Here is a 57,671-nt window from a genome sequence, read left to right on the forward strand (position 1 = left end):
CCGACAAGACAATTATACATATCTGTTTCTTATCAAAGAAGAATTTTTCCCATAGACACAGAAAATTTTACGCCCTCGAGCATCTCCTCTCTCTCCCAGCACAATAGTCACCCATGATTCTGGGCTCCCCTTTACACCGATAAATCATTCGGCACTCTCAACCACAAATTCTACACTTCCTTTTGCCTTTTCTCCAGTTACTGTAACTGTATATGTTCCGCTTTCTTCTACATCAACATCATATTCTACCGAAAAGAAAATGCCGTCACTTTCAGCAATAGGTTCATTGTCATCTTTCTGGATTTTATATGACAACTGGCCATCTGTAACCACAATTTTCGTATGGATCGTATCTCCGGCTTCAACAACTAAGTCTTGAGTGTCTGTAGTATTAAATGTTGTATATTCCATAATCAGCTGATTATCGTTCCCTGTCCTGCTTCCGTTGAAATCCGGTGAACAGGCAGTTAGTGCTGCGACAAGTATTACTGCGCTAAAGACAGTTATAGCCCTTTTCATTATTCTTCGCCTCGTCTTTCAAATTCTATATTGTTATTTTTGGATTATTTACTATAGTTTTCTGACATAGCAATTGATCAAGTTTTTCTTGAATATTTTCGTTTCCTTTTAAACCAATCATTGGAATAGATATATTTTCTCTCGAAAGCTGATCTGATATTTCATTTATGAACAGTCCCATTCCGTTGACTTCCGCATTGTCATTTGACGTTGTATCTACACCACACGTTGGAGAACGGTTTGCTCCAATAATGCCGACAATTTCAAAGTTGTGTTTTTTATATTCCAAAATTTGTTGTACGACATAATCAGCCAGTTTTATTAGTTCGACATTATGGATTTTGCTTTTCATTTCAGAACGTATCCTCGTATTCTCCACTACTACCGAACGATCAGCACCATGGATATCTCCCCTGTCTAGTCCTAAACAGAAGAGTTCCGGACAAGGCAGTTGAACAATCCCTATATTCGCACTTAAGAAATAGTCAATAAGGCTTCTAAATGCCGATGGATAAATTGCTGTTCCATCAGAAATGGAGTTTTGATTCAAAAAGCAATGTGCGATAAATACAACTTTTTTACTTCTTCCATCATTGAACATAATATTCTACCTCAAATTTGTATTATGGTTAATCAGCTTAAATCCGTTTCACAATCTCCAAAGCGGTATGCCTTTGCTACCTCTTTCTTCCAATATATCTACATACTTTTTTTCTATAATCCCAATATTCCTCTCCGAATGTTTTTATCAAGAAATCTTCCTCCACATGAACGATCTGCAGATGTAACATTACAATCGCCGACACTGTTATGATGAACAAGCCCCAATTAAAAAACATAAAAAGTATAGATAAATAAATTAAATCAAAACCCAGAAAAGCAGGATTACGGCTATAAGCATATATTCCAGACGTAACAAGTTCTGTTTTTTCATCATTTGGAACACCAGCTCTCCAACTGTCGCGCATCGTAAGTACAGACACCACAAACACGCCAACCCCTAATATTCCCAATATGCAACCAAGGGCTCTGATCCCTGCTAAATGAATATATGTATTCATAAAAATACTAATCAACTCAACAATGGGAACAATAAATGTCACAATTTTCAATGAAATTTCTATGGTCTTTAAAAAGCCTTCCTTTCCCTTACCCAATAAATTTGTTTGTATTCCTTGTTTTCGCTGACTAAAAAGTTTTATGTAATAAACACCGTAAAATGCAATCATTATCAATATTGCAATAATTTTATATGCCATGTTGTAACCTCAAAATTCTATTTTTTCAGTTCTATAAACTGGGATTGTCAATTTTCCGTTGATAATTCCAGTTTTTCAATATCTGCTATTTCTATAATGTAAATATCATTACCTACTGGGCTGATTAAAATTGACTCATCTTCATTAAACTCATCAGCAAAAATTCCCTTAATTGTGTTTCCGTCTTTTAAGGTAACTACTACTAATCTGTCATATAATTCTGCATATTTCTTATGAAAATCTTCACTAATGCAATGTTGTGTGTTCATTTTTTTACTGCTTTCAGAAAACCGGAAATAGCGGATAAAAGCCAACCAATACCAATAATAATGAGTGTGGTTTTCCACCCTATACCATTATCAAAGACAAAGAGGAATGCGTATAGTGCAAAAATGCTCACAATGATAGCAAAGCCATATAGTATCAAATCTAATTTTCTTCTTTTCTCTCTATCCATGCCTTATTGCTCCTTAAATTCCAATTTTCTCAGATAAGTTCCAATGCTTTTTATACTTTTTTACTTCTTTGAATTTTTTTCCAACTCAAGCAGATACCTGTCATAGTCCGACATAAATAATCTATCTTGAATTACACGATATTTTTCAAATTCTGTTTCGGCTTTGGATTTAGCAATCTCCGCCGTGATTTTCCCAGCATCTTGTAAAACCTCTCGGTCATCAGCCGTCAGGAATAAATCCAAACGCTTGCTCCAATCTTCCATTGTCATTGGAATATGTCTTTCTGCACGGTCTTCTGCCAAATCCAAATATGCCGATACGATACGCTCCAACGATCGCATTTCCTGTTCGTCGAGATAATTCTTGGCGACACTTACATCACTTTTTACGATTTTACCTTTAGGGGCCGCTGCCCATGTAGTCAGACCCATATGTGGTTTTTTGGCATTCGCTCTTTCGTATATTAACTCTGCCGCAGTATGCCCATGTACCGCATAATGCATTTTATTTTGAACCTTTGCGAAAAACTGCTTTGTTGTATTTGCAGTACGGTCATAATCAAGCGCGGTAGCATAAATATCCGTAATCTTCTGATAAAACCTACGCTCTGATAAACGAATTTCTCGAATCTGCTCCAGCAAGCGGTCGAAATATTCTACTGTCAAAACAGAACCACCGTTTTTCAGACGTTCATCATCCATAACCCATCCTTTGATGGTGTAATCCTTTACGATTCCGTTTGCCCACTTGCGGAATTGTACTGCACGTTCATTGTTTACCTTAAAACCGACGGCAATTATCATCTGCAAGTTATAATGATTCGTTTCTCTTTGTACCTGACGGGAACCCTCGGTTTGAACTATCCGAAATTTTCGGATAGTTGCCGACTCTTCCAATTCGGAATCCAAATATATTTTTTTTATGTGGTCACTAATTGTACGCACATCAACACCGTAAAGTGCAGCCATCATTTTTTGTGTCAGCCATATATTTTCATCTTGATAACGCATTTCAATGCTATCTTCCTGTTCTCCGACAGAAGCAATGTAAGTAAGATACTCTGCTGCACTTGAGCGAATATTTATTTCATTCTTCTTTGCCAACGTAGACACCTCCTATATTAGGTTGATTTACGTCACCAATGGCGACGCTTTTCGATATAAATCATGAATGCGAAATAGTTCTATAAACTTGGATTTATCTTTCTTTATGCTTATCTTTCCCTAATGCAATAAATCCAGCAGTAACAGCAAGAGCAAGCATAATATCATGTTCGCCTAATGGGTCTGTTACTATGGAATAAATTAAAAATGCCGTACAAATCAGCAATATTGCTAATATAATCCCACTAACAATTTTTCTTTTTTCCATTGTATAAATCTCCTTTACAACTTCAAATTTTCTCTGCTCTACAAGCTGGAAGTTATCGCATACAAGCATTGACAAATTTCATAGGTACATCCATGCGTTCTGCTACTTGTTCTGGTGTCATTCCACTATTTAAGAAACGCTTGCATACTATTTTCATGTTCTCGCCGACTTCAATAATATGCTTATCTGGATCATAGAAACGAACAACACGCTGTCCCCATGAATGTTCTACAATAGGGTGGACATATTCAACATTACATTCTTTCAGCTTATCCGCAAATTCATCAAAATTATCTTCTTCAAAATAAATCTCAAAATTGTTGCCACCAAAAGAAATCTCGCTTTTCCCGATAAAGTCTTTATATGTTTCAACTGTCTGCAAAGCTAAACCGCCTGTTAAAGTTTTATTTGCTCCAAAATCCATAATCACATGAAGCCCGAAAACCTTTTTATAAAACTCAACTGATTTTTCTATATCTGTAACCACCAGCATAGGATTTTTCAATTTCATTTCCGTTACCTCCACACGTTCCAATTTCCAGTTAGGTACATTGTACCACACGGTTCCGATGATGTTAATTCTTTTCTTCATATGGTCAAATTACCAAATTACTATTCACCAGCGCTGTATTTCTGACGCTTAGAAGAATCAGTGATTATGCAGAGTTTAGAGTTGCGCGTCTTTAGATCCGGAAGAATAGCGCATATTTATGTTGATAAAAACTGATGAAGGGAGTGGTTTTGATATAAGCCGATAGAAAACAGAAAATTTAAACCGGATGTTTTCTTTCATATTTCCCTTAAATACAGGAAAGGAGAGGGTTGTATGGATGAGAGAGATAACAGGATATCCGCTAAGGTATACACAGTTGAAGAGATACAGCAGCTTCTGGGAATTGGCAGAACAAAAATCTATGCATACATCGAAGGCGTGTATAAAGCCCAGGAACCGTTCAGGGTTATCAAAATTGGCAGATCATACCGGATTCCGAAAGAGTCGTTTGACAAATGGATAAATGGCATAAGCTGAGTAATTTAGAAGGAGGAGCGGAATGGTCAAGCGGACAAAAAAGTACGAACATGCTTTCTGGGAAAGAAACATGTGGAATCACAGGATAAAAATCCTGCAGGAAGACTATACGGTAAAGTATGGAAAAATTGGCGGTTTTAAAACGGCTGAAGAAGCAGAAGAATCTTACGAGAAATATAAGGCTGAATTCGATCAGAAAGTGAAGCAGAGGTTTATTAAACAGAATCAGGATATAACTCTAAAAGACTATTTAATCTATTGGTACGTAAGCATTTTTTCCGAGCGAATCAAGCCGATGACTCAGTATATAACGGCATATACTGTTTATTCTTTTCTTCTTCCCAATATTGATGATGATATAAAGCTCAAATTTGTCAGTACAGAGTACCTGAATAATGTTCTTTCAGCTGCCGCTAAGTATTGTGAATCATCCGGAAATAAAAGCCGGGAGGTGTTGTATATTGCGTTTCGTGATGCCCTTAAGCAGCGACTGGTTGCAAATAATCCAGTTCCGGCCACAAAAAGATACCCAAGGAAAAAGCCTAAAGTAAAGGTTTTAAATGTAGAACAGACACGGGTTTTGTTAAGGATGGCTAAGTACAGGAATTGGTTTCTGGAGATTCTTTTAGGACTGTATTGCGGGCTGCGAAAAGGAGAAATCCTGGGATTGAAGTTCAGTGACTTTGATTTGCAGAACAGAACTGTACATGTTCAACGGCAGATTGCGGCTGATATGAAACTGGCTGACGGAGGTTGCAAAATCGAGGAGTACAAGCTTGTAGAACGAGATCCAAAATCAGAAAACAGTGACAGAATATTAAAAGTTCCTCCGATTATTTTGGTGGAATTGTGCAAAAGACGGCAGAAGATCGAAATGCAGAAAGTGAAAATGGGAGACCGGTATATTGACTCGGATTACATCAGCTGTCAAAAAAACGGACTGCCCCATGCTTTGGCATCTTTGAATGGTGAGCTGAACAGGATCACTAAAAGAGCAGGACTGCCTCATATTACCGTTCATGGTTTGAGACATATGTACGCAACAATATTAATTGAGAGAGGTGTCAGTCTTGCTAAAATCTCAGGATTACTCGGACATGGCTCCGTACACACTACTTTTGAATTTTATCTGGACATTATAAATGGAACGAATCAGATTCAAGACTTTATGAATCAAAATTTTGTTCCGGGAGAAATGTAGGAGGCTGCGTATGGATTTAACGAAACTAGATCTTCGGCCTTATAGGGAATACAAAATATCAGATGTTATGAAAATCAAGGGGAAGCTGGGCTTTCGAGTGACACTGGTTTATGACGATGGAACAGAAAAGGAATGTCAACATTCCGGTTTTTCTTCAAAATCTACGGCGACGAAAAATCGGAATAGAATAATTGCTCAGCTTGAAAATGGCATATATGTCGCTCACCGGGATGTGAAAATTAAAGATTTTTTACCTTATTGGCTTGAACATGTTATGAGAGCAAGAGGGGACTTTAAGGCAAACAGCTATGATGCCTATAAAAATTGTATATACAGGCATATAATTCCGAGACTGGGCAATATAAAACTGATAGAAGTGAACCCGGGACATATACAAAAGGTTTATAAAGAACTTTGCGAAAATTATAAATCAATCCCCAGAATTGCGAAACCTGTATTAAATACATCTTTCACATATGCTGTAAGTATCAGGTTGATGGAAATGAACCCTTGCGAGAACGTCAATCTTCCTCGTCAGGATGATGACAAAAAACGCGAATACCATACCATTCATGTAAATAAGGCGCAGACATATTCTTTAGAGCAAGTTAAAATACTTATAAAGGCCGCAAAAGATACCCGTATTTATATGCAGATTTTGTTCGCGGTGCTAATGGGGCTTAGAAAAGGAGAAATCAATGGATTAAAATACAGCGATATTGATTTTGAACACCGCACGTTGAAAATCCAAAGACAATTAGGAAAAGATCTCTATAAAGACGATACTGAAATTCCGGTAAATACAAAGACAAAGCAGGAAATTACATTAAAAACATGGTCAAGTGAACGAGAGATCGACATTCCGGATTATGTATTCGAAGAAATTCTCAAGGAACGAGAAAAATATGAAAGAAATAAGAGACGGAGGCAGCAGGGAGTATGGACATTTCAAGATCTGGGGTATATTTGCTGTTCTTCATACGGCCGCCCCAGAAGTTCGGACTATCACTATACGCATTATAAGGAACTGATAAAGAAAACAGGGCTGCCGTATATACGATTCCATGATCTTCGGCATACATATGCTACATTGTTGCTGAAAAATGAGATTAATCAGAAAGCCATAGCAGAAGTGATGGGACATTCGAAATCCATTATTACAGTGGACACTTATGGAGATACCCGGAGAATTATAGAGGGTGGTGTTGAAGTGATCCAGGATTTCATTGACGAGGTTCATCCTTATGGAAGTTTAGACGTCCGGATGCTCAAGGAGATGTTCGGAATGGAAAGAGAAGTCAGAATAGAGGAATACACTTTAAAATCAATTGCTGTAAAGATGGAGGATATAGAGATCCCTGCTTTAGAGGAAATGAATTGCATTGGTACCCAGGATGAAATATACTAATGAAAACGGCAAGATGTGGAGGAGAAAGATGGAAAGATTTTTTGGAACAAGAGATTATCACGAGTTTTGTAAATCCTTTGGAAGAGGAAATGAACAGCAATATTTGGCTTTGCGGGAACTTAAAAAGGATACCACTTTGTCGTGGGAGGATATGAAAAAATTGAAATTCAATCAATTCGATGAGAAAAATAAGGCCATTATCCTTCCCGCAACTTGTATTAAACAGCAGGAAACCAGAGAATAAAAATCAGTCCGGAACGGATCGGCTTTTGAAAAAAGTAAAAAGCAAGGCGGCATGTGTCTGCCTTGCTTTTTCTGTACAGTCCAGAGAAGTTTTATTTTTCAATAGACACATTCTTTGGCGACAGAGCAAAGGATGAAGAGTATCTCCGAATTTCTATATGTAAAATGATTTTGTATATTATGCAGAAGCCTTATATTCTTTAAAAGTGTGTGTATAATATGCAAAAAGATTCAATGAATGTTGAATAATAATACAGAACATTTGTTTGAATATGTCTATGCAAATAATGAATATTGTGTTATACTAGACCGGTAAATGGTGACAAATTCCATCGAATGATTGGCAGTATCGCGCAGTCAAAAAATTCGGTTTTACTGACCTGATTCGTACAATTGGACTTTTCGCCTGTTTTTTTGGCCTTTTTGGAGGGTTTTCAGGGTGCGAAATCGGGCTGATAGTAAGCATAGTAAGGAGTGATTCGTGTGGAAAAAGAAGAGAGATTATTCGAATTGGTATCCGACTATAAACCTACCGGCGATCAGCCGGAGGCAATCAGAAAGCTTGTAGAGGGATTTCGGGAAGGCAACCAATGCCAGACTTTACTAGGGGTTACGGGGTCTGGGAAGACATTTACGATGGCGAATGTTATCCAGCAACTACAGAAGCCAACGCTTATCATAGCACATAACAAGACACTGGCAGCTCAGTTGTACGGAGAATTTAAAGAATTTTTTCCGGATAATTCTGTAGAATATTTCGTCTCCTATTACGACTATTACCAGCCGGAGGCCTATGTACCTTCTACGGATACTTATATTGCCAAAGACTCGGCGATAAATGAGGAGATAGATAAACTGCGTCTTTCTGCCACGGCATCTTTAAGTGAAAGAAAGGATGTTATTATCATTTCCAGTGTTTCCTGTATTTATGGAATCGGAAGTCCCAGCGACTATCAGAACATGATCATTTCTCTGCGGCCGGGAATGGAGAAGGACAGGGACGACGTTATCCGGGAACTGATCGACATTCAGTACACCAGAAATGATATGGATTTCCACAGAGGCACCTTCCGGGTGCGGGGAGACGTGTTGGAAATTATCCCGGCGGATAATTCTGAATCGGCTCTCCGGGTAGAGTTTTTCGGAGACGAAATTGACCGGATTACTCAGGTGGACATACTGACAGGAGAAATTTTGTGTGAATTAAATCATGCGGCTGTTTTTCCTGCTTCCCATTATGTGGTTCCCATGGAGCGGATTTTAAAAGCGGCCCGGGATATTGAGGAAGAGCTGAAAGAGCAGGTTGCATATTTTAAAAGCGAGGACAAGCTTCTGGAGGCACAGAGGATTGCAGAACGGACCAACTTCGACGTGGAAATGATGAAGGAAACGGGATTTTGTTCCGGAATTGAGAATTATTCCCGTCATCTTTCCGGATTAAAACCGGGAGAACCGCCCTATACTCTGGTGGATTATTTCGGGGATGATTTTCTGATGATCATTGACGAATCCCATAAGACAGTTCCTCAGATCGGGGGCATGTATGCGGGGGATCAGTCCAGAAAGCAGACCCTGGTGGATTACGGATTCCGTCTTCCTTCTGCAAAAGACAACCGTCCTCTGGCTTTTGAGGAATTTGAAAGTAAAATCGATCAGATTCTGTTTGTATCTGCCACACCGGGGCCTTATGAGGCAGAGCATGAGCTTCTCAGGGCAGAGCAGATTATCCGGCCCACAGGACTTCTGGATCCGAGAGTAGAGGTACGGCCGGTAGAAGGGCAGATAGATGACCTGGTAGGCGAAGTAAATAAGGAAGTGGAAAAGAAACATAAAATCTTAATTACAACGCTGACCAAACGGATGGCTGAAGATTTGACCGAATATATGAGAGATTTGGGGATACGTGTGAAATATCTCCATTCAGACATTGATACTCTGGAAAGGACACAGATCATCCGGGATATGAGGCTGGATGTGTTTGACGTACTGGTGGGAATCAATCTGTTAAGAGAAGGACTGGATATTCCGGAAATTACCCTGGTGGCTATTCTGGATGCAGATAAGGAAGGATTTCTACGTTCGGAGACGTCCCTGATTCAGACCATCGGTCGTGCGGCCAGAAACGCAGAGGGACACGTAATTATGTATGCAGATACAATTACAGATTCCATGCGGGTTGCCATTGAAGAAACGGAGCGGAGAAGGGGAATTCAGGAGGCATATAATAAGGAACATCATATTACGCCGAAAACCATTGAGAAATCCGTCCGGGATCTGATTAGTATTTCAAAGGCAGTGGCTCAGACAGAAGACAAGCTGATGAAAGATCCGGAATCCATGAGTAAGAAGGAACTGGAGAAACTGATTAAGCAGGTAGAAAAACAGATGAAGGCTGCAGCAGCAGAGCTGAATTTTGAACAGGCTGCAGAACTGAGAGACAAGATGATGGAATTAAGACAGAATTTGCTGGAACTGGAATAAAAATTAGAGGCAGATGCTGCAAAGAGGGATTGGGAAAACTTTCTTTGCAGCATTTTTTCTTTCTGCGGCGTCCCCGTGCTCGTAGCGTCCAGCCCGTCCTATAACAGAATGTCTGTGCAGACAAGCCTGCACAGACATTCTGTTGCAGTCCGGGGCTTTCATTTAAAAAAATAGAAAAATTTTTACAATTTATATTGACAATCAAAAACAACAGTGCTATCTTAGTTTCATAGATATTAGCACTCTAGAAAGATGAGTGCTAACAATCGAAGGGAGGAAGCAGACAGTTGGAGATAGAATTGAATGAGCGCCAGAAGAAAATATTAAAGGCCATCATTAAAACTTATCTTGAAACCGGAGAGCCGGTGGGGTCCAGGACCATTTCCAAATATGCGGACCTGAATGTGAGTTCTGCGACCATCCGAAATGAAATGTCCGATTTAACTGATATGGGATATATTCTGCAGCCACATACATCGGCGGGCCGGATTCCTTCTGACAAAGGATACCGGTTATATGTAGATGAACTGATGAATGAGAAGGAAGAGGAAATTGCACAAATTAAAGAACTGATGATTCAGAAGACCGATAAGATGGAGAAAGTTCTGAAGAAGGTTGTGCAGGTTCTGGCTTCCAATACCAATTATGCGACCATGATTACAGTTCCTCAGTACAGTGGAAACAAACTGAAATTTATCCAGCTTTCCAGAGTGAGTGAACTTCAGCTGCTGGCAGTAGTGGTGGCAGAGGGAAATATCATCCGTAACCAGATTATTAATCTGGATGAGGAGATGGATGATGAAACGATCCTGAAGCTGAACTTGCTTTTGAATACCAATCTGAACGGTCTTCCCATTGCAGACATTAATCTGGGAATGATCGCCAGACTGAAAGAGCAGGCGGGGATTCACAGCAGCGTAGTAGCTACGGTGCTGGATGCAGTTGCAAATACCATTCAGGTAGATGAAGACGATACAGAAATTTATACGTCCGGAGCAACCAACATATTCAAATATCCGGAACTGGCGGACAAAACCAGAGCCAGTGAACTGATTTCTGCATTTGAAGAGAAAAAACAACTGGTGGAACTGTTAAAAGAATCCATGGAGGATTCAGAAAGCACCGGACTTCAGGTATATATCGGAAATGAAACACCCCTTCAGACCATGAAAGACTGCAGTGTGGTTACAGCCACCTATGAATTGGGAGACGGTATGAAGGGAACCATCGGGATAGTAGGACCGAAACGTATGGACTACGAAAATGTGGTAGACAGTCTGAAAACCCTGAAAGAGCAATTAGACAATGTGTTTAAGAAAACATAGAAAGGCGGTAGAAAAAGTGGCGGAAGAAAAGGAAAACAAATCCACCGTGGAAGAAGAAACTACAGAAGACAAAAGGCCTGCAGACGCTGAGACACAAGAAGAAACTCAGGAAGCTGGTGAGGAAGAACAAACAGAAGACACTCAGGAAGAAGAGCAGGAAGAAAAAGCCGAAGAGAAAAAGACTTCTTTCTTCAAGAAAAAAGAGAAAAAAGATAAAAAGGATCAGCAGATTGCAGAGCTGACAGACAGACTGCAGAGGACCATGGCGGAATTCGATAATTTCCGTAAACGGACGGAAAAAGAAAAGGCGAGCATGTATATCATAGGGGCCAAAGAGATTGTGGAAAAAATTCTCCCTGTGGTTGACAACTTTGAACGCGGGCTCGCATCCGCAGAAGAAGGCGATGCCTTTGCAGAAGGAATGAAGATGATTTATAAACAGCTGATGACAACCCTGGAAGAACTTGGCGTAGAGCCAATCGAAGCAGTGGGAAAAGAATTCAACCCGGATTTCCATAATGCAGTGATGCATGTGGAAGACGATTCTCTTGGAGAAAACGTGGTGGTGGAAGAGCTTCAGAAAGGTTATATGTATAAATCATTTGTAATCCGGCACAGCATGGTGAAAGTGGCAAACTAGCTGCTGTTAACAATAGATTTGGAAATGAGACAATTGTTTGAAATAGGAGGATAAAACAATGGGAAAAATTATTGGTATTGACTTAGGAACAACCAACAGCTGTGTAGCTGTTATGGAAGGTGGTCAGCCCACCGTTATCGCAAATACAGAAGGAGCAAGAACCACACCCTCTGTAGTTGCATTTACAAAAAACGGAGAGAGACTGGTAGGTGAACCTGCAAAACGTCAGGCCGTAACCAATGCAGATAAGACAATCTCTTCCATTAAAAGAGAAATGGGAACCGATTACCGTGTGGAAATCGACGGTAAAAAATACTCTCCTCAGGAAATTTCAGCTATGATTCTTCAGAAACTGAAAAAAGACGCAGAAGGCTATCTGGGAGAAACAGTTACAGAAGCAGTTATTACCGTTCCGGCATACTTCAATGACGCACAGCGTCAGGCAACCAAGGACGCAGGAAAAATCGCCGGACTGGATGTAAAACGTATCATCAACGAGCCTACGGCAGCAGCTCTGGCTTACGGTCTGGACAACGAAAAAGAGCAGAAAATCATGGTATACGACTTAGGCGGCGGTACCTTCGATGTTTCCATTATTGAAATCGGCGACGGCGTTATCGAAGTATTATCTACAGCAGGTAATAACCGTCTGGGCGGCGATGACTTCGACCAGAAGATCACCGACTATATGCTGACAGAATTCAGAAATACAGAAGGCGTTGACTTATCCAACGATAAGATGGCTCTGCAGAGATTAAAAGAAGCAGCAGAAAAAGCAAAGAAAGAACTTTCTTCTGCAACCACAACCAACATCAACCTTCCGTTTATTACTGCAACAGCAGAAGGCCCGAAACACTTTGACATGAACTTAACCCGTGCAAAATTTGATGAATTAACCCACGACTTAGTAGAAAAGACAGCAGAACCTGTAAGAAGAGCTCTTTCTGACGCAGGCATGACAGCTTCTGAACTGGGTCAGGTACTTCTGGTAGGCGGTTCTACCCGTATTCCGGCCGTACAGGATAAAGTTCGTCAGTTAACTGGCAAAGAGCCCAGCAAGTCTCTGAACCCGGATGAATGTGTGGCTCTCGGCGCTTCTGTACAGGGCGGTAAACTGGCAGGAGACGCAGGTGCAGGAGATGTCCTTCTTCTGGACGTAACCCCTCTGTCTCTGTCCATCGAAACCATGGGCGGTATTGCAACTCGTCTGATTGAGAGAAATACAACGATCCCTACAAAGAAGAGTCAGATCTTCTCCACAGCAGCAGATAATCAGACAGCCGTTGACATTAACGTAGTTCAGGGTGAGCGTCAGTTTGCAAGAGACAACAAATCCTTAGGACAGTTCCGTCTGGATGGAATTCCGCCTGCAAGACGTGGTGTTCCGCAGATCGAAGTTACCTTTGACATTGATGCAAACGGTATTGTAAACGTTTCTGCAAAAGATCTGGGAACAGGCAAAGAGCAGCACATTACCATTACTGCTGGATCCAATATGTCTGACGATGAAATCGATAAGGCAGTAAAAGAAGCAGCAGAGTTCGAGGCACAGGATAAGAAACGGAAAGAAGCCATCGATGCCAGAAATGATGCAGATTCCATGGTATTCCAGACCGAGAAAGCTCTGGAAGAAGCAGGAGACAAACTGGATGCAGCAGATAAATCCGCAGTAGAGGCAGACCTGAAAGAGCTTAAAGATCTGCTGGCTAAGACTCAGCCGGAAGAGATGACAGATGCCCAGGTAGCAGAACTGAAAGCAGCTCAGGAAAAACTGATGCAGAACGCACAGAAATTGTTTGCAAAGATGTATGAGCAGACACAGGGTCAGGCAGGCGCAGGCCCCCAGCCGAACGCCGGCGGACAGAACACAGCAGGCGGCGAAGCAGGATATGATGACGATATTATCGACGCTGATTATAAAGAAGTTTAAGTAGGAATGAGCAATTATGGCAGAACAAAGAGATTTATATGAAGTCTTAGGCGTGGACCGCAGTGCGGATGATGCCACTTTGAAAAAAGCATATCGTAAGCTGGCCAAGAAATATCACCCGGATGTAAATCCGGGTGATAAAGAGGCTGAGGCGAAATTTAAAGAGGCAACCAATGCATATGCAATTCTCAGCGATCCGGAAAAGAGAAAGCAGTACGATCAGTTTGGTCATGCAGCCTTTGAAAACGGAGCAGGAGGATCCACCGGCGGTTTTGGAGGCTTCGATTTCGGCGGCATGGATATGGGCGATATTTTCGGAGACATCTTCGGAGATCTGTTCGGCGGCGGAGGAAGAAGAGGACGTGCAGATAATGGTCCCAGAAGAGGAGCTAATTTAAGAGCGCGTCTGAATATTACCTTTGAAGAAGCTATTTTCGGGTGCGAAAAAGAAATTGAGATCACCTTAAAAGATACCTGTCAAAGCTGTCATGGAACCGGCGCGAAGCCGGGAACACAGCCTCAGACCTGTCCGAAATGTAACGGCGAGGGACAGATTGTTTATACCCAGCAGTCCATGTTCGGAATGGTCAGAAGTACAGGAACCTGTCCGGAATGTAACGGTACAGGTAAAATTATTAAAGAAAAATGCTCTGCCTGCCGGGGAACCGGATACACTTCTTCCAGACAGAGAATTAAAGTGCCCATTCCGGCCGGCATCAATCATGGACAGAGTATCCGGGTACGGGATAAGGGAGAGCCGGGCGTCAACGGAGGCCCGAGAGGCGATCTTCTGGTAGAAGTAAATGTGGCAAGACATCCGATTTTCCAGCGTCAGGACAGAAATATTTACTCTACAGCGCCGATTACCTTTGCCCAGGCAGCGCTGGGCGGCCAGGTACGTATCCGTACTGTGGACGGGGATGTGATGTATGAGATAAAACCGGGAACACAGACAGATACCCGTATCCGCCTGAAAGGAAAAGGCGTGCCTTCCATCCGGAATAAAAATGACAGAGGCGATCATTATGTGACGCTGGTTGTTCAGGTACCTACCAGACTGTCAGAAGAAGCAAAACAGGCTCTTCGCGAATTCGATCAGGCCTGCGGGAACACACCGGCTCCGAAACAGGAGCATACAGAGAAAAAGAAAAAAAGTTTCATGGATAAATTAAAAGAAACTTTTGAAGAGTAATTATAACAAAGAAACGTTGTGGAAAATTTTACAGCGTTTCTTTTCTTTTGCTCTTTTCAAGCGTCTAAAATTCGTGTATGATGAAAAATAGTGCATATTTTGATTCAGAGGTGAAAGATGAGCGTTCAGATTGTAATACAGCAGATGTTAATGATTTTAATTTTGATTGGAACAGGGTATATTCTAAAAAAGACCAATAAGATAAAAAGTTCCGTATCCAAAGACTTATCAGCCCTCGTGGTAAATGTCTGCAATCCGGCAATCATCATTACCAGCGCTCTGCAGAGAGATTCTTCCGTGACAGGAAGAAGTCTTTTGTACGCAGCCGCGGCTGCTTTTGTTATGTATGTATTTTTGGTTGTTGTGGGAAAGGTAGTGCCGGTACTGTTAAAAATACCCTTTAAAGACAGAAATTCTTACAATATGATGTGCGTATTCGGCAATACCGGATTTATCGGGATTCCGCTGGTATCTGCTCTGGTAGGCGCCCAGGCGCTGATTTACGTTGCGGTGACAAATATCTTTTTTTATCTTCTGATTTATACATATGGAATTCATCTGGTGGCTCGGGATTCGGGAACGAAGGAAAAATTTCAGGTAAAAAATCTTCTGAATACAGGAAACCTGGCAACCTTGCTGGCGATTCTTCTGTTTCTGGGAGAATGGAAATTTCCGCCTCTGGCAGAAGAAACGCTGGACTATATGGGAGGAGCCACTACATTTCTGGCAATGATCGTGATAGGAATCACCATAGCAGATACGCCCATACACACATTGTTTACGGAAAAGAAGATTTATTTTTTTACAGTTCTGCGTTTTCTGGTTCTTCCCATAGGAATCGGATTGGGGCTGAAATGGTTCATAAAAGACAGTACCTTATTGGATACGTTAGTGATTATGGCTGCAGTGCCGGCGGGAAATATGCCCTTAATGCTGATGATGGAGCGGGGGATGGATGGGAAGCTGCTTTCCAAAGGAATCATTATCAGCACACTGGCATCGGTGATAACCATTCCGTTGGTATTGGTTGCGGTATGTGCATAAAAGAAGAAAAGGAGTAAGACAAGTATGAGATGGAATAAATTTACCATTAAAACAAAAACCCAGGCGGAAGAAATGATTATTTACAGTCTGTCCGAACTGGGAATTGAAGGGGTGGAAATCGAAGATAAGGTGCCTCTGACAGAAGAAGATAAAAAGCAAATGTTTGTGGATATTATGCCGGAAGAACCCGAAGATGACGGAACCGCCTATTTAAGCTTCTACCTGGAAGAAGAGGCGGATACAGAGAAGATTCTGGCTGATGTGAAAGCGGAACTGGAAAATCTGGCATCGTTTATGGATATTGGAGAGGGAACCATTGAAGGCTCGCAGACGGAAGATAAGGACTGGATAAATAACTGGAAAGAATATTTCCATCAGTTTTATGTGGATGATATTCTCATCATTCCTTCCTGGGAAAAAGTAAAGGAAGAAGATAAGGATAAAATGATCCTTCATATCGACCCGGGAACTGCTTTCGGAACCGGAATGCACGAGACTACCCAGCTTTGTATCCGGCAGTTAAAAAAATATGTAAAGAAGGATACCCAGCTTTTGGATGTGGGAACCGGAAGCGGGATTCTGGGAATTCTGGCGCTGATGCTGGGAGCGGCCCATGTGGTGGGAACAGATCTGGATCCCTGTGCGGTCAACGCCGTGGAAGAAAATAAGGAGTCCAATGGAATTCCCAGAGAAGCCTTCGATCTGATGATTGGAAATATTATCGATGAGAAAGAAGTGCAGGATGCGGCGGGTTACGAGAAATATGACATTGTAACCGCAAACATTCTGGCAGACGTACTGGTTCCTTTAACCCCGGTCATTGTCCGCCAGATGAAAAAAGGAGGCGTCTACATTACTTCCGGAATCCTGGATGTAAAGGAAGAAGAAGTGAAAAAAGCAGTGACAGAGGCAGGGCTTCAGGTAGTGGAAGTTACCCGTCAGGGAGAATGGGTATCCATTACGGCCAGAAAGGAATAGAAGATGTATCGTTTTTTCGTGGAACCGGCGCAGATTCAGGAACATACCATAACCATCATCGGAAACGATGTGAACCATATTAAAAACGTCCTCCGGATGAAAAAAGGGGAGGAACTCTGGATCAGCGATCAGGAAGAAAAAGAATACCACTGCTATATAGAGGAATTTCTGGAAGAAGAGATCCTGGCCCATATTATGTATGTACAGGAACCGGGATTTGAGCTCCAGAGCCGCATTTATCTGTTTCAGGGACTTCCCAAAGGGGAGAAGATGGAATGGATTATCCAGAAGGCGGTAGAGCTGGGAGTACATGAAATTATTCCTGTGTCTATGAAACGCTGTGTGGTAAAACTGGATAAAAAGAAAGCAGAGAAAAAAACTGCCCGCTGGCAGCAAATCGCAGAAAGCGCGGCCAAACAGTCTAAGAGAATGAAAATTCCCCGGATACATCCGGTCTGTACCTATGGAGAAGCGCTGGAATATGCTGACGAGTCCTGCCAGGTCAGGCTGGTTCCCTATGAACGGACAGAGGGAATGAAGGAAACGAAGGAAATGATAGAACAGATAGAACCGGGACAGTCCATTGGGATTTTCATCGGCCCGGAAGGGGGCTTTGATGAAAAAGAGATTGAAGCGGCTCTTCAGGCGGGAATGAAGCCTATCTCTCTGGGAAAACGGATTTTGCGTACAGAGACGGCCGGGATGACAATTTTATCCGTCCTGATGTTTCATCTGGAAACGTGTTAAAAGTAGAAATGGAGGAAGAAATGGAAGCATATCTGGATAATGCAGCAACGACCAGGTGCTATGGGCAGGTGAAAGACATTGTGGTAAAAACTATGATGGAGGATTACGGAAATCCCTCTGCCATGCATTTAAAAGGGGTAGAAGCAGAACGTTATATGAAAGACGCCCGGGAGACACTGGCAAAGATTTTAAAAGTAACTCCAAAAGAGATTTTGTTTACTTCAGGGGGGACGGAATCCAACAATCTGGCTTTAACAGGCGCTGCTTATGCAAATAAAAGAGCAGGAAACCATATAATTACAACTGCCATCGAGCATGCGGCGGTAGGCGCTCCGGTGCATTTTTTGGAAGAATCCGGGTTTGAGGTGACGATTCTTCCGGTAGACGAAAAAGGTGTTGTATCTCTGGAAGCGTTGGAAAAAGCTTTGCGCCCAGATACAATTTTAGTTTCTGTGATGTTTGTTAATAACGAAATCGGCTCTGTTCAGCCGGTGGACGCTATTGGAAAAATGGTTCATGAAAAGGCTCCCAAAGCATTATTTCATGTGGATGCCATTCAGGCCTTTGGAAAGTTTCAGATTTATCCGAAAAAGCTGGGGATTGATCTGATGTCTGTCAGCGCCCATAAGATTCACGGACCAAAGGGCGTCGGATTTTTGTATACCAGTGAAAAAGCCAAGGTGCAGCCCCAGATTCTGGGGGGCGGTCAGCAAAGCGGGATGCGCTCCGGAACAGATAATGTGCCGGGAGCTGCAGGAATGGCAGAAGCCGCCAGGATTATGTATGAACATCTGGAAGAAAACCGGGAACATATGTATCAGATGAAAGAGAGGCTTGCAGAAGGCCTTTCCCGCCTGGAAAGGGTGCAGATACACGGAATGCCTCTCAGGGAGGGGGCACCTCAGATTCTGAGCGCCGCTTTCGCAGGAATCCGAAGTGAGGTGCTGCTTCATTCCCTGGAAGAGCAGGGGATTTATGTTTCTGCAGGTTCCGCCTGCTCCAGTCACAAAAGGACGGCCAGCAGCACTTTGACAGCAATCGGATTAAAAAAGGATGTCAGCGAGACGACGGTACGGTTTAGTTTTTCCGAAGAGACAACGGCAGAGGAAATTGACTACTGTCTGGAAGTTCTTGGAAAACTGCTTCCTGTTTTACGAAGATATACACGGCGATAGAAGTCAAAGAAGGAGGAATTTATGTTTCACGCATTTTTAATTAAATATGCAGAAATTGCAATTAAAGGGAAAAACAGATATTTATTTGAAGACGCTTTGATTAAGCAGATGAAAATTGCCCTGGAAAAGGTGGAGGGCGAATTTGATGTGCAAAAAGAACAGGGACGGGTCTATGTGTACTGCAAATCTGATTATGACTTTGATGAAGTCATGGAAGCCCTGACCAGAGTTTTCGGAATCGTGGGAATCAGTCCCGTGGTTATTTACGAAGACAAAGGATTTGAACAGATGGGCAAAGATGTGTTAAGCTACATGAAAGAACACCACCCGGGTTATGCAGGTACTTTTAAAGTACATACCAGAAGAGCGAAGAAATCTTATCCCATGACTTCCATGGAAGTCAGCAGCGAACTGGGCGGCGTTATCTTAGAGGAATTTCAGGATGCGTCTGTGGATGTCCATCATCCCCAGTTAAATCTGACAGTGGAAATCCGGGATAAAATTTACGTATATTCCAGAACTATACCGGGCCCCGGAGGTATGCCGGTGGGAACCAACGGAAAGGCGATGCTTTTACTTTCCGGAGGGATTGACAGTCCTGTTGCCGGATATATGATTGCGAAAAGAGGGGTAAGAATCGAGGCCGTCTATTTCCATGCACCGCCTTATACCAGTGAACGGGCGAAGCAGAAAGTAGTGGATCTGGCGAAGCTGGTGGCCAGATACAGCGGCCCCATTCGTCTGCATGTGGTGAATTTCACAGATATTCAGTTATATATCTATGATAAGTGTCCCCATGAGGAGCTGACAATTATCATGAGAAGGTATATGATGCGTATAGCAGAGCATTTTGCCAAAGAGCGTAAATGTCTGGGCCTGATTACCGGAGAAAGTATCGGCCAGGTAGCCAGTCAGACCATGCAGAGCCTTGCGGCAACCAATGAAGTGTGCACCCTCCCTGTATACCGTCCGGTAATCGGATTCGATAAACAGGAGATTGTGGAAATCGCTCATAAAATTGATACCTTTGAGACGTCTATCCAGCCTTTTGAAGACTGTTGTACCATATTTGTGGCGAAGCACCCGGTGACGAAACCTAATTTAAAGGTGATAAAACGTTCGGAAGAAAAACTGGAGGAAAAGATAGAAGATCTTGTGAGAGAAGCAATTGAGACGACAGAAGTTATTGATGTGGAACAGATGTAAAAAAGCTGCTGCAGTAAACTCTGCAGCAGCCCTGACTATCTGGGGTTTATTCCTCGATGAGATAAGACTGAATAATCTCCATAACATCATCAAGACTTGTTCCGTCAGCATGGATATTTAAGTCGATGGGTTTGGATAAATCCAGGCTAAAGATACCCATGATAGATTTTGCATCAATTACATATCTTCCGGATACTAAATCGAAATCGCAGTCAAATTTGCTGATTTCATTTACGAAAGCTTTTACTTTATCAATTGAGTTTAATGAGATTTTAACGGTTTTCATTCTATTGACCTCCCTAGTAATTTTATACCTTCATCTTACAGTTTGGTATTTTAAAAGTCAAGGTAAAAACCGTTAAATTTAAGCAAAAGAATTAGTGAATATGTATAGAAATTGGAGGAATATATGGGAAAGAAAGTTGCCCTTCATAATTTAGGCTGCAAAGTGAACGCGTATGAAGTAGAAGCCATGCAGCAGCTTTTGGAAGAGGCGGGGTATGAGATTGTTCCTTTTGCGCCCGGAGCAGATATTTATGTAATTAATACCTGTACCGTTACAAATATTGCCGACCGTAAGTCTAGACAGATGCTCCATAAGGCTAAAAAAATGAATCCGGATGCCATCGTGGTGGCTGCCGGATGCTATGTGCAGACAGATAAAGAGAAACTGGAAACGGACGGACAGATCGATGTAATCCTGGGCAATAACCGGAAACGGGAAATCGTAGAGGTTCTGGAGGAATATCAGCAGGAGAAAGCCGGCCAGGAGCGGGTAATCAATATTAACCAGACCAAAGAGTACGAACAGCTTTCCATTAACAGAACAGCAGAGCATGTAAGAGCGTATATTAAGGTTCAGGACGGATGCAATCAGTTTTGCACTTACTGTATCATTCCTTATGCCAGAGGTCGTGTGCGCAGCCGGAAGAAAGAGGACATTCTGAAAGAAATACGCAGTCTTGCAGCAAAGAATTACAAAGAGGTTGTTCTGACAGGAATCCATTTAAGCTCCTATGGGGTAGACTTCCCGGAAGGAGAAAAAGAGACGCTGCTCTCCTTAATCGAGGAAGTTCATAAAGTGGAAGGGATCCGGAGAATCCGTTTAAGTTCTCTGGAGTCGGGAATTATAACGGAAGAATTCGTAAAAAGAATTTCAGAACTTCCCAAACTGTGCCCCCATTTCCATCTGTCACTGCAAAGCGGTTCTGACAGTGTATTAAAAAGGATGAACCGGAGATATACTTCGCAGGAATATGAAGAGAGATGCGGCCTTTTAAGAAAGTATTACACAGACCCGGCTCTTACCACAGATATTATTACCGGTTTTCCGGGAGAGACAGAAGAAGAGTTTAAAGAAACCTGCCGGTTTGCAGAGAAAATCCGGTTCTACGAGACCCATATTTTCCGTTATTCCAAACGCAGAGGAACAAAAGCGGCCAGGATGGAAGGACAGATTCCGGAACCGATAAAGGCAGCCAGAAGCGAAATTCTCTTAAAACTGGATGAACAGAGAAGGGGAGAATATGAAATCCGGAGGATGGGAGAACCCCTGGAAGTTCTTCTGGAAGAAGAAATCGAGAAGGAAGGAAAAGCCTATTATCTGGGACATTCCAGAGAATATATTAAGGTGGCAGTGGAAAAGAAAAAGGAGTATCAGATTAACGACATTGTAGTTGTAAAGGGAACCGGTTATCTGGAAAATCATACGGTGCTGGGGGAATGTCTGGACAACTGAACAAAGTTTTCATTGTATTTTTGGCAGTTTTATATTAAAATAAAGTGAAGAGTATAGATAAGGACGTGGAAATATGGCAGAGAAATTAAGTAATACACAGTATTTCAAGACAAAAACAGAACCTGAAGTGCATGTAAAGGAAGTTTTGGATCTGGTATACAATGCGATGAATGAGAAGGGATATAATCCGGTGAATCAGATTGTAGGGTATATTATGTCCGGAGATCCCACTTATATTACCAGCCATAAAGGTGCACGAAGCATGATCATGAAAGTAGAGCGGGACGAACTTGTAGAAGAACTTTTAGCTGAATATATTAAAAATAAGTCCTGGGAACGATAAGATGAGAGTTCTGGGATTGGATTATGGCTCAAAGACAGTGGGAGTTGCTGTCAGCGATCCTCTTGGATATACTGCACAGGGGATAGAAATTATCAGGAGAAAGTCGGAGAATAAACTCCGGCAGACATTGGCACGGATTGAGGAACTCATTTCGGAATACCAGGTAGAGAAGATTGTGCTTGGTCTGCCGAAAAATATGAATAATACCATGGGGGACAGGGCTGTGAAATCTCTGGAGTTTAAAGACATGCTGGAGAGACGAACAGGCCTGCCTGTTATTATGTGGGATGAAAGACTGACAACTGTGGCGGCTCAGAGAGTTTTGATAGAGGCGAAAGTCCGCAGAGAGAACCGGAAAGAATATGTGGACGAACTTGCAGCAATTTTTATTTTACAGGGGTATCTGGATTCCCTTGCGTGAAAGGTGCTTATGGAAAAGATTAAATTTCAGATTGAGGACGGAACAAGCGTAGAATTTTATGTAGAAGAACAAGCAAAAATCGGAGGTCAGAATTACCTTCTGGTATCAGATTCCCAGGGTGAGGAAGCAGAGGCATATATTTTAAAAGATGTGTCAGAGGATACCAGCGCCCAGGCATGTTATGTACTGGTAGAAGAGGAAGAAGAACTGGAAGCAGTTTTTAAAGTTTTTCAGCAGATGATGGAAGACGTGGATATGATTCGGTAATCGGCCCAATAAGCATGGAGGTGCATTGATTGAAAGAAGACAATATAAATAATAACAGTAAGGACGGCAGTGTGCAAAAGCAGGCTGGGAAACAGAAATCAAAGAACAGACAGCCGGCCAGAAAACCTGTCAGTCCGAAAGGGAAAACTATGCCCAAAACAGGCGTAAGCAAGTCGGCAAAACCTGCAAAAGTCTCCGTAAAACAGCCTGCAAAGAATACAGGAAAAACTTCTCAGAGAAGAAACAGGAAGAATTCTTCTAAATTAAAGATTATTCCTCTGGGAGGCCTGGAACAGATCGGAATGAACATCACAGCCTTTGAATACGAGGACAGTATTGTGGTAGTGGACTGCGGAATGTCTTTTCCGGAGGACGATATGCTTGGAATCGATTTTGTGATTCCGGACGTTACTTATTTAAAAGAAAACATTACAAAGGTAAAAGGCTTTGTAATCACCCACGGACATGAGGATCATATCGGCGCTCTTCCTTATGTTCTGAAAGAAGTAAAGGCGCCCATTTATTCTACGAAGCTGACTCTTGGATTGATTTCCAATAAATTGAGAGAACATAATCTTTTAAACACAACGAAGATGAAAGAGGTAAAGCACGGACAGGTAATTAACCTGGGTGACTTTTCCATTGAATTTATCAAAACCAATCACAGTATTCAGGATGCGTCTGCACTGGCAATCTATTCCCCGGCAGGAATTGTTATCCACACAGGAGACTTTAAGGTGGATTATACCCCGGTTTTCGGTGATGCCATTGATTTACAGAGATTCGCAGAGATTGGAAAGAAAGGCGTTTTGGCTCTGATGTGCGACAGTACCAATGCAGAGCGGCCCGGATTTACCATGTCAGAACGAACCGTCGGACATGTATTTGACAATCTGTTTAATGAATATAAGAATACCAGAATTATCATAGCAACTTTTGCTTCTAATGTGGATCGTGTACAGCAGATTATTAATACGGCCCATAAGTTCGGAAGAAAGGTAGCAGTGGAAGGCCGCAGTATGGTAAATGTAATTTCTACCGCGGCAGAACTGGGATATTTAAAGATACCGGATAATACGCTGATTGAAATCGATCAGGTGAAGAATTATCCAAATGAGCTGGTAACGTTAATTACAACGGGAAGTCAGGGAGAATCCATGGCGGCATTGTCCAGAATGGCTTCCAACATTCACAGGAAGATCACGATACAGCCGGGAGACACCATTATTTTCAGTTCCAATCCGATTCCCGGAAATGAAAAAGCGGTTTCCAAAGTGATTAATGAACTTTCCATGAAAGGCGCCAATGTTATATTCCAGGATGTACACGTTTCCGGACATGCCTGTCAGGAAGAAATTAAACTTATCTATTCTCTTGTACATCCTAAATATGCGGTACCTGTTCACGGAGAATACCGCCATTTGAAGGCTCAGGCCAGAGTGGCGGAAAGTCTTGGAATTGAGAAAGAGAACATCTTCATTCTGAACTCCGGAGATGTGCTGGAACTGGATGAGAAAAGTGCCAAAGTTACCGGAAAAGTTCAGGTTGGAGATATTCTGGTAGATGGTCTGGGAGTGGGGGACGTTGGAAACATTGTTCTGCGCGATCGCCAGCATTTGGCAGAAGACGGTATTATGGTGGTGGTAATGACACTGGAAAACCACAGCAATCTGGTACTGGCCGGCCCGGATATTGTATCCAGAGGATTTGTCTATGTAAGGGAATCCGAAGATTTGATGGAAGAAGCAAGGAGAATTGTGGAGACAGCCCTGGACGGCTGCCTGGAACATCAGATTAATGACTGGAGCAAGATAAAGACAGTAGTTAAGGATGCACTGGGAGATTTCCTGTGGAAACGAACCAAGAGAAGGCCCATGATTCTTCCAATTATTATGGAGGCATAAGAAAGCTATGGATTCCATCGAGAAAAATGTAAAAATACTGTTGGCTTCGATAATGAAAAGTGAAGCCTATCAGGAATATAAAAAGCAGGAAGAGAAATTAAAACAGGATCCGGGATTACTGGAAAAAGTGGATCGGTTCCGTATCAGCAATTTCAGAGTACAGAATCAGTCGGATCCGGAACACATGTTTGAAGAGATGAACAGACTGGAACAGGAATCGGAAGAACTGCGTAAAATCCCGCAGGTGAATGCCTATCTGGATGCAGAACTGGCAGTCTGCAGACTGATGCAGAAAATATTTATGGACTTGTCCAATGGGATACAGATGCATATACCCGATCTTTAAATCAGGTCTGTACAGAATGAAAAAAGAGACAGACTGACAGGAGTGTTAGGATGAAAGAGCAAAAGAAAGAAAGCAGAGCCAGTGTGTTTTTAGCAGGAGGATTCTTCCGGATTCTTTTGTACATTTTTGTAATCGTATTAATTATATGGATTGGAAAATCCACGTTTTCCTTTGGCTATGATGTTTTTAACCAGAAGGCAATGAGTCCCGGAAACGGAAAAGAAGTTACCGTTGAAATTAAAGAAGGGGCTTCCGTATATGAGATTGGAAAGGCTCTGGAACGAAAAAATCTGATTGAAGATGCGAAAGTCTTTGTAGTACAGGAGAAACTTTCCAGATACCGGGGGAAAATCAAGCCCGGAAGTTATGTGGTAAGCACAGCTTATACTCCGGACAGGATACTGGCAGTGCTTTCCGGTGAGGATTCTCAGGAGGAAGAGACTCCATGATTGTGGATGAACGGCTGATTACGTATGTGAATTCTCTGGATATGGGGAATACGGAGTTTTTGGACGAGCTGGAAGCGTATGCCCATAAGACTTATGTTCCCATTATCCGAAAGGAAATGCAGAGTTTTATAAAGGTACTGCTGGCTGTGAAGCAGCCGCAGAATATACTGGAGGTGGGGACAGCCATTGGCTTCTCCACACTTCTCATGTGTGAATACGGGAAAGAGAATTGCCGGATTACCACTATTGAAAACTATAAGAAAAGAATCCCCATTGCCAGAGAGAACTTTAAAAAGGCAGGGAGAGAAAAGCAGATTCAGCTTTTAGAGGGGGATGCCGGGGAAATACTTCCCACTTTAAATGAGTCTTTTGATTTCATTTTTATGGATGCTGCAAAAGGACAGTACATCCATTTTCTTCCTCAGGTACTGCGGCTGATGAAACCGGGAGCTGTTTTAGTATCCGATAATGTACTTCAGGATGGAGACTTAATAGAGTCTCATTATCTTGTGGAGAGGAGAAACCGTACGATTTATAAACGGATGCGGGAATATCTGTATGAGCTGAAACATCATCCGAACTTGGTGACTTCTGTGATTCCTCTGGGAGACGGGGTTACAGTCAGTATTAAGAAATAAAGAGAGGGATTTCATGAAAAAGCCTGAATTATTAGTTCCAGCCAGCAGTCTGGAAGTGTTAAAAATTGCCGTGATTTTTGGTGCGGATGCTGTCTATATCGGCGGAGAAGCTTTCGGGCTTCGGGCAAAGGCCAGGAATTTTTCTATAGAAGAGATGAGAGAGGGCATTGAATTTGCCCATCTGCACGGTGCAAAAGTTTATGTGACAGTAAATATCCTGGCTCATAACCGGGATTTGCAGGGAGTCAGGGAGTATCTTAAGGAACTGAAGGGAATCAGGCCCGACGGATTTATCATCGCTGATCCGGGAATTTTCATGCTGGCAAAAGAAATCTGTCCGGAGATTGAACGTCATATCAGTACCCAGGCCAATAACACCAATTATGAGACATTTCGCTTCTGGTATCAGCTTGGAGCCAGCCGGGTGGTAACGGCCAGGGAACTGTCCCTGGAAGAGATTCGTGAGATTCGAAGTAAGATTCCGGAAGATATGGAGATAGAGACGTTCGTTCACGGCGCCATGTGTATTTCCTATTCCGGCAGGTGTCTTCTAAGCAATTATCTGGTGGGAAGAGATGCAAACCAGGGATCCTGTACCCATCCCTGCCGCTGGAAATATTCCATAGTGGAAGAGACCAGACCGGGAGAGTACATGCCGGTATTTGAAAACGAAAGAGGTACGTACATTTTTAATTCCAAAGATTTGTGTATGATTGATCATATGGACGATCTGCTGACTTGCGGTGTAAACAGTCTGAAAATTGAAGGCCGCATGAAAACAGCTCTTTATGTGGCTACAGTGGCCAGGACTTACCGAAAAGCCATAGACGATTATTTTGATTCCCCGCAAAAGTATAAGGAGAATCTTTCCTGGTATGAGGAACAGATTTCCAATTGTACGTACCGGCAGTTTACCACAGGATTCTTTTACGGAAAGCCGGATGAAAATGCCCAGATATATGACTGTAATACCTACATCAGAGAGTATACGTATCTGGGATTCGCAGAAAGAATAACAGAAAAAGGTCTTGTGGAAATTACCCAGCGCAATAAATTCAGCGTGGGAGAGACGATAGAAATTATGAAGCCAAACGGAGAAAATCTGTCTGTTCAGGTGAAGGCGATTTATGATGAAACAGGAGCTTCCGTAGAAAGCGCCCCTCATCCACAGCAAAAACTGGAAGTGGATTTAGGGGCACAGGTGGAAGTATACGATATACTCCGCAGGCAGGAATAAGAAAGTAAGAAGGAACTGCAGGGCGTTCGGATGGAACCGACCCACAAAAGCAGTTCCTTATTCATTTGCAAGATGAAATAATTTTTTCAGTTTTAAAACGGCGTTTTTCTCAATTCTGGAGACATAGGAACGGCTGATGCCAAGTTGGGCGGCGATTTCCCGCTGTGTTTTTTCCTCCTGTCCGAACAGCCCGTAACGATAACAGAGAACCTGATATTCTTTCTCATTGAGACGGTTTTTTACAAGGGAAAGCAGTCTTCTGGTATCTTCCTTTCTGGTGTAATTTTCCACCACATCTATTACCGGGGATTCCACAATATCCAAAAGACTGATCTCATTGCCTTCCTTATCCGTACCAATGGGCTCATAGAGAGAGATTTCCCTGGATCGTTTCTTCCTGGAGCGAAGCATCATCAGCAGTTCATTGTCAATACAGCGGGCGGCGTAGGTGGAAAGACGGGTAGCCTTGCGGGAGTCAAATGTGGAAATTGCTTTAATCAGACCAATTGTTCCGATGGAAATCAAGTCGTCTAAATCTTCATCCAATCCCTGATATTTTTTTACAACATGAGCGACCAGGCGGAGATTGCGTTCGATTAAAATGTCCTTTGCCTGGGAATCCCCGTTCTGATATTGTTTTAGATAATACTGCTCCTCGGCCAGGGTAAGAGGCTTTTGGAATGTTTTCAAAAAGTTCACCTCAAAGGGGATTTCTATATAGTTTATGAGAAGGACGAAGAGTTCGTGCTTTTCCCACAAAATTTTTCATTTTGTACAGGAATGCCATGCTTGAAGGAAATGAGAAAATCATGTAAAATGGTGGGAGACATCGGGGAAAGAAGGACAAAAAATATGGAGAATCTGATTTTTAGCCTGAATGCCACAGTTCCTGTTTTTTTCTTTATGGTGCTGGGCGGAATCTTTCACAGGCTGAAATTTATGGATGAAGACTTTGTAGCTAAGTTAAATACATTTGTATTTAAGATTTTACTCCCGGTACTGCTTTTTCAGGATTTATCCGGGATTTCTATTTACCAGGTCTGGGATGGGAAATTCATCCTGTTTTGTTTTCTGGTAACGGCTGTCAGCATCACCCTGTCCTTTGGAATTTCCTGGCTGATAAGGAAAGAGGAAATTCAGGGAGAATTTATTCAGGCTTCTTACAGAAGCAGTGCAGCCCTTCTGGGAATGGCCTTTGTACAGAACATTTACGGAACCAGTACCACGACCCCTTTAATGATTATCGGAACAGTACCTCTGTATAATGCAGCCGCCGTAGTTATTCTCTCCTTTTTCCGGAGAGGGGAACGAGGGAAGCACCTCTGGAAGAAGACCCTGAAAGGAATCATAACAAATCCCATTATCCTGGGAATTCTGGCGGGACTTCTCTGGGCCTGTCTGGGAATCCCTCAACCGGTGATTATGGAGAAAGTGGTGGACGGGGTAGGTTCTATGGCAACTCCTCTGGGGCTTATGGCTATGGGAGCAGCTTTTGAATTTCATTCTGTCCGGGAAAACTGGAAGGAGATTATCCTGTGCAGCTTTTTAAAACTGGTGGGATTTGTGGCGGTCTTTTTGCCGGTGGCCATCGGAATGGGATTCCGTTCGGAAAGTCTGGTGGCGATTATGGTCATGCTGGGGTCGGCTACTACGGTCAGTTGTTATATTATGGCTAAAAATATGGGACATAAGGGGGATTTTACTTCCAGTGTAGTAATGATTACCACGTTATTCAGCGCATTTACCATTACCTTCTGGCTCTGGCTGATGAAATCTTTGGGATACATTATTGTGTAAAGAAATGCAACACAATCTTCTGTATCTTTAAAAGAATAGTAACATTTTTAATACATGTATTTGCTATAATAGAGAAACTAAGAAGCAGAAAGGAGAACATTATTATGAAAAAGAAACTATTGATATGGCTTTTGACAGGAATGATGGCCGTTGCAGCTCCGGCAACAGCATTTGCAGATAATACAGATGCTTCTTTACCACTGGATGAAATACAAGACCAGACCGATTCTCAGGAACCTGAGGAAGAGGAGGGACTGTCCGAGGAAGAGCTCACAGAGGAGGAAGACCTGCTGCTGGAAGAAGAGGAAGTTCAGGAGTCTGAAAAAGAGATGCTGGAAGAATCTTCAGCAGCAGATGCACCGGATGCACTGTCTGCAGATGGGGCAAGAGACGCGGTTGGGGATCCCGGTCTGACACAGCTTGAAGGACTGGATATTACTTATAATTCCATGACAATCCGATGGAAGGCAGCAGACAATGCAGACAAGTACCGGGTATATAAGAAGATCGGAAACGGATCCTATAAAGGAATTGCCACAGTAGACGCAGGCGTCCTTTCTTATAAAGATACGGATGTGGACTTCGGGGGCACCTACACTTATACAGTAAGAGCCATTAAGATGGAAGAGGACACAGAGATCCTGGGAGAGTGCCAGCCCGGACAGAAAGGCGTAGTAAATGTAGAAGCGCCTAAGGTGACGGTCACCGCAAACAACAGCGGAACCATGACCATTGGCTGGAATAAGGTGGCAGGAGCAACGGGCTACCGGGTATTTGTGAAAAACGGATCCGGCTGGAAAATCATTCTCTCGGCTACCCAGGGAACCAGCTATACATACAGTGATGTGATTCCGGGACAGAAGTATACTTTTACAGTACGTCCCTACCGGAACATTGCAGGCAGCAATGTATGGGGCTACTATGATAAAACAGGAGTCACAGCCACAGCAAAAGGCACAGCTCCCGGTCTGACAGAACTGGAAAATCTGGATATTACATACAATTCCATGACTATTAGCTGGAAAGAAGCGGCAAATGCAGACAAATACCGGATTTACAGAAAGACAGGAAACGGATCCTACAAGGGAATTGCCACAGTAAGTAAATCTGCCCGTGCTTACAAAGATACCAGCGTGCAGTTTGCAGGTACCTATACTTATACGGTACGGGCCATTAAAATGAACGGCACGAAAGAAGTTCTGGGTGCCTGCCAGCCCGGAATGAAAGGCGTAGTCAATGTGGAAGCGCCTAAGGTGGAGGTAAGCTGCAACAGCTACAGCAGCATGAAAATAAGCTGGAATAAGGTGGCAGGAGCTGACGGCTACCGGGTATTTCTCCGCAGCGGCAACAGCTGGGGCATTATCGTATCCGATATAAAAACCACAAGCTGTAATTATAACAAAGTAGTGGCAGGAAGGGATTATACCTTTACCGTGCGTCCGTACCGCAAGGCGGACGGAAAGACGGTGTGGGGATATTATGATAAAGTAGGCGTAACCCAGACAGCCGCACCTGCAGCGCCGAAAGTATCCAGTGTAAAAGCTGTAACAGGAGCCCTGGAGGTAAGCTGGAATAAAGTTTCCGGAGCGACCGGATATTATGTATACCGAAGAGAAGCAGGCGGAAGCTACAAAAAGATAGCAACCGTTTCTGAGACAACTTATAAAGATACCGAGGCGTTGGTAAATACCACCTATTTCTATACGGTCCGTGCATATATGAAAGTAAATAGTACGATTGTAGAGGGAGATGTACAGACAGGAGTTTCCGGAATCAGAAAAGGGGCCGTGCAGCCCGCCCTTCTGACCCTGCGTACAGACAGCACCTATCTTCTTTATGATGTTACAGGAGACGGAGATCCGGATAAATTCCGGGCAGAGCCTTACTATGGAAACAGCCTGAACAGTTATGTAAATATTTATGTGGATGATAAGAAAGTACTTACTGTATCAGATGAAGAGGAATCCAGAATCACTACCCTTAATTACAAGATTCAGTTATGTACCATGAATAATTCCAATAATATTTATCTGGCAGTTACCGGTTCATCAGAAAATGACAGCCAGTCTGTGGCTAAACTGTATCAGTATACGGACGGCGAATTTAAAGAAGCTGCCAATTTAAGAGAACAGTTTGAAAGTAATGCGGTTCGCTGGAACCGTCTGGGAAGTGTGAAAATAGAGTCTGTAGAAGGAAATCAGATCCAGACTTTCTGGAATGGACAGCTTGGAGGAACAGGCGCTATGTCCTGGAGAACCACTTTTGTTTTAAAGGACGGAAAACTGGCCAGAAACAGTAATATTTCTCCTGCCGTTTACGAAGACGGAAAAGAGAATAAATGGACAGCCCTTCACAGCATAACCATTTATAAAGACGCTTTATCCGGAGACATTGCATTTACTCTTCCGGCCGGAGAAGTAGTAAAGATTCAGAGAGTCTATGCGAGAACAGATATTAACAATGTATATGTAGAGGTAGAAAGAAGCAACGGCCAGAAGGGCTGGATGAAATGCCCCAATGGAGACAATGGATATTTTGAAGAATCTATATATGTAGGATAAAAAAGAAAATCCCCTGCCCGGAACGCCTTTGTTCCAGACGGGGGATTTTTTAAGGGGAGGATATAAGTATTTCACTCTTCTTTCGTAAGTATCATTGGAGGGGGAATCCAATGAATAATTATAGTATCACCTCAAATACGGAGTTTATACAGAAAAACAAAAATTTTTTAGAATTGTTTTTTTGGAGAAACCATGGTATTATATTGATGCTGTACCCTGCATGTTTCGGTACAGTTTTCAGGAAGATATTTATGAAAAGAGGAAGATAAAATGAGCGAAAAAACGATTTTAGAACAGTGGAGAGAGGTAGCATACGACCAGAAAGCGGATAAAGGAAAACTGCAGAGATTCTGGGCTACTTACTTCAATATTGAAAAGGGTATTTATGAACAGCTTCTGGAGAATCCGGACGAAGTGGTAACCGGTACGGTAAAAGAGCTGGCTGAAAAATACGGACAGAACGTTATGACTATGGTAGGCTTTCTGGACGGAATCAATGACAGCTTAAAGGAGAAAAACCCCATTGAAACTATGACAGAAGATACAGTCGTAAATCTGGGATTTGATAAAGAGCTGTTATATAAAAACATGGTAGATGCCAAAGCAGACTGGCTGTATGAGCTTCCCCAGTGGGATAAGATCTTTACACAGGAGAAGAAAAAAGCCTTATACCTGGAACAGAAGAAATCAGGAACCATTGTAAAGGGCCACAAAGTAGGAAGAAACGATCCCTGTCCATGCGGAAGCGGAAAGAAGTATAAATATTGCTGCGGAAGAAACTAAGAAAAACAATTCCAACATTAGATTATCTCATCGTTTTGGGAGCCCATGTAGACGGCGAGCGGCTTACAAAGGCTCTGTATGAAAGAGTGAGGAAGGCCCTGGAGTATTTAGAGACCCATCCGGAGACAAAAGCTGTTCTCTCCGGAGGAAAGGGAAAGGGCGAAGCCATTTCCGAAGCCGAGGCAATGAGGAGGTATCTGATACGGAAAGGGATTTCTCCGGAAAGACTTCTTCTGGAAGAAAAATCTGTAAATACAAAAGAGAACCTGGAATTCAGTCTTTCCGTTATTGGAGATAAACATAAGAAAATCGGAGTGGTAACCAATCATTATCACGTCTTTCGCGGCGTGATGATTGGGAAAAAGGCAGGCTGCACCCGGATTTACGGCATTGGATCCCGGTATGTTTCCTGGAGACTGATCTGGTATATCCCCAGGGAAATTCTGGCAGTGTGTAAGGATCGGCTGAAGGGGAATTTATAAGTTTCTGCCGTTGACAAAGACTTTATTCATGTATATAATAGGGAAAAGTTGAAATGTGAACACGATGATGAGAAGAGTAGGATGCGGAACTTTTCAGAGAGAGATACATTTGCTGGAAGTATCTTATTGGGAAACATCTGAAAACTGCCTCGGAGTGACCCTAATCCGGTCCGGTCTGATACCGTTATCATCAAATAGAGAGGCTCTTTCATCTCTGAAGATGAAAAAGCAAGCGGGGTGGAACCGCGAGTCAGAAAATACTCGTCCCTTGCAGTGTAATTACTGCAAGGGATTTTTTATGCAATAGGAAATTCCGTCGGATTTCCTATTGCATAAAAATCGCTCCGCGTGGATCGCACTGCGTCGGAGTGGAAAAGGCGCTTTGCGCCCCGCCGCAGGCGGAGAATCCTGCTCGCAGGATTCTTTTTATAAATTTGAAAGGAGAATTTGGAAATGATTATTACATTGAAAGATGGTTCGACAAAAGAATATGCAGAGTCGAAATCTGTGATTGAAATTGCATCTGACATTAGCGAAGGACTGGCGCGGATGGCCTGTGCAGGAGAAGTGAACGGGGAAGTTGTGGATTTACGGACTGTAGTGGATCAGGACTGTGAGCTGAATATCCTTACTTTCCAGGAGGAAGGGGGAAAGGCTGCCTTCCGTCACACCACATCTCACATCATGGCTCAGGCAATTAAGCGTCTGTATCCTACGGCGAAACTGGCAATCGGGCCTTCTATCGCCGACGGATTTTACTATGACATGGATATGGAGAATCCTCTGACCACAGATGATCTGGGAAAGATTGAGGCAGAGATGAAAAAAATCGTAAAAGAAGCCTTACCGATTAAACGGTTTACTCTGCCGAGAGAAGAAGCCATTGCCTTCATGAAAGACAGAAACGAACCTTATAAGGTAGAATTAATTGAAGACCTGCCAGAGGGATCTGAAATTAGTTTTTACGAGCAGGGAGAGTTTGTGGATTTATGTGCCGGCCCTCATCTGATGACCACCAAACCGGTAAAAGCCTTTAAACTGTTAAGTCTGGCAGGCGCTTACTGGCGGGGGGATGAGCATAATAAGATGCTGACCAGAATCTACGGTACTTCTTATACGAAGAAAGCAGATTTAGAAGCGTATATTACACGGATGGAAGAAGCAAAGAAACGGGATCACAGAAAACTGGGAAAAGAGTTGGGACTGTTTATGATGCGGGAAGAAGGCCCTGGTTTTCCGTTCTTTTTACCCAAGGGAATGGTGCTGAAAAACACTCTTTTAGATTACTGGAGAGAAATCCACGAGAAGAACGGATATGTAGAGATCTCTACTCCTATTATGTTAAGCAGACATTTATGGGAGACTTCCGGACACTGGGATCACTATAAAGAAAACATGTATACCACAGTGATTGATGAAACAGACTTTGCCATTAAACCTATGAACTGTCCGGGCGGAATTTTAGTATACCAGTCAGAGCCCCGTTCCTATCGTGATCTTCCCCTTCGTATGGGAGAATTGGGACTGGTGCACCGCCATGAAAAATCAGGACAGCTTCATGGTCTGATGCGTGTGCGCTGCTTTACCCAGGACGACGCCCATATCTTTATGATGCCGGAACAGATTCGGGAAGAAATCAAAGGGGTTGCCAGATTAATTGATGAAGTTTACAGCCTCTTTGGTTTTAAATATCATGTGGAACTGTCTACCCGGCCGGAAGACTCCATGGGAAGTGATGAAGACTGGGAAATGGCAACAGACGCTCTGCGCGGCGCTCTGGATGACCTGGGTCTGGACTATGTGGTAAATGAGGGCGACGGCGCCTTCTACGGACCGAAAATTGACTTCCATCTGGAAGATTCCATCGGAAGAACCTGGCAGTGCGGAACCATTCAGTTGGATTTCCAGCTTCCTCTGAGATTTAACTGTGAATACATCGGAGCAGACGGAGAGAAGCACCGTCCGATTATGATACACCGCGTTGCCTTTGGATCCATCGAGCGGTTCATTGGAATTCTGATTGAACATTTTGCAGGTGCCTTCCCGACCTGGCTGTCACCGGTACAGGTAAGGGTACTGCCTATTTCCGATAAATATCAGGAATATGGCCAGAAGGTGTTAGACCAGTTAAAAGCAGCGGGAATCCGGGCGGATATGGATACTAAAGCAGAAAAGATCGGATACAAAATCCGGGAAGCCCGTCTTGAGAAGCTTCCGTACATGCTGATTGTAGGTGCAAAAGAGGAAGAAGAAGGAAAAGTATCCGTCAGAAGCCGATTCCTGGGAGATGAAGGAGCAAAAGATCTATCAGAGTTCCTTGAGGATATTACAGAGGAAATTAAAGCCAGAAAAATCAGAGAAGTGCAGACAGAAGAATAAAGAGAAAAAGGGGCCTTAAGCCGTATGGCTTTTGGGCTCCCTTTTTTTCTTTATGACTTACTTATGCAAAAACCGTTTCTTTTATCAAATCTACAGGCATATCCTGTCCGGTCCAGAGGCGGAAGGCCTCAGCTCCCTGGTACAAAAGCATATAAGAACCGTTAAAAACCCGACAGCCTGCTTCACGGGCCAGACGCAGAAGTCTGGTTTCCTGCGGGTTATAGATAACGTCAGAGACAATCAAATCCGGATGGAACAGAGCAGGATCTTCAATGAGAGAGGCCTCTGTATTGGGAGCCATTCCCACAGAAGTTGCGTTGACCAATAGAGCGCTCTCGGCCAGTGCCTCAGAAAGGGCGCGGCTGTCCTGCTGTTCATGGATTAGAACACGACAGGGAAGTTCTTTCTGGATGTTTTCAGCCAAAAGGCAGGTTCTCTGCCAGAAGCGGCTGGTCTTTCTAAGAAAAACGTGGATGGTATCCACACCGTCTAAGGCAGCCTGGGCACAAATGGCGGTGGCTGCGCCGCCTCCGCCCAGCAGAGTAATGGTTTTGCCGGTAATGTCATAACCGGCGTCCTTTACCGCTCTCATATATCCCACACCGTCTGTATTGTGGCAGATAAAACGGCCGTTGTCATTTACTACTGTATTTACGGCACCGATCAGCCGGGCAGCCGGGGACAATTCATCAGCAAACTCCACCATTTTATTTTTATTCGGCATAGTTAAGTTGAAGCCGCGAACCCCCATTTCCCGAAAAGCCCGGGTAACGGAAGAAAGCTGTTCCTCTTTTATATCAAAGCAAAGATAAACGTAATCCAGCCCCAAAGCTTTAAATGCCTCGTTGTGCATCCGGGGAGACAGGCTGTGAGAGACGGGGCTTCCTAATAAAGCAGTTAATTTCGTATGTCCGGTAATTGGAATATTCATAGAATCTCTCCTTTTAAGCAGTTTCTTTTTATTTTAGAGGATGGAAAGAAAGATGTCAACGAAGGAAGGAATTCGACAGAAAATCTCTTTTTTTTCTCAGAGAAAGAAAAAAGAGAACAGAAATCGCAGAAATTCGACAGGAAATTATGTAAACAGAGAGAAAATCATGTCAGAATTTGAAAGCCCTGTATTTTAAGGGGTTGGAAGTGTCATTTCCATAATCAGAAATTTTCCGGAAAGAAAAACCGGTCAGACGGATACTTGGAAAAAGTGGAAAAACCAGGGAGTTTTAAAGGATTTGCAGAGATTACCGGAAAGGTTACATAATGCTGGGAAATTCTGTCGGATTTTCCCGAAAACTTCTGAGAGTTTCCACTCTTGTTTTGACAAAAAGAAAAGGGACTTATCCCCTATAATAAATGCACTTACCAAAGTGAGGAACAGCGGCGGGAGGTTTTTATGCAGGGGAAGATTTATTTAGATATGGTCTTTATGACAAATCTTATTATGGATTATATCCTGCTGAGACTGGCAGGGCATTTTCTGGAATGCAAAGCATCCAGAAAAAGGAGCCTGCTGGGAGCAGGCGCGGGAGCGCTGGCCGCCTGTCTGTTCTTATATTTACCCACAGATAGTTTTTTGCCGGTTACCATACTGCTGCATGGAATGACAGCAGTTATTATGGTAAAAATAGGCTGTAATGTGAAAACAGGCAGTTTACTTATAAAAGCTATTGTGGCGCTGTATCTTACAGCGTTTTTATGTGGCGGTTTCTGGAGTGTTATGTCAACCAATGAGAAAATGACCGCCGGAAAATTCCTGATTTTATCAGGAATCAGCTACCTGTTATTCACCTGCGTTTCTGTCGGATATGAGTATATTCAAATCCGGACAAAAAACCTGTATCAGATTACTTTAAGCACAAATGGGAAAGTAAAAAAGTTTTGGGGACTGTATGACACAGGGAATCTGCTGACGGATTGTGTCACAGGTCAGCCGGTATCGGTGATTGAGGAACAGGCTTTGAAAACGCTGCTATCTGAAGAAATCCTAGACAAGTTAAGAAACCTAGAAGAAAAGCCAGGGGAGTTGGAAAGCACAGAACTGAAAGAGCTGCATCCGCACTATATTCCCTATAAAAGCATTGGGGAACCGGCGGGTCTGCTTCTGGCAGTTACTTTAGAGGATTTATGTATACACACTCCCAGAGAGGTTATTCATATTTCAAAACCAGTTCTGGCTATGTCATGGGGATCTTCCGCTTTGGGAAATAAGTATCAGGTTTTATTAAATTCCAAATTGTTACAATAGGAGGGGTCATATCTATGAGCGTAAAAGCAGCAGTGAATTATTATCCGGTACCATTCATTTCCAGATTTTCCACGATGGTTTTCAGTAAGCCCAAAGAGGTTTACTATATCGGAGGTGCGGAAGTTCTGCCTCCGCCCCTGTCGCCGGAGAAGGAGGAGATGATACTCAGCAGGATTGGAAGCGGACAGGACAAAGAGGCAAAATCTGTCCTGATTGAACATAATCTCAGACTGGTGGTCTATATTGCAAAGAAATTTGACAATACCGGAGTAGGAGTGGAAGACTTAATTTCCATAGGAACCATCGGACTGATTAAAGCCATTAATACTTTTAATCCTACAAAAAAAATCAAAATAGCCACTTATGCCTCCAGATGCATCGAAAATGAAATTCTCATGTATCTGAGAAGAAACAGCAAAACAAAAATGGAGGTGTCCATTGATGAGCCTCTCAATGTGGACTGGGATGGTAACGAACTGCTTTTATCGGATATTCTGGGAACAGATGAAGATGTGATCTCCAGGGGGATTGAAGACGAGGTGGAAAAGGATCTTCTGGGGCAGGCGATCAGTAAGCTGACCAAAAGGGAACAGACTATTATCAGGCTGCGTTTTGGACTGTACAGTCAGGACGGAAAAGAGAAAACCCAGAAAGAAGTTGCAGATTTACTGGGGATTTCCCAGTCCTATATCTCCAGGCTGGAAAAGAGAATTATGAAGCGGCTGAAAAAGGAAATTGTCAAATATGAATAGAGAAGGGACAAAGGCGGAGAGCTGATTGTGACCGCTGGGCGGTAAGAAAACTTGTTCCTGGATGCATACTTTCTCTTTCTAATTGGTGAAAATAAGAGTAAAATAGAAGTAATAGTTGGGGGAAACTATAAGAAAAGGAAAGGAAGGTATAAGAGTATGTTAAGGAACATGAATTTGCCGGAGCGCCCATCGAAAGAGGAAATCAAAGAGCGGCTGAAAAAAGCGGGAGAAGAACTGTTTGCTCTTCAGATGGAGATTAAAAACCATAAGGTACCCGTATGTGTTCTGATTGAAGGATGGGGAGCAGCAGGGAAGGGAAGTCTGATTGGGAAAATTATCAAATACATTGATCCCAGATTTTTCAATGTGGCAGTGGTGTCTGCTCCTACCCAGGAAGAATTGAGGAAACCCTTTTTATACCGGTATTTCATCCAGATTCCGGAAGCGGGAAGATTCACCTTCTTTGACGGAGGATGGATGGAACAGACGGTAAAAGAAAGGGCGGAAGGCAGCCTGGATAAAAAAGCCTATAAGCTGAGAATAGAAAGTGTGAAACGGTTTGAACGGCAATTAACAGATAACGGCTACCTCCTTGTAAAGTATTTCTTCCAGATTACAGAAAAAGAACAGAAAAAACGGCTGGAAGGACTTTACAGCCAGGAAGACACCCAGTGGAGAATCAGCGAATATGACAAATGGCAGAATGAAAATTATGATAAATGTACGGACTATTTTGAAAAATTCATGAATGATACCAATACGTCTTCTGCCCCTTGGTATATTGTGGACGCACAGGAGAAGAAATGGGCGCAGCTTCAGGTTATGGAGACGTTAATCCAGCAGATAAAAGTCGCTCTGCAGAATCAGAGTCTGGCAGTTCCTATTTTACAGAATCCTTTTGAGCTTAAAAAAATGCCTCTTTTAAATGAAATTCCTCTGGAAGGAAAAGAAATTCCGGAAGACGAGTATAAAGAAGAACTGAAGAAACTGCAGAAAGAGCTGGGAGAACTGCATAACCGCCTTTACCGGAAAAAGGTACCGGTGGTGATTGTCTATGAAGGCTGGGATGCAGCGGGAAAAGGAGGAAATATCAAAAGAATTACAGAAGCTCTGGATCCCAGAGGGTACGAAGTGCACCCCATTGCCAGTCCCCAGCCCTATGAAAAGGCCCGCCATTATCTCTGGCGATTCTGGACCCGCCTTCCCAAGACCGGTCATATAGCCATATTTGACAGAAGCTGGTATGGCCGCGTCATGGTAGAACGTCTGGAGGGCTTCTGCAGCGAAAATGACTGGAAACGGGCCTATAATGAAATGAACGAATTTGAAAAAGAGCTGTCCGACTGGGGCGCCGTTATTTTTAAATTCTGGGTACAAATAGATAAGGATACCCAACTGGAGCGCTTTACTCTTCGTCAGAATACTCCGGAGAAACGGTGGAAGATTACAGATGAAGACTGGAGAAACCGAGAGAAATGGGATGCCTATGAAGAGGCGGTAAATGAAATGATACAGAAGACAAGCACAACGTATGCCCCATGGTATGTACTGGAATCGGTGGACAAGAAATACGCCCGGATAAAAGCTCTGAAAATTGTAATAAAAACCCTGAAAAAAGTGCTGGACGACTGATTATTCTGTCAGATTACAGGAAACAGGTATAAAAAACAAAATTGATAAAAAATACGACAAACCCGGGAATACCGAATTGAGAAGCAGAAAGGTATAATAGAACGGAAGGGAAAAGAAAACAGTCTTTTCCCGAAGGGTATTTTCAGAAAGAATAAACTTAGGAGAGGAGAAGGATATATGTTAAAAGAAACGAGAAAGACAGACCCGGAAGTTGCGGCATTGGTAGATGAGGAGCTGGATCGCCAGGAACATAATATTGAAATGATTGCCTCCGAGAGTACAGCCCCCCTTCCTGTTATGGAATTATCAGGATCCGTTTTTACCAATAAGACACTGGAAGGTTATCCGGGCGCCCGTTTCCAGGCAGGTTCTCATGTGGCAGACAAGCTGGAAAATCTGGCGTGTGAACGTGCAAAGGCTCTTTTCGGAGCAGACTGCGCCAATATCCAGTCCTATTCCGGCTCAACTGCTAACTATAGCATATATGCGTCTATTCTGGAGCCGGGAGATAAGATTTTAAGTATGCGCTTAGACCAGGGAGGACATCTGACTCATGGTTCACCCGCCAACTGGGTAAGCAAAATTTATAACTTTGAATTTTACTCCATTGATAAAGAAACAGAATTAATTGATTATGACGGAATGGAAGCCAAGGCAAAAGAATTTCAGCCGAAACTGATTATTGCCGGCGCAAGTTCCTATTCCCGGTTAATTGATTATGAGAGAATTTCCAAAATTGCCAAAGAAGTGGGAGCTTATTTCATGGTAGATATGGCACACATTGCAGGCCTTGTGGCTGCAGGTGTGATTCCAAGCCCTATTCCTTATGCAGATTTTGTAAGTTCTTCCACCACAAAGACCTTCTGCGGAGCCAGAAGCGGTATGGTATTCTGCAAAAAAGAACATGAAAAACTTCTGAAGAAAGGTACTTTCCCGGGAGCTCTGGGGTCCATGCACTTAAATACCATGGCAGCGAAATGCTGGTCCTTTAAATATGCGGCAAGCGATGAATTCAAGGCAATTATGAAGCAGGTAGTTGCCAATGCGAAATGCCTGGCTCAGGAGCTGACAAATTACGGATTCCGCATTGTAAGCGGCGGAACGGACAATCATCTTCTGGTTGCAGACTTAAGAAACAAGAAGATTACAGGAAAGACCTTCCAGAACGCTCTGGATGCAGTGGGAATTACTGTAAACAAAAATATGGTTCCCTTTGATCCGGAGAAACCAGGGGTAACCAGCGGCGTCCGGATTGGCCTGACAGCCGTTACCCAGAGAGGATTAAAAGAACCGGAAATCAAAGAAATTGCAGCGATTATGAATCAGGTTGCAAATGCTCCGGAGGACGAAGCAAATCTGGCAGCCTGCAAAGCAAAAGCAGAAGCTTTAATTGCAAAGTTTCCTTTATATCCGGCTGGACTTTCAGTGATTAAGCAGACAAGTAAATTCCATAGATAAATTGCCCCTCTGAAATACCGCCATGAACTGTGGCGGTATTTCCTATTTGACAAGGAATTTTCTTTTCTGTAAACTGAAAGAACATAAATATTCCAGGACATTAGGCAGACAGAAAGGAGCAGAAGTTTCTAAGCTTCACAGACAGCAGCATGAGAATACAAAAGACAGACTGGGGCCATATTGAGTGGATGGAAAATGAGGCCGGCGGCATATTCATACAGGGTTTGAATGTGGGACTGGTAGTTTTAGAGACAGGAGCCAATCATCCCCCGCATAAACATTACGATGAACAGGTAAACTATGTAGTGCAGGGACAGGCGGTTGCCTATATAGACGGGAAAGAAATTACCATGAAACCGGGAAATTTTTACCACTGGCCTATGGGTGTGGTCCATGAAGCATACAATATTGGAAATGTACCGTTTGTTCATTTGATGATTTCCAGTTCAGAAAACGCAACACTGGAGGAATTTGTAAAAGACAAAAAGAAAAAGTGGATAGAAGGAACCGGACTTCTGGACAGGCAGACGGGGCAGTTATATATTGCAGTGGAAGCCATTCGGACGCAGTTTCTGGAGACGCTCAGGTACCCTTATGTGATTTTTGACGGAAATGGAAACCGGATTTCTCAAAGCAAAACGTTTCCTGCGTATTGTACACAAATCTGTGATCCGGCAGCACACGACGGGATGTGCGAATGTATGCTTACGGATCAGATCGAACAGTTCCAGCAGGAAAAGACGTTCTTTTGTCCCCACGGTATTGAGATTTTCAGTATTCCCCTGATTGATGAAAAGCATTTTCTGGGTTATATTCAGGGCGGCTATATCTGGCAGTCTCAATACGGAAATAAACCGGATATGGAAATCTATGATACTCCGGAAAGCACGGCAATAGGGATTAAAAACCTGCTTCGAAGAATAGCAAAAGCGGTTAAAAACTACTGCGAATTTGAGCAGTACCGGATAGAACTGGAAGAAAGAGAGGCAGAATTATTCCACAGCAGGCAATCCCAGAGGATGCTGGTGAAAGATTTAAAAGATGTGAAATCAGAAATGACAGATCTGAAGATTAGCAATCATTTCCTGTTTAATACGTTGAACAGTATGGCAGCTATGGCTCTGGACGGCGGGGTGACGCCTCTTTATGAATCCATTGTAGATTTATCAAAACTGTTTCATTATAATTTAAAAAACAGAGGGATGCTGGTACCTCTGAGAAAAGAAATCGAGTATTTACAGGCATATCTGAAACTGCAGAAACTCCGGTATGGAGAGCAGCTTCATATAACCTACGATATTGACGAAAGGCTGTATTCCTGTAAGGTGCCGTTTAATTTTTTACAGCCGGTTGCCGAAAATGCATTTGTCCATGGCTTTCAGGGAAAGGAAGAGAAGCGTCTGGAGATTCATATACACAGACGGGAAGAGAGTATGGAGATTTTAATTACGAATACGGGAACGGTACTAAGCGCCAGGGAATGCTATTCTATTAATCAGAGAATTATGGGAAAAGTGGCCCATGGATTGTCCATGGTAAGGAATAAACTGCAGTCAGTCTATGATAAAAATTTTCAGATGGAGATTTTATCTGATAAGGAGCAAAAGACGAGGGTAAGGATTGCCTTTCCCCTGAATCCGCAAAAGAGAGGAGACTAAGAAGATGATTCGGGCAGTGATTTGTGATGACGAAAAGGCAGCATTAAATATTATCCGGCATTTTATCGAAAACGAGAATTTACCCATTGAAATTGTAGGGACAGCAGAAGACGGAAACCAGGCTCTGGAGCTGATTTCCAGGGAAAAGCCGAACCTTGTTTTTATGGATATTCAAATGCCTTTTATGGACGGATTTGAGGTGATGAAAAGAATCAGAGACACGAAAGTGATCATTGTAACGGCATATGATTCCTTTGAATATGCACAGAGAGCGCTGCGTCTGGGCGCCTGTGACATTATCTTAAAACCCATCGAACTTGCCCAGCTGAAAAGTGCAGTGACCCGAGCGGTAGGATGGAATTTCACGGGGAACAAAACTATTAACTGTGTGCTGGAGTACATTCATAAAAACTATAATCAGAAAATCGATCTGGACACACTGGCGCAGATTGCCTACTGTACTCAGAGCCATCTGGCCCATCAGTTTAAGAAACATGTGGGAATGACAATTATGTCCTATGTTCATAAAATCCGAATCGAGGCGGCGGTAAATCTTCTGAGGGAACAGGAAAACTCTATTCAGGAGATAGCCGAACTGGTAGGCTACCAGAATCTGAATAACTTTTACAAGTATTTTAAACTCTATATGAATGATACACCAGCGGTTTATGTGCAGAAATTTGGCAGAAATCACAGATTATCCACGGATACGGAGGAGGAAGGTTGGTCAAAATAGATAAAGAATCTGTCAATGGGGATCATAGAATCCGGAAAGAGAAAATGAGATAATACATTCAACAAAAGAAAGCAGTTATTTCGTTTCAGAGAGGAGAAGGATTATGTTAAAAGTTACAAGACAGACAGACCCCATGCTGGCAGAATTAGTAGATGAAGAATTAAGCCGTCAGGAGCATAATATCGAAATGATCGCATCCGAAAGTACAGCCCCGCTGGCTGTTATGGAATTATCCGGAAGCGTATTTACAAACAAGACGCTGGAAGGTTATCCGGGAGCACGTTTCCAGGCAGGTTCTCATGTGGCGGATAAGGTAGAGACTCTGGCAGTGGAAAGAGCGAAAGAACTTTTCCATGCAGAACATGCGAATATTCAGTCTTATTCCGGTTCCACAGCAAACTACAGTGTTTTTGCGGCTGTTTTGAAACCAGGCGACAAAGTTTTAAGTATGCGTCTGGATCAGGGCGGACATCTGACCCATGGTTCACCGGCTAACTGGGTAAGCAAGATTTATCATTTTGAATTTTATGCAATGGATCCGGAGACAGAACTGATTGATTATGACGCTCTGGAAGCAAAAGCAAAAGAATATCAGCCGAAACTGATTATCGCCGGCGCAAGTTCTTATTCCCGTCTGATCGACTATGAAAGAATTGCAAAAGTGGCGAAAGAAGTAGGCGCTTACTTTATGGTAGATATGGCGCACATTGCAGGCCTTGTGGCTGCAGGCGTGATTCCAAGCCCCATTCCTTATGCAGATTTTGTTACTTCTTCCACCACCAAGACCTTCTGCAGCGCCAGAAGCGGTATGGTATTCTGTAAGAAAGAGCATGCAAAATTACTGGATAAAGGAACTTTCCCGGGCGCTCTGGGCTCTATCCAGTTACATACCATGGCAGCGAAATGCTGGTCCTTTAAATATGCTGCAAGCGATGAATTTAAAGCAATTATGGAGCAGGTAGTTGCCAATGCAAAATGCCTGGCCCAGGAGCTGACAAATTACGGATTCCGCATTGTAAGCGGTGGAACGGACAATCATCTTCTGGTTGCAGACTTAAGAAATAAGAAGATTACAGGAAAGACCTTCCAGAACGCTCTGGATGCAGTGGGAATTACTGTAAATAAAAACATGGTTCCCTTTGATCCGGAGAAACCAGGGGTAACCAGCGGCGTCCGGATTGGTCTGACAGCCGTTACCCAGAGAGGATTAAAAGAACCGGAAATCAAGGAAATTGCAGCGATTATGAATCAAGTTGCAAATGCTCCGGAGGATGAGGCAAACCTGGCAGCCTGCAAAGCAAAGGCAGAAGCTTTAATCAGCAAATTCCCTCTGTATCCGGCAGGAGCTTTTGACGAAAATTAATAATTGATAAAAATCAGGAGGGGCTGTTGCAGACAGCCCCTTCTGCTCTTGAAATAAAAAAGGAAAGGCGGATGAAAAAATATGCAGAAAGAATTACTGGAGGAATTAATGAAAAAAGTTCCCCTGCTGAAAGAGATTGGGGAGGAAAAAGAAGTTGCCTGGATAAATCCTCATAAAATTCCGTTTTCGGATGCGAAAGAAAACAGTGAGCTGACCATGGCGGATATTGAAGACGCCGAAAGACGTCTGGAAAGATTTGCTCCGTTTATTATGAAGTGTTTTCCGGAAACAGAAGACAGAAACGGAATTATCGAATCTGTACTGACAGAAATTCCGCAGATGAAGGAAAAAATGAATCAGAAATATCAGTGCGGTCTGGAGGGAAGACTGCTGCTGAAACAGGACAGCCATCTGGCTATTGCAGGCTCCGTAAAAGCAAGAGGCGGTATTTATGAAGTTTTAAAGCATACGGAAGATCTGGCTCTGGAACATGGACTGCTTGCACCGGGAGATTCTTATGCAAAGCTGGCCGAACCTGAATGCCGGGAATTTTTCAGTAAATATACCATCCAGGTGGGATCCACAGGAAATCTGGGGATGAGCATCGGGATTATGAGCGCGGCCATCGGCTATGAAGTGATTGTTCATATGTCGGCAGATGCCAAACAATGGAAGAAGGATCTCCTGAGGAGCCATCAGGTGACGGTGGTAGAATATGAGTCAGACTACAGCGAAGCAGTGAAAAATGGAAGAAAGCAGTCAGACGCCAACCCCTACAGTTATTTTGTAGATGATGAGAATTCAAGAAATCTGTTTCTGGGATATGCTGTTGCGGCGAAACGGCTGGTGGGACAGTTAAAAGAAAAAGAGGTTTCTGCAGATGAAGATCATCCGCTGTTCGTCTATATTCCCTGTGGAGTAGGAGGCGCTCCGGGTGGAATTACCTTCGGACTGAAGCACATGTTCGGAGATTACGTGCATTGTTTCTTTGTAGAGCCTACACAGGCTCCCTGTATGCTGGTGGGGATGGCAAGCGGATTAAACAGTGACATATCTGTTCAGGATATAGGATTAACCGGCCAGACCCATGCAGACGGACTGGCAGTTGGACGGCCGTCCGGATTTGTGGGAGGCGTAATGGAACCTTTATTAAGCGGGGAGTTTACAGTAGCGGATAAAAAATTGTATAATTATATGAGAGATCTCCTGGAGGCAGAAGATATTTTTCTGGAGCCAAGCGCCTGCGCCGCTTTTCAGGGACTGACCGGACTGCCGGGAAAGGAGATGCAGGAATACATGGAAAAAGAAAACCTGACCGCAAAAATGGGACAGGCATCCCATATTGTGTGGGCAACAGGAGGCAGCCTGGTACCAGAAGAAATCAGAGAAAAATATAAGCATACCTATCTGGATTAATTCCAAAAGAAAAAGGAAAGGGCAGGGAGGCGTAAAGAGGCAATGAAGTGTCAGAAAACAGCATGGGGACAGATCGAATGGATGAACGACGGGAAAAGCGGCATATTCGGTGATGGAATGTACATGGGAGTTGTCACACTGGATGTGGGAGCCAGACAGTTCCCTCATATTCACTATGAAGAACAGGCGCTGTATATTATCCAGGGCCAGGCAGTTTCCTATGTGGACGGAGAAGAGGTGATTCTAACCGCCGGAAAATTCTTTCAATATCCTGTGGGAATCCGCCACGAAGTGATTAATGTGGGAAATATTCCCTTTCAGCATCTTCTGATTTCCAATACGGTTTCCATAGATATGGAACCTGAATTTGAATCAGAAGAAGAAAACGACGAAGGGGAAGAAAACTTCAAGGGAGAGGTTCGCCTTTTATGTACGGCAACAGAGGCCATCCGTACCCAGTTTCTGGAAACGCTTCCTTATACTTACTGCATTTTTGATAAAACAGGAAATACAGTGAATCAGGGGAAAATCTACTCCGGTTTCTGCACGAAAAAATGCCATCCTCTGGAAAACCAGGGACGCTGTCCCTGTATGGTTCTTCAGAGTTTTGTAGACTACCGGAAAGAAGTAACCATTTCCTGCCCATATGGAATGGATGTATTCTGCGTACCCATATTTTATCGTTCTCATTTTCTGGGGCATATTCAGGGCGGCTATATTCTGCAGTCCAAAGAAGGCGTTCAGGGACCCCAGGGAGTTTATGACGTTCCGAAAAGTACGGCTCTCGGTATCTGGAATCTCCTTCGGAAAATTGCCAAAGCTATTCGTAATTACTGCGAATTTCAGCAGTACCGGGAGGAATTAACCCAGAGGGAAATTCAGATTTCCAACACAGAGAAATCTCACCAGATGCTGATCCGGGATCTGAAAAATGCGGAGTACGCCATGACAGATTTGAAAATTAATAACCATTTTCTTTTTAATACGTTAAACAGCATGGCTTCTATGGCTCTGGAGGGAAAAAACTTAAATCTGTACCGTTCCATTTTAGATCTGTCAAAGCTGTTTCAGTATACTTTGCGGAATCAGGAGGCGGTAGTCTCTCTGGGAAAAGAACTGGAGTATGTCAAAGCCTACCTGCAGCTGCAGAAAATCCGATACGGAGAGAAACTGGTGATTCGGCTTCAGGCAGATGAAAAAATTCTGCAGTGCCGCGTACCCTTTAATTTTCTGCAGCCGGTTGTGGAGAATGCGTTTATCCACGGCTTTCTGGAAGAAGATACCAAATACCTTTCTGTCATTGCGGAGAAAATGGAACATGGAGTGAAAATCCAGGTGAAAAATTCGGGACGGGAAGTAGACGCAGCACAATGCAAAAGAATCAATGAGGGAATGATGGGGAGTACCGGCCATGGATTGTCCATGGTTTACCACAAATTATACAGTATTTACGGAGAGCAGTTTCAGTTTCAGATAAATTCTGAGAGAAAGACAGGAACTGTATTTGTCATCGAAATACCGGATAAAATTGTAAATAAGGAGAATGAAGATGGTACGGGCAGTAATTTGTGATGATGAACAGGCGGCATACGGAATCATCCGTTACTTTATTGAATCGGAAAATCTGCCGATTGAGATTGTGGGGACTGCGGAAAATGGAAAAACCGCATTAGATTTAATTGAAAGAGAGAAACCGGAACTGGCTTTTATGGATATTCATATGCCATACATGGATGGATTTGAGGTAATTCAAAAAATTCAGAATACAAAAATTATTGTAATGACCGCGTACGGTTCTTTTCAGTATGCCCAGAAAGCGCTGCGTCTTGGAGTCAGCGATATTATCTCCAAGCCCATTGAACTGGAACAGCTGCAGCAGGCAATTACCCGGGCAATCGGATGGAACTTTACATCTAATGAAACAGTTAATTCTATGCTTACGTATATTCATACCCATTATATGGAAAAAATAGAACTGGAGGATCTGGCGAAGAACACATTTTGTTCTGAGAGCCATCTGGCCCGGATTTTTAAAAAACATATGAATATGACGATTGTATCCTATATTAATAAACTCCGGGTTCAGAAAGCGGCTCAGTATCTGAAGGAAGAGCGGCTTTCGATCCAGGGTGCAGCAGAGAAAGTCGGATATCAGAATATGAATAACTTTTATAAGAATTTTAAACTCTATATGCATGAGACGCCGGCGGCGTATCTTCAGAAATTCCGGAAAGCTTAAGGAAGAAGTGTCCGCCGCCGGTATCTTCAAGACAGATGATGTTTCATACTGCGAAGGGCATTTTTTTCCAGCCGGCTGACCTGGGCCTGGGAGATACCGATTTCCTGGGCCACTTCCATCTGGGTTTTTCCTTCATAGAAGCGAAGACGGATAATGTGCTGTTCCCTGGGACTCAGACGGGAAATGGCGTCCTGAAGGGACAGATTTTCTACCCAGTGTTCCTCACGGTTTTTCTTGTCGCTGATTTGATCCATTACATAGAGGGTGTCGCCTCCTTCTGTGTAGACAGGTTCATATAGACTGACAGGGTTTTGAATTGCATCTAAAGCATAGACGATTAACTCTTTTTCAATGCCGATTTCACTGGCAATTTCCATAATTGTCGGCTCTTTGGAGTGTTCTTTCATAAAATGTTCTTTTGCATAAATTGCTTTGTAAGCAATATCTCTTAAGGAACGGCTGACCCGGATGGAATTGTTGTCTCTTAAATACCGGCGGATTTCTCCGATAATCATGGGGACTGCGTAGGTGGAAAACTTTACATCTAAGGTAGTGTCAAAGTTATCAATCGCTTTAATTAATCCCACACATCCTATCTGGAACAAATCGTCGGCATTTTCATTGCTGTTGGAAAAACGTTTAATCACGCTTAACACCAGACGCAGATTTCCTTTAATATAAAGTTCTCTGGCCTCCATATCCCCCTGCCTGATGCGGGAAAACAGTTCTTCTTTTTCCTGAGCGGTAAGGATAGGAAGTTTCGAGGTATTGACTCCGCATATTTCCACTTTGTTTATTGCCATTGCTATCATCCTCCTGTCCGTATCTTACATTTTAGATGATTCTCACAATGAACTTGAATTATACGAATTCCCCGAAAATATAAAAAATAAAAGCCCTTGACAACCGCCTGTGCAAAAATGTCAAGGGCTTTTGAAAACGGAAATTTTAATTTTCTCCGGTGATGCTTATCTGACACATTTTCATGGCCTCAAGGGCATTCAGATGACTTGCAGGAGAGACTCCGGCGCAGCAGGAGGCGTCCACTTCCATAGGAGTTTCCGGGAAAAAGGCCTTTAATAAAAGAGCGTTGGAAATTACGCAAATGTCGGTACAAAGCCCAATCAGAGTAATGCTCTCCAATCCTTCCGGATATTTTTCGGAAAGAAGCCCGGGAAGTTCTTTGGAGCCAAAAGTATATTTCTCAACGGAAACGGCAGCTTTGTCTTCGCAGGCTTTGAGAATTTCCGGATGGAGTTTCCATCCGTCCGTCCCTTTGACACAGTGAACCACCGGAAGGATTCGTCCTTCCTGGGTTTCCGGATAATTTTCACTGTGGGTGTCCTGGGTATAATAGACGTCTCCCTGGAAAGTCTGAATCCTGGTTTCCACATTTTTTACAATGGCCTGAGCCTCTTTAGTGCCCAGAGAGCCGTCAATAAAGTCCTTCTGCATATCTACAACAATCAATATTTTTTTCATAAGTTTCACATCCCGTTCTGGTTTTATTTACAGATTATCATACTCCAGCCAGGCCTTCGCGTCAAGAAAAGATAGGCAGAGAGGCTAATCTTTATGAAAACATTTTTCTTCTTTGATTTCTACCAGAATAATATCGTCTCCAATCTGACAGATGCACTGCCAGGGGATGACAAATTCGCTGTCCCTGCCGAAAAAGCAGAAGGCTTTAGCGGGTCCCGGAACTACCAGAGCGCAGATTTTTCCTGTACAGGGATCAAATTCAATATCAATGGGACAGCCCAGGGAACGGCAGGTACAGGTATTAATAATCTCTTTTTGTTTTAGATCACACATTCTCATAAAATGCACGCTTTTTTCTTTATCCTATGTGAAACCGGCAAAAGTATGCCAGAAATACCGGAAAAGCAGGCTTCAGAACCAGAAGTTTATTGACTTAAAAATCAGAATTCAGTATACTAAAACAAAAAAAGCGGGGATGCCAAAGAGAGAGCGGGTATCCTGAAACCGGAAAACGGGAGGAAATACAAAGATGAGATGTCCATTTTGCGACAAAGATAATACGAGAGTTGTAGATTCCAGACCAGTGGAAGAGACAAATTCTATCCGCCGCCGCCGGATGTGCGATTCATGTGGAAAGAGGTTTACAACCTACGAACGCGTGGAAGCCATCCCTCTTGTTATTATTAAAAAAGATCAGAGCCGGGAACAGTATGACAGGGGGAAAATTGAGGCGGGAATTATGAGAGCCTGCTACAAAAGACCCATACCTGTGGAAAAGATCGAAGAATGTATTGATGCCATTGAAAGCGAGATATTTAACCTGGAAGACAGAGAAGTGGAAAGCACAAAGGTGGGAGAACTGGTAATGGAACATTTAAAAGAACTGGATGCGGTTGCCTATGTGCGGTTTGCTTCTGTATACCGGGAGTTTAAAGACGTGAATACCTTTATGGATGAGCTGAAAAAGTTTTTGAAATAAAACAGCCTGTGATAAAAATTCAGGGGAATCAGTAGCTGGAAAGTTACCGGTTCCCCTGTTTTGTTCTTTTGCCTCAGTCAGCAGGAATTAAACAATTCCCTGTGCTTTCATAGCGTCTACAACTTTTTCAAATCCTGCAATGTTTGCTCCGATAACGAAGTTATCTTTCATATCGTAACGTTTCGCAGCCTCTGAAATCTTCTGGTAAATATCTACCATAATTCTGTGAAGTCTTTCATCTACTTCCTGCTCGGACCAGCTTAAACGCATGGAGTTCTGAGACATTTCCAGTGCAGAAGTAGCAACGCCGCCGGCATTTGCAGCTTTTCCCGGGATAAACAGAATGTTGTTGTCCAGGAAGTAGTTAGTAGCCTCTAAAGTAGTAGGCATATTAGCGCCTTCTACAACGACTTTACAGCCATTGCCTGCAAGGATTTTAGCACCTTCCAGATCCAGCTCGTTCTGAGTGGCGCATGGCAGATAAATGTCGCAGGGGATTGTCCAGATGCCGGTTCCCTCTGTATAGGAAGAACCTGGAACTAAATCGGCATATTCTTTAATTCTTGCACGTTTTACTTCTTTCAGATCTTTTACAACGTCCAGATTAATGCCGTTTGGATCATGGATGTAGCCGTTGGAATCGTTCATGGCAACAACTTTTGCACCTAACTGCATTGCTTTTTCAGCAGCATAGATCGCAACGTTACCGGAACCTGTAACAACGATAGTTTTGCCGTCGATAGACATATTATGATCAGCTAAAAGCTCGTTCAGGATGTAAACAACGCCGTAGCCGGTAGCCTGAGTACGGATAAGAGAACCGCCGAAAGTAAGACCTTTGCCGGTTAAAACGCCTTCATATAATCCGCGTACTTTTTTATACTGTCCGAATAAATATCCGATTTCACGTCCGCCTACACCGATGTCGCCCGCAGGAACGTCCTGATCAGCGCCGATATATTTAGAAAGCTCTGTCATGAAGCTCTGGCAGAAAGCCATAACTTCTCTGTCTGATTTACCTTTTGGATCAAAGTTTGAACCACCCTTGCCGCCTCCGATGGGAAGTCCTGTCAGGGAATTTTTGAAAATCTGTTCGAATCCAAGGAATTTTAAGATGCTCTGGTTTACAGACGGATGGAAACGAAGACCGCCCTTGTATGGTCCGATAGCGCTGTTAAACTGTACGCGGTATCCTTTATTTACCTGAACCTTACCATTGTCATCTACCCAGGGTACGCGGAAAGAAATGATTCTTTCAGGTTCTACAAGACGCTCTAAAATAGAAAGTCTGCGGTATTCCTCCTCGTTTGCATCAATTACAACTGCTAAAGAGTCAAGTACTTCTTTTACTGCCTGATGAAATTCCGGTTCGTTGGGGTTTTGTGCTACGACTCTTTCGTAAACCTCTTCTGTGTATGACATAATTGCCCTCCTTCTCTTTGATTTCACAAAGGTTTTTTCCGGTACTATTATACTCTAAAGTGAAAAAAAATGAAATATTCCTAAGAAAAAATTCGGATCCTTGTATGGTTTTGCAGAAAAATTCCTGAAAAATTAAGGGAAAATTAGATAAATCTAATAAAAACAAACAAGAAGAACTACGGATTCTTTATAGAATAATAGAAATTTACTTGCCTAAAAAGAAACGATATGAGATTATATACTGTATAAATAAACGGAAAAGGGAGAAGAGAAAGATGGCGAAAGAAAAGAAAGGAAGGGCGATTGCGTTACTTCCGATTGTGGTATTTCTGGTAATATTTCTGGGAACGGGTTTTATTACAGGAGACTTTAACAGCATGCCGGCAATTGTGGGATTTCTGATTGCTTTGTTTGTGGCTTTTCTGCAGGACCGAAGCCATAATTTCAACGAGAAAATCCACATAATTGCAACGGGAGTAGGGGAAGACAATATTATAACCATGTGTCTGATTTTCCTGGCAGCCGGCGGATTTTCCGGCGCAGTGACAGCCGCCGGGGGCGTGGACAGTGTGGTGAATCTGGGACTTTCCGTGCTTCCTTCCGGCGCCGCTGTGGTAGGATTATTTATTATTGGATGCTTTATTTCCGTATCCATGGGAACCTCCATGGGTACCATTGCAGCCCTGGCTCCCATAGCTGTGGGAATCAGCGAAAAGACAGGATATGAGATGCCGGTTTGCATCGGGGCGGTAATGTGCGGCGCCATGTTCGGAGACAACCTGTCTATGATTTCCGATACCACCATTGCAGCAGTAAAAACCCAGGGATGTGAGATGAAAGATAAATTTAAGGAGAACTTTATCATTGTTTTGCCTGCGGCGATTTTAACCATAATCATCTTTTTTGTACTGACCAGCGACATCCAGTATGAAGCTTCAGGAGATATGTCTTACAGTATCTGGAAGGTACTGCCCTACCTGGTGGTTTTAATCGGAGCGCTCATTGGGTTTAATGTGTTTTTGGTTCTGGCAGCGGGGATTGTTTTATCTCTTATTGTAGGTGTTGCCTCCGGCTCCATTGGGTTGGCGGAAATTTTTAAAGTAGTGGCATCTGGTGCGGACGGAAGCGGGGGAATTATGGGAATGTATGATATTACCGTAATTTCCATTGTGGTGGCCTGCATCGTTTCCCTGGTAAAAGAGATGGGAGGCATTCAGTTCCTTCTGACGTCTATTAAAAGCAGAATTAAAGGTAAAAAAGGGGGAGAACTGGGGATTGCTCTTTTAGCGGTTCTGGTGGATATGTGTACGGCCAATAATACAGTTGCTATTGTCATGGCTGGCCCCATAGCGAAAGAAATCAGCGACGAATATGGAATTTCTCCCAGACGTTCTGCCTCTTTACTGGATATGTTTACTTCTGTAGGGCAGGGGTTAATCCCCTATGGCGCCCAGCTTTTATCAGCGGCCAGCCTGACCCGGACAACGCCTTATGAAATCATTCCCTACTGTATTTACCCCATGTTAATGGCGGTCAGCGGGGTGGTATTTATTTTGTTTATTAAGAATCGAAAAGCTCCGAATATTTAAAGGGGAAGGAGAAAATTTATGAGAAAATTTGAGAAATCTGAAAAGCTTAACGATGTATTATATGATGTACGGGGCCCTGTGGTAGATGAAGCGGCCCGGATGGAAGAAAATGGAATGGAAGTTTTAAAACTGAATATCGGAAATCCTTATCCCTTTGATTTCTCGGCCCCCCAGGAGGTCATATTAGATATGCTCAGCAATGTGAGGACTTCCCAGGGATATTCAGATTCCAAGGGAATCTTTTCAGCCAGAAAGGCCATCATGCAGTACTGTCAGCTAAGAGGGATTCCCGGAGTTACTATGTCGGATATTTATACAGGAAACGGCGTCAGCGAGCTGATTACTCTCTGTATGCAGGCCTTGTTAAATGACGGCGATGAAATTCTGATTCCGGCGCCTGACTATCCTCTGTGGACGGCCACGGCAACACTGGCAGGAGGAAAGGTAGTTCATTATCTGTGTGATGAACAGTCGGAATGGTATCCGGATCTTGACGACATCCGCAGTAAAATCACAGATAAAACAAAGGCTATTGTAATCATCAATCCCAATAATCCTACCGGAGCCGTATATCCGAAAGAAATTCTGGAACAGATTGTTCAGGTTGCAAGAGAAAAGGAATTAATTATTTTTTCAGATGAAATTTATGACCGGCTGGTCATGGATCACTACCGGCATATATCCATCGCATCTTTAGCAGAAGATGTTTTCTGTGTAACTTTTTCCGGACTTTCCAAATCCCATATGGTGGCCGGATTCCGTATTGGATGGATGGTTTTAAGCGGAAATAAAAAACAGGCCAAAGGATATATTGAGGGGCTGAATATGCTTTCCTCCATGCGTCTGTGTTCCAATGTTCCGGCCCAGTCTATCGTGCAGACGGCTCTGGGCGGATACCAGAGTGTGAATGAATACATTAAGCCAGGCGGAAGAATTTATGAACAAAGGGAGTATATTTATAACGCACTGACAGATATACCGGGAATTACTGCGGTAAAACCAAAGGCAGCATTCTATATCTTCCCGAAAATTGATACAGAGAAGTTCCATATTCTGGATGACGAGCAGTTTGCCCTGGATTTCCTGAAGGAAAAACAGGTGCTTCTGGTACATGGAAAGGGATTTAACTGGCCGAATCCGGATCACTTCCGCGTGGTATATCTTCCCAATGTCCGTCAGCTTAAAAAAGCGGCTGACAGTCTCAGAGACTTTTTAAGCGGATATCAGCAGAAATTATGAAAGAATTAAAGGAAAAACTGAAAGCAGATATTAAGCAATACGGAAAAGCAGTTCTTGCTGTGGGGATTGCCATGGTTGTACTTCTCCTGATCACAGGAGAAGTCTGTCCGATCCGCAGGTTATGGGGGATCCCCTGTCCGGGCTGCGGAATTTCCAGGGCCGGAATGCTTTTGCTGGAAGGAAAGTTGAAAGAAGCATTCCGGATGCATGCATTTGTTTATGCAATTCCTGTTTTACTGGCCGGAGGATTTACAGAGCGATATTTTTTTGATTCCAGATGCAGCTTTATAAAAAAGGCATTTTATATAACAGCAGGGCTTGCCATTCTCTATTACGGATACAGAATGATTGTGTATTTTCCCAATCAGGAACCTATGATTTTCTACAATGATTCTGTTTTGGGCAAGTTGTTAAACCTTAATTAATTGAAATGCTGGATCATTGGAAAAAATTCTGATATAATGACAATGTTGAGAAATTTTCCATTGCTCGAACAGGAATGAGGAGGGAGTTCTATCGGAGAAAATTAGGGAAAAGCAAGAAAGGAGAAATATAAGATGTCAGGTTTTAACATGAAAGTAACACCGGAGATTGAAAAATTAACGGAGATTTGCCAGGAAAAGAGCAAAATTGATGTGGATTTATACGGGAAGTATGATGTAAAAAGAGGACTTCGTGACTTAAACGGAAAAGGAGTACTGGCAGGTTTAACTCAAATATCAAATGTTCAGGCAACGAAAATGGTGGATGGAAAAGAAGTTCCATGCGCAGGAAGTCTGTCTTACAGAGGATATAATATCAAAGATTTAACAGCAGGATTTTTAAAGGACGACAGGTTTGGTTTTGAAGAAGTTACTTATTTGCTGCTGTTTGGAGCCCTTCCCAATTCGCAGCAGCTGGAAGAGTTCCACAAATTATTAATCAATCAGCAGTCTCTGCCGAGAAATTTTGTAAGAGACGTAATTATGAAAGCGCCCAGTAAAGATATTATGAACGCACTGTCCAGATGTGTTCTGACGTTATATTCTTATGATAAGAATCCGGACGATACGTCTTTGCCCAACGTTTTAAGGCAATGTCTGAACCTGATAAGTGTATTTCCAATGCTTTCCGTTTATGCATATCATGCATATAACCATTATGAGAGAGGGAAAAGCCTTTATATTCACCACCCGGGAAAAGATTTGTCAACTGCTGAGAATATTCTGCGGATGCTGCGTCCGGATAAAAAGTACACACCGCTGGAAGCAAAGATATTAGATCTGGCGCTGATTATTCATATGGAGCACGGCGGCGGTAACAACTCTACCTTTACCACCCATGTGGTTTCTTCTTCCGGAACAGATACTTATTCCGCAATTGCGGCTGCCCTTGGTTCTCTGAAAGGTCCGAAACATGGAGGGGCCAATATTAAGGTGGTGAAAATGTTCCAGGATTTGAAAAAAGAAGTCAGAGACTGGGAAGATGAAGATGAAGTAAGAGCTTATCTGGAACGGCTGTTACATAAAGAAGCTTTCGACAGAAAAGGCCTGATCTACGGTATGGGACATGCGATCTATTCCGTATCCGATCCCCGCGCAGAAGTCTTCAAAGGCTTTGTGGAGCAGTTAGCTTATGAAAAGGGAAGAAAGAAAGATTACAGGCTCTATTCCATGGTAGAACGTCTGGCGCCGGAAGTAATTGCAAAAGAGCGCAGAATTTATAAAGGGGTCAGCGCTAACGTGGATTTCTACAGCGGATTTGTATACAGCATGCTGGATCTTCCTCTGGAACTGTATACACCGATGTTTGCCATTGCACGTATTGTAGGCTGGAGCGCTCACCGTATGGAAGAGTTAATCAATGCAGATAAGATTATCCGTCCCGCTTATAAAAACGTACTGGGAGCAGCAGAATATAAACCATTAAACGA

General features: G+C 43.0%; 58 protein-coding genes and 1 other annotated feature (1 of these 59 running past the window's edge). Of the genes, 43 read left to right on the forward strand and 15 right to left on the reverse strand.

Going from position 1 to position 57,671, the window contains the following annotated elements:
• Positions 1-144: 144 nt before the first annotated feature.
• From B5F53_RS12535 to B5F53_RS12570, 8 genes are all read right to left on the reverse strand, one after another.
• Positions 145-519, reverse strand: coding sequence for a hypothetical protein (locus B5F53_RS12535; protein ID WP_087223937.1), 375 nt, complete (start codon positions 517-519; stop codon positions 145-147).
• 25 nt (positions 520-544) lie between these two features.
• A complete protein-coding gene (locus B5F53_RS12540; RefSeq protein ID WP_087223939.1) occupies positions 545-1,120 on the reverse strand; it encodes a CD3072 family TudS-related putative desulfidase in 576 nt (191 codons plus the stop codon).
• A gap of 76 nt (positions 1,121-1,196) precedes the next feature.
• Positions 1,197-1,778: a methyltransferase family protein gene (locus B5F53_RS12545; protein ID WP_087223941.1), complete on the reverse strand. Its 582-nt coding sequence runs from the start codon at positions 1,776-1,778 to the stop codon at positions 1,197-1,199.
• 47 nt (positions 1,779-1,825) lie between these two features.
• The gene (locus B5F53_RS12550; protein ID WP_087223943.1) at positions 1,826-2,047 is read right to left on the reverse strand and encodes a hypothetical protein; all 222 of its coding nucleotides are present in this window, start codon (positions 2,045-2,047) and stop codon (positions 1,826-1,828) included.
• Positions 2,044-2,235: a hypothetical protein gene (locus B5F53_RS12555; protein WP_087223945.1), complete on the reverse strand. Its 192-nt coding sequence runs from the start codon at positions 2,233-2,235 to the stop codon at positions 2,044-2,046. Before B5F53_RS12555 ends, B5F53_RS12550 begins: the two co-directional genes overlap by 4 nt.
• A 60-nt stretch (positions 2,236-2,295) precedes the next feature.
• A complete protein-coding gene (locus B5F53_RS12560; protein ID WP_087223947.1) occupies positions 2,296-3,339 on the reverse strand; it encodes a virulence RhuM family protein in 1,044 nt (347 codons plus the stop codon).
• Positions 3,340-3,433: 94 nt separating this feature from the next.
• A complete protein-coding gene (locus B5F53_RS20120) occupies positions 3,434-3,607 on the reverse strand; it encodes a hypothetical protein (protein ID WP_204246916.1) in 174 nt (57 codons plus the stop codon).
• Positions 3,608-3,659: 52 nt separating this feature from the next.
• Positions 3,660-4,118, reverse strand: a complete 459-nt coding sequence (locus B5F53_RS12570) for a VOC family protein (protein WP_087223950.1) — start codon at positions 4,116-4,118, stop codon at positions 3,660-3,662.
• Between the two features lie 315 nt (positions 4,119-4,433).
• Here B5F53_RS12570 and B5F53_RS12575 point away from each other — a divergent pair, with 315 nt between their 5' ends.
• From B5F53_RS12575 to thiI, 14 genes are all read left to right on the forward strand, one after another.
• Entirely contained in the window at positions 4,434-4,637 is a 204-nt protein-coding gene (locus B5F53_RS12575; RefSeq protein WP_087223952.1) for a helix-turn-helix domain-containing protein, read from the forward strand.
• Positions 4,638-4,659: 22 nt separating this feature from the next.
• On the forward strand, positions 4,660-5,838 hold the full coding sequence (locus B5F53_RS12580) for a site-specific integrase (protein ID WP_087223954.1): 1,179 nt from the start codon (positions 4,660-4,662) through the stop codon (positions 5,836-5,838).
• Positions 5,839-5,848: 10 nt separating this feature from the next.
• Positions 5,849-7,246, forward strand: a complete 1,398-nt coding sequence (locus B5F53_RS12585) for a tyrosine-type recombinase/integrase (protein WP_087223956.1) — start codon at positions 5,849-5,851, stop codon at positions 7,244-7,246.
• Positions 7,247-7,274: 28 nt separating this feature from the next.
• Complete coding sequence (locus B5F53_RS12590) at positions 7,275-7,490, forward strand: hypothetical protein (RefSeq protein WP_087223959.1); 216 nt, start codon at positions 7,275-7,277, stop codon at positions 7,488-7,490.
• Between the two features lie 482 nt (positions 7,491-7,972).
• Positions 7,973-9,970, forward strand: coding sequence for an excinuclease ABC subunit UvrB (gene uvrB / locus B5F53_RS12595; protein WP_087223961.1), 1,998 nt, complete (start codon positions 7,973-7,975; stop codon positions 9,968-9,970).
• Between the two features lie 287 nt (positions 9,971-10,257).
• Positions 10,258-11,295, forward strand: coding sequence for a heat-inducible transcriptional repressor HrcA (gene hrcA / locus B5F53_RS12600; protein ID WP_087223963.1), 1,038 nt, complete (start codon positions 10,258-10,260; stop codon positions 11,293-11,295).
• A complete protein-coding gene (gene grpE / locus B5F53_RS12605; protein ID WP_087223965.1) occupies positions 11,276-11,935 on the forward strand; it encodes a nucleotide exchange factor GrpE in 660 nt (219 codons plus the stop codon). The genes hrcA and grpE overlap by 20 nt, the downstream gene beginning before the upstream one ends.
• 58 nt (positions 11,936-11,993) lie before the next feature.
• Positions 11,994-13,865 carry a molecular chaperone DnaK gene (dnaK, locus tag B5F53_RS12610; RefSeq protein ID WP_087223967.1) on the forward strand — a complete coding sequence of 624 codons (1,872 nt, stop codon included), beginning with the start codon at positions 11,994-11,996 and terminating at the stop codon, positions 13,863-13,865.
• Between the two features lie 16 nt (positions 13,866-13,881).
• Entirely contained in the window at positions 13,882-15,057 is a 1,176-nt protein-coding gene (gene dnaJ, locus B5F53_RS12615; protein WP_087223969.1) for a molecular chaperone DnaJ, read from the forward strand.
• Positions 15,058-15,174: 117 nt separating this feature from the next.
• Positions 15,175-16,101 (forward strand): AEC family transporter, encoded by a 927-nt coding sequence (locus B5F53_RS12620; RefSeq protein WP_087223970.1) that lies wholly within the window; start codon positions 15,175-15,177, stop codon positions 16,099-16,101.
• 24 nt (positions 16,102-16,125) lie between these two features.
• Positions 16,126-17,079 (forward strand): 50S ribosomal protein L11 methyltransferase, encoded by a 954-nt coding sequence (gene prmA, locus B5F53_RS12625; RefSeq protein WP_087223972.1) that lies wholly within the window; start codon positions 16,126-16,128, stop codon positions 17,077-17,079.
• Positions 17,080-17,082: 3 nt separating this feature from the next.
• The gene (locus B5F53_RS12630; protein ID WP_087223974.1) at positions 17,083-17,826 is read left to right on the forward strand and encodes a 16S rRNA (uracil(1498)-N(3))-methyltransferase; all 744 of its coding nucleotides are present in this window, start codon (positions 17,083-17,085) and stop codon (positions 17,824-17,826) included.
• Positions 17,827-17,846: 20 nt separating this feature from the next.
• On the forward strand, positions 17,847-19,001 hold the full coding sequence (locus B5F53_RS12635) for a cysteine desulfurase family protein (protein ID WP_087223976.1): 1,155 nt from the start codon (positions 17,847-17,849) through the stop codon (positions 18,999-19,001).
• 21 nt (positions 19,002-19,022) lie between these two features.
• Complete coding sequence (gene thiI, locus B5F53_RS12640) at positions 19,023-20,207, forward strand: tRNA uracil 4-sulfurtransferase ThiI (RefSeq protein WP_087223978.1); 1,185 nt, start codon at positions 19,023-19,025, stop codon at positions 20,205-20,207.
• A gap of 46 nt (positions 20,208-20,253) precedes the next feature.
• Here thiI and B5F53_RS12645 read toward each other — a convergent pair whose 3' ends face one another.
• Positions 20,254-20,493 (reverse strand): HPr family phosphocarrier protein, encoded by a 240-nt coding sequence (locus tag B5F53_RS12645; RefSeq protein ID WP_087223980.1) that lies wholly within the window; start codon positions 20,491-20,493, stop codon positions 20,254-20,256.
• Positions 20,494-20,616: 123 nt separating this feature from the next.
• Between B5F53_RS12645 and mtaB the strand changes: the two genes are divergently transcribed.
• The 9 genes from mtaB to B5F53_RS12690 all read left to right on the forward strand — a co-directional run bounded on the left by mtaB (position 20,617) and on the right by B5F53_RS12690 (position 27,550).
• Positions 20,617-21,945: a tRNA (N(6)-L-threonylcarbamoyladenosine(37)-C(2))-methylthiotransferase MtaB gene (gene mtaB, locus B5F53_RS12650; RefSeq protein ID WP_087223982.1), complete on the forward strand. Its 1,329-nt coding sequence runs from the start codon at positions 20,617-20,619 to the stop codon at positions 21,943-21,945.
• A gap of 73 nt (positions 21,946-22,018) precedes the next feature.
• Positions 22,019-22,288, forward strand: a complete 270-nt coding sequence (locus B5F53_RS12655) for an IreB family regulatory phosphoprotein (RefSeq protein ID WP_087223984.1) — start codon at positions 22,019-22,021, stop codon at positions 22,286-22,288.
• Between the two features lies 1 nt (position 22,289).
• The gene (ruvX, locus tag B5F53_RS12660; RefSeq protein ID WP_087223986.1) at positions 22,290-22,709 is read left to right on the forward strand and encodes a Holliday junction resolvase RuvX; all 420 of its coding nucleotides are present in this window, start codon (positions 22,290-22,292) and stop codon (positions 22,707-22,709) included.
• Positions 22,710-22,718: 9 nt separating this feature from the next.
• Complete coding sequence (locus B5F53_RS12665) at positions 22,719-22,976, forward strand: DUF1292 domain-containing protein (RefSeq protein WP_087223988.1); 258 nt, start codon at positions 22,719-22,721, stop codon at positions 22,974-22,976.
• Positions 22,977-23,125: 149 nt separating this feature from the next.
• The gene (locus B5F53_RS12670; RefSeq protein ID WP_087224137.1) at positions 23,126-24,880 is read left to right on the forward strand and encodes a ribonuclease J; all 1,755 of its coding nucleotides are present in this window, start codon (positions 23,126-23,128) and stop codon (positions 24,878-24,880) included.
• A 7-nt stretch (positions 24,881-24,887) separates the two neighbouring features.
• Positions 24,888-25,226: a YlbF family regulator gene (locus tag B5F53_RS12675; protein WP_087223990.1), complete on the forward strand. Its 339-nt coding sequence runs from the start codon at positions 24,888-24,890 to the stop codon at positions 25,224-25,226.
• A gap of 50 nt (positions 25,227-25,276) precedes the next feature.
• The gene (locus B5F53_RS12680) at positions 25,277-25,675 is read left to right on the forward strand and encodes an endolytic transglycosylase MltG (RefSeq protein WP_087223992.1); all 399 of its coding nucleotides are present in this window, start codon (positions 25,277-25,279) and stop codon (positions 25,673-25,675) included.
• Positions 25,672-26,313 (forward strand): O-methyltransferase, encoded by a 642-nt coding sequence (locus tag B5F53_RS12685; RefSeq protein WP_087223994.1) that lies wholly within the window; start codon positions 25,672-25,674, stop codon positions 26,311-26,313. The genes B5F53_RS12680 and B5F53_RS12685 overlap by 4 nt, the downstream gene beginning before the upstream one ends.
• 13 nt (positions 26,314-26,326) lie before the next feature.
• Complete coding sequence (locus B5F53_RS12690; RefSeq protein WP_087223996.1) at positions 26,327-27,550, forward strand: peptidase U32 family protein; 1,224 nt, start codon at positions 26,327-26,329, stop codon at positions 27,548-27,550.
• 57 nt (positions 27,551-27,607) lie between these two features.
• Here B5F53_RS12690 and sigK read toward each other — a convergent pair whose 3' ends face one another.
• Positions 27,608-28,240, reverse strand: a complete 633-nt coding sequence (gene sigK, locus B5F53_RS12695; protein WP_087223998.1) for an RNA polymerase sporulation sigma factor SigK — start codon at positions 28,238-28,240, stop codon at positions 27,608-27,610.
• Positions 28,241-28,402: 162 nt separating this feature from the next.
• On the opposite strand from sigK, the gene B5F53_RS12700 reads away from it, so the two are divergent.
• The 5 genes from B5F53_RS12700 to thrS all read left to right on the forward strand — a co-directional run bounded on the left by B5F53_RS12700 (position 28,403) and on the right by thrS (position 35,552).
• Positions 28,403-29,347 (forward strand): AEC family transporter, encoded by a 945-nt coding sequence (locus B5F53_RS12700; RefSeq protein WP_087224139.1) that lies wholly within the window; start codon positions 28,403-28,405, stop codon positions 29,345-29,347.
• 104 nt (positions 29,348-29,451) lie between these two features.
• Entirely contained in the window at positions 29,452-31,908 is a 2,457-nt protein-coding gene (locus B5F53_RS12705; protein ID WP_087224000.1) for a hypothetical protein, read from the forward strand.
• Between the two features lie 270 nt (positions 31,909-32,178).
• Positions 32,179-32,691: an SEC-C metal-binding domain-containing protein gene (locus B5F53_RS12710; protein ID WP_087224002.1), complete on the forward strand. Its 513-nt coding sequence runs from the start codon at positions 32,179-32,181 to the stop codon at positions 32,689-32,691.
• Positions 32,673-33,173 (forward strand): YdcF family protein, encoded by a 501-nt coding sequence (locus B5F53_RS12715; protein WP_242970315.1) that lies wholly within the window; start codon positions 32,673-32,675, stop codon positions 33,171-33,173. The genes B5F53_RS12710 and B5F53_RS12715 overlap by 19 nt, the downstream gene beginning before the upstream one ends.
• Positions 33,174-33,228: 55 nt before the next feature.
• Positions 33,229-33,445 (forward strand) — a binding site (T-box leader).
• 181 nt (positions 33,446-33,626) lie between these two features.
• A complete protein-coding gene (gene thrS / locus B5F53_RS12720) occupies positions 33,627-35,552 on the forward strand; it encodes a threonine--tRNA ligase (RefSeq protein WP_087224004.1) in 1,926 nt (641 codons plus the stop codon).
• A 61-nt stretch (positions 35,553-35,613) separates the two neighbouring features.
• On the opposite strand, the gene B5F53_RS12725 is transcribed toward thrS, so the two are convergent.
• Entirely contained in the window at positions 35,614-36,483 is an 870-nt protein-coding gene (locus tag B5F53_RS12725; RefSeq protein WP_087224006.1) for a shikimate dehydrogenase, read from the reverse strand.
• 459 nt (positions 36,484-36,942) lie between these two features.
• On the opposite strand from B5F53_RS12725, the gene B5F53_RS12730 reads away from it, so the two are divergent.
• From B5F53_RS12730 to B5F53_RS12775, 10 genes are all read left to right on the forward strand, one after another.
• Positions 36,943-37,794, forward strand: a complete 852-nt coding sequence (locus B5F53_RS12730) for a sigma-E processing peptidase SpoIIGA (RefSeq protein WP_087224008.1) — start codon at positions 36,943-36,945, stop codon at positions 37,792-37,794.
• Between the two features lie 14 nt (positions 37,795-37,808).
• On the forward strand, positions 37,809-38,546 hold the full coding sequence (gene sigE / locus B5F53_RS12735; RefSeq protein WP_087224010.1) for an RNA polymerase sporulation sigma factor SigE: 738 nt from the start codon (positions 37,809-37,811) through the stop codon (positions 38,544-38,546).
• 156 nt (positions 38,547-38,702) lie between these two features.
• Positions 38,703-40,178 (forward strand): polyphosphate:AMP phosphotransferase, encoded by a 1,476-nt coding sequence (gene pap, locus B5F53_RS12740; RefSeq protein ID WP_087224012.1) that lies wholly within the window; start codon positions 38,703-38,705, stop codon positions 40,176-40,178.
• Between the two features lie 177 nt (positions 40,179-40,355).
• Positions 40,356-41,636, forward strand: coding sequence for a serine hydroxymethyltransferase (gene glyA / locus B5F53_RS12745; RefSeq protein WP_087224014.1), 1,281 nt, complete (start codon positions 40,356-40,358; stop codon positions 41,634-41,636).
• 149 nt (positions 41,637-41,785) lie between these two features.
• Positions 41,786-43,294 (forward strand): histidine kinase, encoded by a 1,509-nt coding sequence (locus tag B5F53_RS12750; protein ID WP_087224016.1) that lies wholly within the window; start codon positions 41,786-41,788, stop codon positions 43,292-43,294.
• A gap of 4 nt (positions 43,295-43,298) precedes the next feature.
• Entirely contained in the window at positions 43,299-44,030 is a 732-nt protein-coding gene (locus B5F53_RS12755; RefSeq protein ID WP_087224019.1) for a response regulator transcription factor, read from the forward strand.
• Between the two features lie 103 nt (positions 44,031-44,133).
• Positions 44,134-45,393: a serine hydroxymethyltransferase gene (glyA, locus tag B5F53_RS12760; RefSeq protein ID WP_087224021.1), complete on the forward strand. Its 1,260-nt coding sequence runs from the start codon at positions 44,134-44,136 to the stop codon at positions 45,391-45,393.
• A gap of 81 nt (positions 45,394-45,474) precedes the next feature.
• Complete coding sequence (locus tag B5F53_RS12765) at positions 45,475-46,809, forward strand: D-serine ammonia-lyase (protein ID WP_087224023.1); 1,335 nt, start codon at positions 45,475-45,477, stop codon at positions 46,807-46,809.
• A gap of 42 nt (positions 46,810-46,851) precedes the next feature.
• A complete protein-coding gene (locus B5F53_RS12770) occupies positions 46,852-48,381 on the forward strand; it encodes a histidine kinase (protein WP_087224025.1) in 1,530 nt (509 codons plus the stop codon).
• Positions 48,359-49,048 (forward strand): response regulator transcription factor, encoded by a 690-nt coding sequence (locus B5F53_RS12775; protein ID WP_087224027.1) that lies wholly within the window; start codon positions 48,359-48,361, stop codon positions 49,046-49,048. The genes B5F53_RS12770 and B5F53_RS12775 overlap by 23 nt, the downstream gene beginning before the upstream one ends.
• A 26-nt stretch (positions 49,049-49,074) precedes the next feature.
• Here B5F53_RS12775 and sigG read toward each other — a convergent pair whose 3' ends face one another.
• From sigG to B5F53_RS12790, 3 genes are all read right to left on the reverse strand, one after another.
• Complete coding sequence (gene sigG, locus B5F53_RS12780) at positions 49,075-49,851, reverse strand: RNA polymerase sporulation sigma factor SigG (protein WP_087224029.1); 777 nt, start codon at positions 49,849-49,851, stop codon at positions 49,075-49,077.
• Between the two features lie 145 nt (positions 49,852-49,996).
• Entirely contained in the window at positions 49,997-50,530 is a 534-nt protein-coding gene (locus B5F53_RS12785; protein ID WP_087224031.1) for a cysteine hydrolase family protein, read from the reverse strand.
• Between the two features lie 84 nt (positions 50,531-50,614).
• Positions 50,615-50,869 carry a YlmC/YmxH family sporulation protein gene (locus B5F53_RS12790; RefSeq protein WP_087224033.1) on the reverse strand — a complete coding sequence of 85 codons (255 nt, stop codon included), beginning with the start codon at positions 50,867-50,869 and terminating at the stop codon, positions 50,615-50,617.
• Positions 50,870-51,059: 190 nt separating this feature from the next.
• Between B5F53_RS12790 and nrdR the strand changes: the two genes are divergently transcribed.
• A complete protein-coding gene (nrdR, locus tag B5F53_RS12795) occupies positions 51,060-51,509 on the forward strand; it encodes a transcriptional regulator NrdR (RefSeq protein ID WP_087224035.1) in 450 nt (149 codons plus the stop codon).
• An 87-nt stretch (positions 51,510-51,596) separates the two neighbouring features.
• On the opposite strand, the gene gdhA is transcribed toward nrdR, so the two are convergent.
• Positions 51,597-52,931: an NADP-specific glutamate dehydrogenase gene (gdhA, locus tag B5F53_RS12800; RefSeq protein ID WP_087224037.1), complete on the reverse strand. Its 1,335-nt coding sequence runs from the start codon at positions 52,929-52,931 to the stop codon at positions 51,597-51,599.
• Between the two features lie 275 nt (positions 52,932-53,206).
• Here gdhA and B5F53_RS12805 point away from each other — a divergent pair, with 275 nt between their 5' ends.
• The 4 genes from B5F53_RS12805 to B5F53_RS12820 form a co-directional block, all read left to right on the forward strand.
• Positions 53,207-54,520 carry a Na+/H+ antiporter NhaC family protein gene (locus tag B5F53_RS12805; RefSeq protein ID WP_087224039.1) on the forward strand — a complete coding sequence of 438 codons (1,314 nt, stop codon included), beginning with the start codon at positions 53,207-53,209 and terminating at the stop codon, positions 54,518-54,520.
• 18 nt (positions 54,521-54,538) lie between these two features.
• Positions 54,539-55,759, forward strand: coding sequence for an aminotransferase class I/II-fold pyridoxal phosphate-dependent enzyme (locus B5F53_RS12810; RefSeq protein ID WP_087224041.1), 1,221 nt, complete (start codon positions 54,539-54,541; stop codon positions 55,757-55,759).
• Complete coding sequence (locus tag B5F53_RS12815; protein ID WP_087224044.1) at positions 55,756-56,184, forward strand: DUF2752 domain-containing protein; 429 nt, start codon at positions 55,756-55,758, stop codon at positions 56,182-56,184. The genes B5F53_RS12810 and B5F53_RS12815 overlap by 4 nt, the downstream gene beginning before the upstream one ends.
• Positions 56,185-56,316: 132 nt before the next feature.
• On the forward strand, positions 56,317-57,671 hold the 5' portion of the coding sequence (locus B5F53_RS12820; RefSeq protein WP_087224046.1) for a citrate/2-methylcitrate synthase. Its footprint extends 7 nt past the window's final position; only the first 1,355 of its 1,362 coding nucleotides appear in the window; the start codon lies at positions 56,317-56,319; its stop codon lies beyond the right edge, outside the window.

Origin of the sequence: Blautia sp. An249 (assembly GCF_002159835.1) — a bacterium.
Classification (GTDB): Bacteria; Bacillota; Clostridia; order Lachnospirales; family Lachnospiraceae; genus Blautia_A; species Blautia_A avistercoris.

What these genes read in the sequence shown, in the direction of transcription:
- B5F53_RS12690 (WP_087223996.1), top strand. Translation starts at nt 26,327, where the DNA reads ATGAAAAAGCCTGAATTATTAGTTCCAGCCAGCAGTCTGGAAGTGTTA.
- B5F53_RS12785 (WP_087224031.1), bottom strand. Translation starts at nt 50,530, where the DNA reads ATGAAAAAAATATTGATTGTTGTAGATATGCAGAAGGACTTTATTGAC.
- grpE (WP_087223965.1), top strand. Translation starts at nt 11,276, where the DNA reads ATGTGTTTAAGAAAACATAGAAAGGCGGTAGAAAAAGTGGCGGAAGAA.
- B5F53_RS12535 (WP_087223937.1), bottom strand. Translation starts at nt 519, where the DNA reads ATGAAAAGGGCTATAACTGTCTTTAGCGCAGTAATACTTGTCGCAGCA.
- prmA (WP_087223972.1), top strand. Translation starts at nt 16,126, where the DNA reads ATGAGATGGAATAAATTTACCATTAAAACAAAAACCCAGGCGGAAGAA.
- gdhA (WP_087224037.1), bottom strand. Translation starts at nt 52,931, where the DNA reads ATGTCATACACAGAAGAGGTTTACGAAAGAGTCGTAGCACAAAACCCC.
- B5F53_RS12585 (WP_087223956.1), top strand. Translation starts at nt 5,849, where the DNA reads ATGGATTTAACGAAACTAGATCTTCGGCCTTATAGGGAATACAAAATA.
- B5F53_RS12580 (WP_087223954.1), top strand. Translation starts at nt 4,660, where the DNA reads ATGGTCAAGCGGACAAAAAAGTACGAACATGCTTTCTGGGAAAGAAAC.
- sigE (WP_087224010.1), top strand. Translation starts at nt 37,809, where the DNA reads ATGAGCGTAAAAGCAGCAGTGAATTATTATCCGGTACCATTCATTTCC.
- ruvX (WP_087223986.1), top strand. Translation starts at nt 22,290, where the DNA reads ATGAGAGTTCTGGGATTGGATTATGGCTCAAAGACAGTGGGAGTTGCT.
- dnaJ (WP_087223969.1), top strand. Translation starts at nt 13,882, where the DNA reads ATGGCAGAACAAAGAGATTTATATGAAGTCTTAGGCGTGGACCGCAGT.
- B5F53_RS12675 (WP_087223990.1), top strand. Translation starts at nt 24,888, where the DNA reads ATGGATTCCATCGAGAAAAATGTAAAAATACTGTTGGCTTCGATAATG.
- B5F53_RS12705 (WP_087224000.1), top strand. Translation starts at nt 29,452, where the DNA reads ATGAAAAAGAAACTATTGATATGGCTTTTGACAGGAATGATGGCCGTT.
- B5F53_RS12630 (WP_087223974.1), top strand. Translation starts at nt 17,083, where the DNA reads ATGTATCGTTTTTTCGTGGAACCGGCGCAGATTCAGGAACATACCATA.
- B5F53_RS12540 (WP_087223939.1), bottom strand. Translation starts at nt 1,120, where the DNA reads ATGTTCAATGATGGAAGAAGTAAAAAAGTTGTATTTATCGCACATTGC.
- B5F53_RS12570 (WP_087223950.1), bottom strand. Translation starts at nt 4,118, where the DNA reads ATGAAATTGAAAAATCCTATGCTGGTGGTTACAGATATAGAAAAATCA.
- thiI (WP_087223978.1), top strand. Translation starts at nt 19,023, where the DNA reads ATGTTTCACGCATTTTTAATTAAATATGCAGAAATTGCAATTAAAGGG.
- B5F53_RS12635 (WP_087223976.1), top strand. Translation starts at nt 17,847, where the DNA reads ATGGAAGCATATCTGGATAATGCAGCAACGACCAGGTGCTATGGGCAG.
- B5F53_RS12770 (WP_087224025.1), top strand. Translation starts at nt 46,852, where the DNA reads ATGAAGTGTCAGAAAACAGCATGGGGACAGATCGAATGGATGAACGAC.
- B5F53_RS12815 (WP_087224044.1), top strand. Translation starts at nt 55,756, where the DNA reads ATGAAAGAATTAAAGGAAAAACTGAAAGCAGATATTAAGCAATACGGA.
- B5F53_RS12765 (WP_087224023.1), top strand. Translation starts at nt 45,475, where the DNA reads ATGCAGAAAGAATTACTGGAGGAATTAATGAAAAAAGTTCCCCTGCTG.
- B5F53_RS12805 (WP_087224039.1), top strand. Translation starts at nt 53,207, where the DNA reads ATGGCGAAAGAAAAGAAAGGAAGGGCGATTGCGTTACTTCCGATTGTG.
- B5F53_RS12775 (WP_087224027.1), top strand. Translation starts at nt 48,359, where the DNA reads ATGGTACGGGCAGTAATTTGTGATGATGAACAGGCGGCATACGGAATC.
- B5F53_RS12620 (WP_087223970.1), top strand. Translation starts at nt 15,175, where the DNA reads ATGAGCGTTCAGATTGTAATACAGCAGATGTTAATGATTTTAATTTTG.
- B5F53_RS12665 (WP_087223988.1), top strand. Translation starts at nt 22,719, where the DNA reads ATGGAAAAGATTAAATTTCAGATTGAGGACGGAACAAGCGTAGAATTT.
- B5F53_RS12545 (WP_087223941.1), bottom strand. Translation starts at nt 1,778, where the DNA reads ATGGCATATAAAATTATTGCAATATTGATAATGATTGCATTTTACGGT.
- dnaK (WP_087223967.1), top strand. Translation starts at nt 11,994, where the DNA reads ATGGGAAAAATTATTGGTATTGACTTAGGAACAACCAACAGCTGTGTA.
- B5F53_RS12685 (WP_087223994.1), top strand. Translation starts at nt 25,672, where the DNA reads ATGATTGTGGATGAACGGCTGATTACGTATGTGAATTCTCTGGATATG.
- B5F53_RS12710 (WP_087224002.1), top strand. Translation starts at nt 32,179, where the DNA reads ATGAGCGAAAAAACGATTTTAGAACAGTGGAGAGAGGTAGCATACGAC.
- B5F53_RS12790 (WP_087224033.1), bottom strand. Translation starts at nt 50,869, where the DNA reads ATGAGAATGTGTGATCTAAAACAAAAAGAGATTATTAATACCTGTACC.
- pap (WP_087224012.1), top strand. Translation starts at nt 38,703, where the DNA reads ATGTTAAGGAACATGAATTTGCCGGAGCGCCCATCGAAAGAGGAAATC.
- nrdR (WP_087224035.1), top strand. Translation starts at nt 51,060, where the DNA reads ATGAGATGTCCATTTTGCGACAAAGATAATACGAGAGTTGTAGATTCC.
- B5F53_RS12670 (WP_087224137.1), top strand. Translation starts at nt 23,126, where the DNA reads ATGCCCAAAACAGGCGTAAGCAAGTCGGCAAAACCTGCAAAAGTCTCC.
- B5F53_RS20120 (WP_204246916.1), bottom strand. Translation starts at nt 3,607, where the DNA reads ATGGAAAAAAGAAAAATTGTTAGTGGGATTATATTAGCAATATTGCTG.
- B5F53_RS12555 (WP_087223945.1), bottom strand. Translation starts at nt 2,235, where the DNA reads ATGGATAGAGAGAAAAGAAGAAAATTAGATTTGATACTATATGGCTTT.
- B5F53_RS12550 (WP_087223943.1), bottom strand. Translation starts at nt 2,047, where the DNA reads ATGAACACACAACATTGCATTAGTGAAGATTTTCATAAGAAATATGCA.
- B5F53_RS12725 (WP_087224006.1), bottom strand. Translation starts at nt 36,483, where the DNA reads ATGAATATTCCAATTACCGGACATACGAAATTAACTGCTTTATTAGGA.
- glyA (WP_087224021.1), top strand. Translation starts at nt 44,134, where the DNA reads ATGTTAAAAGTTACAAGACAGACAGACCCCATGCTGGCAGAATTAGTA.
- B5F53_RS12700 (WP_087224139.1), top strand. Translation starts at nt 28,403, where the DNA reads ATGGAGAATCTGATTTTTAGCCTGAATGCCACAGTTCCTGTTTTTTTC.
- mtaB (WP_087223982.1), top strand. Translation starts at nt 20,617, where the DNA reads ATGGGAAAGAAAGTTGCCCTTCATAATTTAGGCTGCAAAGTGAACGCG.
- sigG (WP_087224029.1), bottom strand. Translation starts at nt 49,851, where the DNA reads ATGGCAATAAACAAAGTGGAAATATGCGGAGTCAATACCTCGAAACTT.
- glyA (WP_087224014.1), top strand. Translation starts at nt 40,356, where the DNA reads ATGTTAAAAGAAACGAGAAAGACAGACCCGGAAGTTGCGGCATTGGTA.
- B5F53_RS12655 (WP_087223984.1), top strand. Translation starts at nt 22,019, where the DNA reads ATGGCAGAGAAATTAAGTAATACACAGTATTTCAAGACAAAAACAGAA.
- B5F53_RS12680 (WP_087223992.1), top strand. Translation starts at nt 25,277, where the DNA reads ATGAAAGAGCAAAAGAAAGAAAGCAGAGCCAGTGTGTTTTTAGCAGGA.
- B5F53_RS12750 (WP_087224016.1), top strand. Translation starts at nt 41,786, where the DNA reads ATGAGAATACAAAAGACAGACTGGGGCCATATTGAGTGGATGGAAAAT.
- B5F53_RS12730 (WP_087224008.1), top strand. Translation starts at nt 36,943, where the DNA reads ATGCAGGGGAAGATTTATTTAGATATGGTCTTTATGACAAATCTTATT.
- B5F53_RS12575 (WP_087223952.1), top strand. Translation starts at nt 4,434, where the DNA reads ATGGATGAGAGAGATAACAGGATATCCGCTAAGGTATACACAGTTGAA.
- B5F53_RS12645 (WP_087223980.1), bottom strand. Translation starts at nt 20,493, where the DNA reads ATGAAAACCGTTAAAATCTCATTAAACTCAATTGATAAAGTAAAAGCT.
- thrS (WP_087224004.1), top strand. Translation starts at nt 33,627, where the DNA reads ATGATTATTACATTGAAAGATGGTTCGACAAAAGAATATGCAGAGTCG.
- B5F53_RS12755 (WP_087224019.1), top strand. Translation starts at nt 43,299, where the DNA reads ATGATTCGGGCAGTGATTTGTGATGACGAAAAGGCAGCATTAAATATT.
- B5F53_RS12590 (WP_087223959.1), top strand. Translation starts at nt 7,275, where the DNA reads ATGGAAAGATTTTTTGGAACAAGAGATTATCACGAGTTTTGTAAATCC.
- B5F53_RS12810 (WP_087224041.1), top strand. Translation starts at nt 54,539, where the DNA reads ATGAGAAAATTTGAGAAATCTGAAAAGCTTAACGATGTATTATATGAT.